At 69.4% G+C, this 57,671-nt stretch carries 41 protein-coding genes, 1 tRNA gene and 1 pseudogene (2 of these 43 only partly in view); 19 read left to right on the top strand and 24 right to left on the bottom strand.

What is annotated here, in order from left to right; genetic code table 11:
• Positions 1-588: pseudogene (locus OIU81_RS08300) on the bottom strand (HAD family hydrolase); its annotated part reaches 89 nt to the left of the window's first position; the annotation flags it as partial.
• A 53-nt stretch (positions 589-641) separates the two neighbouring features.
• Here OIU81_RS08300 and OIU81_RS08295 point away from each other — a divergent pair.
• Together OIU81_RS08295 and OIU81_RS08290 are read left to right on the top strand one after the other, a co-directional pair.
• Positions 642-1,103, top strand: coding sequence for a class I SAM-dependent methyltransferase (locus tag OIU81_RS08295; RefSeq protein ID WP_329145424.1), 462 nt, complete (start codon positions 642-644; stop codon positions 1,101-1,103).
• A gap of 259 nt (positions 1,104-1,362) precedes the next feature.
• Complete coding sequence (locus tag OIU81_RS08290; RefSeq protein WP_329145422.1) at positions 1,363-1,665, top strand: hypothetical protein; 303 nt, start codon at positions 1,363-1,365, stop codon at positions 1,663-1,665.
• Positions 1,666-1,832: 167 nt separating this feature from the next.
• On the opposite strand, the gene OIU81_RS08285 is transcribed toward OIU81_RS08290, so the two are convergent.
• The gene (locus OIU81_RS08285) at positions 1,833-2,132 is read right to left on the bottom strand and encodes a hypothetical protein (RefSeq protein WP_329145420.1); all 300 of its coding nucleotides are present in this window, start codon (positions 2,130-2,132) and stop codon (positions 1,833-1,835) included.
• A gap of 692 nt (positions 2,133-2,824) precedes the next feature.
• Here OIU81_RS08285 and OIU81_RS08280 point away from each other — a divergent pair.
• On the top strand, positions 2,825-3,472 hold the full coding sequence (locus tag OIU81_RS08280) for a hypothetical protein (protein WP_329145418.1): 648 nt from the start codon (positions 2,825-2,827) through the stop codon (positions 3,470-3,472).
• 391 nt (positions 3,473-3,863) lie between these two features.
• On the opposite strand, the gene OIU81_RS08275 is transcribed toward OIU81_RS08280, so the two are convergent.
• The 7 genes from OIU81_RS08275 to OIU81_RS08245 form a co-directional block, all read right to left on the bottom strand.
• A tRNA-Thr gene (locus tag OIU81_RS08275) sits at positions 3,864-3,930 on the bottom strand.
• Positions 3,931-4,109: 179 nt separating this feature from the next.
• Positions 4,110-5,462, bottom strand: a complete 1,353-nt coding sequence (locus tag OIU81_RS08270; protein WP_329145416.1) for a hypothetical protein — start codon at positions 5,460-5,462, stop codon at positions 4,110-4,112.
• A gap of 58 nt (positions 5,463-5,520) precedes the next feature.
• Positions 5,521-6,360, bottom strand: a complete 840-nt coding sequence (locus tag OIU81_RS08265) for a DUF4145 domain-containing protein (protein ID WP_329145414.1) — start codon at positions 6,358-6,360, stop codon at positions 5,521-5,523.
• Positions 6,357-11,006, bottom strand: a complete 4,650-nt coding sequence (locus tag OIU81_RS08260; RefSeq protein ID WP_329145412.1) for an AAA domain-containing protein — start codon at positions 11,004-11,006, stop codon at positions 6,357-6,359. Before OIU81_RS08260 ends, OIU81_RS08265 begins: the two co-directional genes overlap by 4 nt.
• 459 nt (positions 11,007-11,465) lie before the next feature.
• On the bottom strand, positions 11,466-11,927 hold the full coding sequence (locus OIU81_RS08255) for a hypothetical protein (protein WP_329154960.1): 462 nt from the start codon (positions 11,925-11,927) through the stop codon (positions 11,466-11,468).
• Between the two features lie 676 nt (positions 11,928-12,603).
• Complete coding sequence (locus tag OIU81_RS08250) at positions 12,604-13,833, bottom strand: DUF4365 domain-containing protein (protein WP_329145410.1); 1,230 nt, start codon at positions 13,831-13,833, stop codon at positions 12,604-12,606.
• Between the two features lie 1,346 nt (positions 13,834-15,179).
• Positions 15,180-16,709 (bottom strand): helix-turn-helix domain-containing protein, encoded by a 1,530-nt coding sequence (locus OIU81_RS08245; RefSeq protein WP_329145408.1) that lies wholly within the window; start codon positions 16,707-16,709, stop codon positions 15,180-15,182.
• 120 nt (positions 16,710-16,829) lie between these two features.
• Here OIU81_RS08245 and OIU81_RS08240 point away from each other — a divergent pair, with 120 nt between their 5' ends.
• Together OIU81_RS08240 and OIU81_RS08235 are read left to right on the top strand one after the other, a co-directional pair.
• Positions 16,830-17,822: a DUF1648 domain-containing protein gene (locus tag OIU81_RS08240; RefSeq protein WP_329145406.1), complete on the top strand. Its 993-nt coding sequence runs from the start codon at positions 16,830-16,832 to the stop codon at positions 17,820-17,822.
• 1 nt (position 17,823) lies between these two features.
• Complete coding sequence (locus tag OIU81_RS08235) at positions 17,824-18,183, top strand: GntR family transcriptional regulator (protein ID WP_329145404.1); 360 nt, start codon at positions 17,824-17,826, stop codon at positions 18,181-18,183.
• Between the two features lie 83 nt (positions 18,184-18,266).
• On the opposite strand, the gene OIU81_RS08230 is transcribed toward OIU81_RS08235, so the two are convergent.
• The 4 genes from OIU81_RS08230 to OIU81_RS08215 all read right to left on the bottom strand — a co-directional run bounded on the left by OIU81_RS08230 (position 18,267) and on the right by OIU81_RS08215 (position 22,637).
• Positions 18,267-19,562: an MFS transporter gene (locus OIU81_RS08230; RefSeq protein WP_329145403.1), complete on the bottom strand. Its 1,296-nt coding sequence runs from the start codon at positions 19,560-19,562 to the stop codon at positions 18,267-18,269.
• A gap of 91 nt (positions 19,563-19,653) precedes the next feature.
• Entirely contained in the window at positions 19,654-20,538 is an 885-nt protein-coding gene (sigJ, locus tag OIU81_RS08225) for an RNA polymerase sigma factor SigJ (RefSeq protein WP_329145401.1), read from the bottom strand.
• Positions 20,539-20,817: 279 nt separating this feature from the next.
• Positions 20,818-22,143, bottom strand: coding sequence for an MFS transporter (locus OIU81_RS08220; protein WP_329145399.1), 1,326 nt, complete (start codon positions 22,141-22,143; stop codon positions 20,818-20,820).
• On the bottom strand, positions 22,134-22,637 hold the full coding sequence (locus OIU81_RS08215; protein ID WP_329145397.1) for a MarR family winged helix-turn-helix transcriptional regulator: 504 nt from the start codon (positions 22,635-22,637) through the stop codon (positions 22,134-22,136). The genes OIU81_RS08220 and OIU81_RS08215 overlap by 10 nt, the downstream gene beginning before the upstream one ends.
• Positions 22,638-22,842: 205 nt before the next feature.
• Between OIU81_RS08215 and OIU81_RS08210 the strand changes: the two genes are divergently transcribed.
• Positions 22,843-23,604: a class I SAM-dependent methyltransferase gene (locus OIU81_RS08210; protein ID WP_329145395.1), complete on the top strand. Its 762-nt coding sequence runs from the start codon at positions 22,843-22,845 to the stop codon at positions 23,602-23,604.
• Positions 23,605-23,878: 274 nt separating this feature from the next.
• Complete coding sequence (gene acnA / locus OIU81_RS08205) at positions 23,879-26,593, top strand: aconitate hydratase AcnA (RefSeq protein ID WP_329145393.1); 2,715 nt, start codon at positions 23,879-23,881, stop codon at positions 26,591-26,593.
• A gap of 93 nt (positions 26,594-26,686) precedes the next feature.
• Here acnA and OIU81_RS08200 read toward each other — a convergent pair whose 3' ends face one another.
• Positions 26,687-30,103 (bottom strand): GH92 family glycosyl hydrolase, encoded by a 3,417-nt coding sequence (locus OIU81_RS08200; protein WP_329145391.1) that lies wholly within the window; start codon positions 30,101-30,103, stop codon positions 26,687-26,689.
• Between the two features lie 434 nt (positions 30,104-30,537).
• Here OIU81_RS08200 and ngcE point away from each other — a divergent pair, with 434 nt between their 5' ends.
• From ngcE to OIU81_RS08155, 9 genes are all read left to right on the top strand, one after another.
• Positions 30,538-31,992: an N-acetylglucosamine/diacetylchitobiose ABC transporter substrate-binding protein gene (gene ngcE / locus OIU81_RS08195; protein WP_329145390.1), complete on the top strand. Its 1,455-nt coding sequence runs from the start codon at positions 30,538-30,540 to the stop codon at positions 31,990-31,992.
• 40 nt (positions 31,993-32,032) lie between these two features.
• Positions 32,033-32,956, top strand: a complete 924-nt coding sequence (locus OIU81_RS08190; protein ID WP_329145387.1) for a carbohydrate ABC transporter permease — start codon at positions 32,033-32,035, stop codon at positions 32,954-32,956.
• A gap of 11 nt (positions 32,957-32,967) precedes the next feature.
• On the top strand, positions 32,968-33,897 hold the full coding sequence (locus OIU81_RS08185; protein WP_329145385.1) for a carbohydrate ABC transporter permease: 930 nt from the start codon (positions 32,968-32,970) through the stop codon (positions 33,895-33,897).
• A 307-nt stretch (positions 33,898-34,204) separates the two neighbouring features.
• A complete protein-coding gene (locus tag OIU81_RS08180) occupies positions 34,205-35,404 on the top strand; it encodes an ROK family transcriptional regulator (protein WP_329145383.1) in 1,200 nt (399 codons plus the stop codon).
• A 140-nt stretch (positions 35,405-35,544) separates the two neighbouring features.
• On the top strand, positions 35,545-36,639 hold the full coding sequence (locus OIU81_RS08175; RefSeq protein WP_329145381.1) for a sugar ABC transporter substrate-binding protein: 1,095 nt from the start codon (positions 35,545-35,547) through the stop codon (positions 36,637-36,639).
• Between the two features lie 312 nt (positions 36,640-36,951).
• Positions 36,952-37,752: an ATP-binding cassette domain-containing protein gene (locus OIU81_RS08170; RefSeq protein ID WP_329145379.1), complete on the top strand. Its 801-nt coding sequence runs from the start codon at positions 36,952-36,954 to the stop codon at positions 37,750-37,752.
• Positions 37,749-39,050 carry a sugar ABC transporter permease gene (locus tag OIU81_RS08165; RefSeq protein ID WP_329145377.1) on the top strand — a complete coding sequence of 434 codons (1,302 nt, stop codon included), beginning with the start codon at positions 37,749-37,751 and terminating at the stop codon, positions 39,048-39,050. The genes OIU81_RS08170 and OIU81_RS08165 overlap by 4 nt, the downstream gene beginning before the upstream one ends.
• Before the next feature lie 213 nt (positions 39,051-39,263).
• A complete protein-coding gene (gene dxs / locus OIU81_RS08160) occupies positions 39,264-41,285 on the top strand; it encodes a 1-deoxy-D-xylulose-5-phosphate synthase (protein ID WP_329145375.1) in 2,022 nt (673 codons plus the stop codon).
• 196 nt (positions 41,286-41,481) lie between these two features.
• Positions 41,482-43,008 carry an amino acid permease gene (locus tag OIU81_RS08155; RefSeq protein ID WP_329145373.1) on the top strand — a complete coding sequence of 509 codons (1,527 nt, stop codon included), beginning with the start codon at positions 41,482-41,484 and terminating at the stop codon, positions 43,006-43,008.
• Positions 43,009-43,154: 146 nt separating this feature from the next.
• On the opposite strand, the gene OIU81_RS08150 is transcribed toward OIU81_RS08155, so the two are convergent.
• Together OIU81_RS08150 and OIU81_RS08145 are read right to left on the bottom strand one after the other, a co-directional pair.
• A complete protein-coding gene (locus OIU81_RS08150; RefSeq protein WP_329145372.1) occupies positions 43,155-43,607 on the bottom strand; it encodes a DUF3237 domain-containing protein in 453 nt (150 codons plus the stop codon).
• The gene (locus tag OIU81_RS08145; RefSeq protein WP_329145370.1) at positions 43,604-44,770 is read right to left on the bottom strand and encodes a flavin-dependent oxidoreductase; all 1,167 of its coding nucleotides are present in this window, start codon (positions 44,768-44,770) and stop codon (positions 43,604-43,606) included. The genes OIU81_RS08150 and OIU81_RS08145 overlap by 4 nt, the downstream gene beginning before the upstream one ends.
• Positions 44,771-44,823: 53 nt before the next feature.
• On the opposite strand from OIU81_RS08145, the gene OIU81_RS08140 reads away from it, so the two are divergent.
• Positions 44,824-45,345, top strand: coding sequence for a MarR family winged helix-turn-helix transcriptional regulator (locus tag OIU81_RS08140; protein WP_329145368.1), 522 nt, complete (start codon positions 44,824-44,826; stop codon positions 45,343-45,345).
• Positions 45,346-45,533: 188 nt separating this feature from the next.
• Here the strand turns inward: OIU81_RS08140 and OIU81_RS08135 are convergent, their stop codons facing one another.
• From OIU81_RS08135 to OIU81_RS08125, 3 genes are all read right to left on the bottom strand, one after another.
• Complete coding sequence (locus OIU81_RS08135; protein ID WP_329145366.1) at positions 45,534-45,926, bottom strand: NTP pyrophosphohydrolase; 393 nt, start codon at positions 45,924-45,926, stop codon at positions 45,534-45,536.
• Positions 45,927-46,026: 100 nt separating this feature from the next.
• Positions 46,027-48,162 (bottom strand): 3-hydroxyacyl-CoA dehydrogenase NAD-binding domain-containing protein, encoded by a 2,136-nt coding sequence (locus OIU81_RS08130; protein WP_329145364.1) that lies wholly within the window; start codon positions 48,160-48,162, stop codon positions 46,027-46,029.
• Complete coding sequence (locus tag OIU81_RS08125; protein WP_329145362.1) at positions 48,159-49,385, bottom strand: thiolase family protein; 1,227 nt, start codon at positions 49,383-49,385, stop codon at positions 48,159-48,161. Before OIU81_RS08125 ends, OIU81_RS08130 begins: the two co-directional genes overlap by 4 nt.
• 258 nt (positions 49,386-49,643) lie before the next feature.
• Here OIU81_RS08125 and OIU81_RS08120 point away from each other — a divergent pair, with 258 nt between their 5' ends.
• Positions 49,644-50,327 (top strand): PepSY domain-containing protein, encoded by a 684-nt coding sequence (locus OIU81_RS08120; RefSeq protein ID WP_329145360.1) that lies wholly within the window; start codon positions 49,644-49,646, stop codon positions 50,325-50,327.
• A gap of 54 nt (positions 50,328-50,381) precedes the next feature.
• Here OIU81_RS08120 and OIU81_RS08115 read toward each other — a convergent pair whose 3' ends face one another.
• The 3 genes from OIU81_RS08115 to OIU81_RS08105 form a co-directional block, all read right to left on the bottom strand.
• Positions 50,382-51,656 carry a ribonuclease D gene (locus OIU81_RS08115; protein ID WP_329145358.1) on the bottom strand — a complete coding sequence of 425 codons (1,275 nt, stop codon included), beginning with the start codon at positions 51,654-51,656 and terminating at the stop codon, positions 50,382-50,384.
• 77 nt (positions 51,657-51,733) lie between these two features.
• Positions 51,734-52,396, bottom strand: a complete 663-nt coding sequence (locus tag OIU81_RS08110; protein WP_006602452.1) for a response regulator transcription factor — start codon at positions 52,394-52,396, stop codon at positions 51,734-51,736.
• 349 nt (positions 52,397-52,745) lie between these two features.
• The gene (locus OIU81_RS08105) at positions 52,746-53,402 is read right to left on the bottom strand and encodes a DUF3000 domain-containing protein (RefSeq protein ID WP_329145354.1); all 657 of its coding nucleotides are present in this window, start codon (positions 53,400-53,402) and stop codon (positions 52,746-52,748) included.
• Between the two features lie 147 nt (positions 53,403-53,549).
• Between OIU81_RS08105 and hemE the strand changes: the two genes are divergently transcribed.
• Positions 53,550-54,617, top strand: a complete 1,068-nt coding sequence (hemE, locus tag OIU81_RS08100) for a uroporphyrinogen decarboxylase (RefSeq protein WP_329145352.1) — start codon at positions 53,550-53,552, stop codon at positions 54,615-54,617.
• A gap of 39 nt (positions 54,618-54,656) precedes the next feature.
• Here the strand turns inward: hemE and OIU81_RS08095 are convergent, their stop codons facing one another.
• Positions 54,657-56,039, bottom strand: a complete 1,383-nt coding sequence (locus OIU81_RS08095; RefSeq protein ID WP_329154958.1) for an FAD-dependent oxidoreductase — start codon at positions 56,037-56,039, stop codon at positions 54,657-54,659.
• 438 nt (positions 56,040-56,477) lie between these two features.
• Positions 56,478-57,671, bottom strand: the 3' portion of a protein-coding gene (locus tag OIU81_RS08090; protein ID WP_329145349.1) for a thiolase family protein. Its footprint extends 3 nt past the window's final position; 1,194 of the gene's 1,197 nt are visible here — the last part of the coding sequence; the start codon falls outside the window, past its right edge; the stop codon is at positions 56,478-56,480.

The raw sequence follows: 57,671 nt of genomic DNA, 5'->3' as shown, positions 1-57,671 counted from the left end.
TCATACGTCCGTACGGTGGACCCACCCTCTCCCGTTGACTCCGGGGTCGCGCCGGCTCAGCGCCGCCCCCGGTGGGGGCGCGGAACCAGGCGGCATCCCGCAGCAGGCGCAGGCCGTTGAGGCCGACGATGACGGTGGAGCCTTCGTGGCCGGCGATGCCGAGGGGCAGCGGCAGGGCTCCGGCGAGGTCCCGGACGGCCAGGCTGGTGATGAACACCGAGGCGATCACGAGGTTCTGCACGACCAGGCGCCGGGCCCGGCGGGAAAGGCCCACGACCGTGGGGATGGTGGCGAGCTCGTCGTGGACCACGACCGCATCCGCGGTCTCCATGGCCAGATCGGAACCGGTCTGGCCATGGCGATGCCGGTGTGTGCGGCGGCCGGCGCGGGGGCGTCGTTGACGCCGTCGTCGACGACCAGCACCTTGCGCCCGGCCGTTTCCGGCTCCTGGACCGCGGTGACCTTGTCCTGAGGCAGCAGACCCGCCCGCACGTCGGTGATCTTGACCTCCTCGGCGAGGCGGGCGGCGGCGCGCGGGTTGTCGCCCGTGACCAGGACGGGCGCCCTGCCGGTCAGCGAGGTGAGCGCAGGGCGGGCTGGGCCGTGCCCACTACGGCTCCGCCGTCCGGTATGTCGAGGCCATGATCGGGGAGCCCGGCTGGCTCGGCTTCCTCCCCCCGCGGCGCCCGCTGGATGCGGCCGTATCGACCACGGCGCTGCACTACCTCGGCGAGGACACCCTGCGGCGGGTGTACCGGGAACTGGCCGCGCGACTGCGGCCCGGCGGCGCCCTGATCAACGGCGACCACCGCTGCCCCGACGAGGCGAAGGTCTCCGAGATCGCCCTCGACATCGGACGCCGCCGGGCCGAGCGCCAGCTCGCATTCACCCATGACGGCTGGGAGCCCTGGTGGTCGGGCGTGGCGGCCGACCCGGACCTGGCCGCCGTCCTCGCCGCACGCCGCAGCCACCGGCACCCGCCCTGCGAGGGCAACGACCTGACGCCGTGCGGCCATACGGCACTGCTGTGCGAAGCCGGGTTCGAAAGCATCGGCACGGTCCGGCAGTTCGGCCACAGCCACGTCCTGGTCGCCGACCGCTGACCATACCCTTCGGCTCACCTGCCATTCCGGTAACCGAATCGCCGTGGCGGCCTGCTGCACTGCGTCCGCAGCAGCCCCCGAGCAATGCGATATGAAAGTCGTTATCGCCCTCACGACGCGAGCCTTTTCGTGGTCTTTCGCGGAACTCTTTGATCCATGGGAGATATTCCAAAGAATGGAAGAGGGGGTTCCTCTTCCGGGTTGTTTGAGGCACCGTCGGCTTGAGCCGAATTCCCGCCGTATCCAAGGAGCGAAGAACATGACAACCACGGAGAAGCACCAGCCCCATCCCGGCCATGACCACACGCATGGAGAGAGCTGCGGGCACGTGGCGATTCCGCACGGCGACCACATGGACTACGTGCACGACGGACATGTCCACCGCGTCCATCAGGACCACGTGGACGAGTGCGAGCCGAGCGGGCACAAGGAGCACCCCGGCCATGACCACGCGCATGGAGAAGGCTGCGGCCATGTGGCGATTCCGCACGGCGACCACACGGACTACGTACACGACGGCCACCGGCACGCGGCCCACAACGGCCACTGGGACGACCACTAGGTTTCACGACTGACTGTGTTGAAGGCGCCCCCACTGCGATGTTGCGCGGCCCAGAGCAGGCACCCACCTCATAAGTCGTCGGTATGAGGTGCCCGGGACCCGCACGTCCCAGGCACCCAGGACTCGTACCGCGCCGGTGGTGGGGGCGTCACGGCACGAGCCTGGGGTCAGTGGTCGTCCCAGTGCCCCTCGTGCTGCGCGTGGCGGTGGCCGTCGTGGATGTAGTCCACGTGGTCGCCGTGCGGCACGGCGACGTGCCCGCAACCGGGCCGGTGCTGGTGGTCGTGGTCCTGGTGGATGGTGTGGCCCGCGGGCTCGCACTCGTCGGTGTGATCCTCGTGGAGCCGGTGTAGATGCCCGCCGTGCACGTAGTCGACGTGATCGTCGTGCGGCACGGCCACATGGCCGCACCCGGTGCCGTGCTGGTGTGTGTGGTTCGCGTGAGATGTGTGAACGCTGGTCAGCAAAGCGGAACCTTCTCTCTCCCGTGAAATCGAGTGATCGAAACCGTCCGATGGGAGAATCTGCTCTGCGCTTGTTAACGGAGCCCGGAAATCACGAAAGTTGCTGGGGGTTGGCCGGAATCACGTCTCCAATTGTTGGCTGAGCGCGGCGGAGGGCGGTGTGGGACATCCCTTGTTGACTGTCGTTTAGCGTCAAGATTTTGCGGTAAGTGAGGGAGCGCTCCCGGTCGGAGCAGCGAGCACTCTGTGCCCTGGCACAGAGTGCTATTTGCCAGTCAGCAGTGACTCAACGACTGAAGGGCCTTCACACTCTGTCGCGACGGCGTCCATGAGCACCTCTTCGCGCGTCTGCCCGAGCCAGTACCCGGCTTCCCGGAGGGCGCCGGCCGCGCGGAAGCCCGCCTTCTCGTAGGCACGGATGCCTGCCTTGTTCGGGGCGAGGACCTTGAGTCAGACCATGCGCAGTTGGTGATGTGGAAGGCGTAGTCGAGGGTGAGGCGGGTGGCCTGGGTGTGTCGAGTCCGCGTCCGCGGGCTTCGGGGGCGAGCATGATGATGTATTCGGCGGTGCGGACGGCGTGTCGGGCAGGAGGGTGGTGACTCCGGCGGGTACGGGCTCGCCGGAGTCGAGGGACGAAGCTGTGCTTCGCGCTTCCCAAGGGGCGCAAGGTACGCGACGTGCCCCTGCCCTCAAGCGTGGCCAAGGCACTGCGGCAGCATGTGGAGTTCCTCGCACCCGTGCCGGTCACCATGTCGTGGGACGATCCGCGCCCGCCGCAGACCCCGGTAGAAGCCAAGCACCGTCGGCCCAGGACGTACAACCTCCTGGTGACGGGCCGCGAGCACAAGGCGATCAATCGGAACTACTTCCACTCCTACGTCTGGAAGCCCGCCTTGGCCGAGGCCGGCGTGATCGCCGCGCTGGAGGAGAGCGCACCGGATGGATCTCGGGCCTGGGAGCCCTCCCGGGAGCACGGTTATCATGCCCTGCGTCACTTCTACGCCTCCGAGCTGTTGGAGGCGGGCGAGTCGGTCGTCTCCCTGGCCAGGTGGCTCGGCCACTCTGACCCGGCTTCACGCTCCGGAAGTACGCGCATTTCCTGTCCCGCGCCGGTGCGCGCGGCGGCGCCGCCATCGACGCGGTCTTCGCGTAGCCGCAAGCCGACTGGCAGAAGCTCGGGTCTGGCGCAAGGTCCCAGAGAAGTCCCAGACATGCCGCCGCACCTCCTCCTGGCCCGTATTCATGCAGGTCGGAAAGGGTGCGGCGGCGTCCGTGGTTCAGATGTCCCGGAAGAGACCAGGGGGCGCTGTGACCTGCCGCGGTGGGTGGCTTTGGGGCGCTGATCTGCGTTGATGGCCTTTCAGCTGTTTCACGGTCATGCCCGTTGATGCGGCCGGAAGTCCCAGAGAAGTCCCAGGGGACTCCCACTGCCGACGGTCACTCTTTCGCTCTGTGCAGGTTGAGGGGCTCTGATGCCCCGGTGGAGCGCCGGTCCTGGCAACAGGGCACTCTCGCGGGTGCTTTGACATATCCACGCCCAGCGAGGGACAGCGAATATCACCCGACCGGTGCTGTCGATGTTGCGGCAGCACGAGATACGGCAGGCACTTAGAAGGACCTGATGGGGGCGCGATCTGTAGGGCTCTGAGCTGAGCGGATGCGAGAGTCTCACAAACTGGTAGTGCAAACTTTCGATGTTTTCGGGAAGGTCCTCGCCAGAACAGACTTGAGTAGAGCCCCCTGTCGGATTCGAACCGACGACCTTCCCTTTACGAGTGGGACTGAATCCTTGCCGGGTGGCGCCCCGCCTTGCTGAGCGGTGACGTTCTTGCTGGTCGGCGTCGGGAGGGGTGAGCCGTGGTCCTTGTGTGTGCGGCTCGCGCCGCCCTGTCCGCTCACGCATTGCTCACGCAAGGTTTGGCAGGTCGACTGGTTTGTCTGTGGGCTGTGATACTGAAGGGCCTTGAGGAGTGAGGCAGCTCAGGAGGTCAGCACCCTCATGGCAAGCACAGATCCGTCAGGATTCACCGAGACTGGCCCGCGCCACCTGCTGTCCCATGTATCGAGGGGCCAGGCATCTCGTCGGGCGTAGACCTCGCGGCGATAGCGCTCCACCCTGCCTCCTTCAAGATGGCGGAAGAGGTCTTCCGCGACGCCGGAGAACGCCTCAACGCGTGTTCTGTTCAGCCGGAAAACGTGGTCTGTGCCGACGAACTGAATGCCGAGGAGCTGCTCACGGGCATCTTGCACGCTGCCTGTGGCTGCGTGCGCGAAGCCGGTGAAGTGACGACTGCCCTGCCGCTTGGTCAGGTACTGGACAGTTGCCTGACCGTCACCGGCGAAGGCGGTTAGCCCGGCGGCTTCCGTTCGCGCGAGGACGTGCCTGAACCATTCGCGGCGCTCCGGGGTGATGTGGAAGCCGGGCTCTTTCTCCGGAGTTCTGTTGCCTTCCGTCGGCCGCTGGATGCCCGGGAAGAAGTTTTCGTCCTCGACGAAATGGTCTACGTTCCTCGCGGTACTTCCCGTTGAGTGGTTCAATCGGCCGTCTCTTCCGGCAGCATGCAGGGCGTGGACGGTGAGGGGGCCGTCCACGGGGAGCTCTGTGCTGAATACCAGGCTCGGCGTCTCGTTCCACGATCCGATGTGCACTGCTTCCACGTGGGCTGATGCAGAGGCGAGTTGGTCGTGAGATGTCGCGGCGTTGCTGTGGTTGCCCTTGGACTCGATCGGGAAGACCCGTGACGGCTCACCGGGCTTCCAGACCTCGGCGAAGAACCGTGGACGGTATCGGTAGCCGGCTCGGGGCCCCTTGTCCCTGCTGGTCAGAGCCCAGCCCGCCCGCAGGGCTGTGTCGGCTGGAACGATCGAAACGACGTGCTGCGGGTAGCGACGATTTAAGATCTGCTTGGCCAGCGAGAGAGCGAAGCCGATCCCGAGTTCGTCTGACTGGAGCGCCTTGTAGTAGTCCGCCGTCTCCCGGCCCTCGGCCGAGAGCCTCATGTACGCGCCCGAATCCCCGGTCAGGGCTTGGTTGTACTTCAGGCTTCCCCAGTGCTCGGCGAGGCCCCGACCTGCTCCCCGCCGGGCGAGAGTGACTGCTCGGGCCAGGCTATGGAGCGCAGTCCAAGGGGCTAGTCGGAAGGAGCTGACTTCTTTCGTGGCTAGGGCCTGGAGCGTCGGCTTGCGTCGTAGGGCGTCGAGTTCCTTCTCCTTCCTCTTTCCGTCCTCTTCGGCGCCCGCCGCGTCGACGCTGCCGACGAGCGCGATGCTGGAGTGAGTCGCGACGTTCGACGGCTGCGACAGATCTGTCAGTACGGCTGCTGCGTTCTTCAACTTGCTCCCCCTGATGGATCGCACCAGTGCTACAGGACAAGGTCACAGCTCAGTACGGCTAAGGTGCTTCGGGCTGTGATCCGGCAAGGTCGTTCAGGACCGCGTTGACCACGGGCCAGCACATGTTCAGCGTGTCTCGGTCGGGAGCGTGAGCTTCGCGGATTTCAGCGCGAGGATGGACGAAATTGCGGTACTTGCGTAGCTCGTGGCAGAAGCGCTCGACGTCGGCGCCGATCCAGCCTGCGTCGTGACAGGTCTTGATCAGGGTGTCCAGACTTACCCTGTCCGGAGACATCCGTCCGAGCAGTGAGGCGTCGCGCTCCTGGACCACATGAACGAGGACGCCTTCGAGAAGGCTGCCGAGCATGATGATGGCGGCCACGTGAGCACCGTTGGCGTAGCAGGTCCGGGCCTCGTCCAAGCGGTGCTGGAGGAGACTCGCCATGTCCTTGTCGTTGATGAGATCGGTCATGGCTGCTTTGAGTTCGACCGGCCCCTGGCTGCCTGGGTAGTTGAGAGAGGGGTCGCAAGCGACGAGTCGGGGCCGGCCACCGGGGTTCTCCAAGCGGGCTCCCTCGTGTATGAGGAAGGCATTTACGGCGGAGACGACGGCGGGGAGCTGCTCGGGCTCGTCGAGATATTCGCGTGGGTCGGCGAGTCGGAGCAGAACCTTTTCCAGGTCGGACGGGTCCTCCCGACGCTCGGAGAGCCGCGCGAGCGTCCACTCCTTGCGGTATTCGCCGTCGTACTCCGGGACCCTCTGCCAGCCGGCGTGTTCCAGGAAGCGGGCGATCTCGAAGCCCTTCCGGTAATAGAGGTGCTCGTCGCCGCAGATGACGCGGGCCAGTTCCTCCAGCGTGTTGCCGTCCAGGATGCCGATGGGGGACTCCGGGGTCATGCTGTGCCTTCCGTGCTGTCGTTGGTCTCTTCGACCTCTGTCGTGTCGAGGGCGGCGACCGGATCGGTCGCGTCGTGATGGTCGGGGGATTCCGCCGGGCTCTCATCCAGCCCTTCGTCGGAGGAGAGGTCGAGCGGAGTCCATTGCGTGCCGGAGGAAGCAGGGCCCGACGGCGGCTCGTCATCGGTGGCGCGGCAAGCGGCCGGATGGATGCCCAGCCGGTTCAGCTCCTCCCACAGGCCGGACAGGGCGTGGTCGGGGTCGAAGCGGAACTCGCTCTCGGGAAGGCGCCAGAACGTCCAGCCCACCCGCTGAAGTTCACGGTCACGCTGCTCGTCGTGCCGGATCTGCTCAGGTGTCGTGTGGTATCGGTCACCGTCACACTCCACGGCCAGACGCCCGCGAGCGCCTACGACGACGAGGTCGATGCGCTTGCTTCCAGCCGGGCACTGCGGGATGACGTGATATCCGCGAGCCTTGAGGCGCAAGTAGACGTGCTGCTCGAAGAGCGACTCGAACGGCTTCTGCGGGACCTCGGCGGATACCTCCCCTATGTCGTCGGAGGCGGCAAGTGCGGCCGGAGGGTTTTCCATGTAGGCAAGGAGATTGAGGCGCAGGTCCCCCTGCTTGAGGCGGTCCGGTGGAACTGAGTAGAAGAGTCGCATCTGGTCCTGGGCTCGGGACGCAGCGACGTTATAAGCCTGTCGCTCGCTGCGCGCACCGCCCGCGACGCGTGGTGGATCGCTGGCGACCATCGACAGCAGAATGACGTGCCGCTCCTCTCCCTGGAACGACGCCGGGTTGCCTACACGGATCTTGTGGCGCTCGCGTACTGGGGCCGGAATGCGCGTGTTGATCAGCTGTTCCAGGAGCTTGACCTGCCCGATCGGTCCCTGGAGGGTGATGACCCCCATGGTCTTGTCCCGGTAGGCAGGGTCTTCCACGAGCTGGGCCAGACACTCGACGACGGCCTCGGCTTCCTTCGGGTTGCGGAGCCGGCTGTCGCGCCCCTGGGCTATGGCTCCATCGACGAAGTGGGTCACGAGAGGGTTGAGACGCTCACCGCCGTACTGGCGCAACGGCTGAAGTTTGTCGTTGTAGAAGGTCTGCGACGACCAGCCGATGATCTCGGGCATGCACCGGAAGTGCTCCTCCAGTCGGATCACCTTCGGGAAGAAGGTGGACAGCAACTGGTAGAGGTTGGTCGCGGGGCCGTAGAGCGTGCGCAGCATCGGCGGCATATCCGGCAGGTGGGAGACGAGCCGATCGTGGATCGCCTGTGTGCGGCCCATGCCGCTGACCGGGGGCGCGCACTGCTTGTCGTCCCCGACAACGATCACGCGCGGAGCGAGCCACAGCAGGAACAGGGCGTCCATTCCTGCCTGACTGGCCTCGTCGACGATGACCACGTCGAACGCGTCCCGCTGGGGAAGTACCGTCTCGGCGACTTGTGAGATGGGCATGACCCACGCGGGTACCGCCCCCTGCGCCGTCTTCATGGCGTCGTGCGCTGCAGCACGGTAGCGGCCCGCGTTGCGGCCCTTTCCCTTACCGTACGAGGCCATGTGGTTGCGGTACGCCTGAAGGGCAGACCGCTGCTCCTGAGTCATACGCTCAAGGCAATGCAACCGGCCCCAAGTGGCAGCAAGTTCGCCGGTCAGCGACTCCAGGTTCCCTTCACACTGGGACAGCTCGCCTTCAAGGTGACGTTCGCGCCCATGTGATCGCTGACGACGCACGAAGGCGGAAGCGGCTCCCCAGGCCCACGCCTCGGCCAGTGAGTCCAGCCGAGCTTCCCACGCAGGGTTGTCGGGGTTCTGCGCCAGATCGTCGGCGAGCAGAGGGTGCGCCGCACGAACGCCGCCCAGAAGCACATCACATCGGCGCCGGCGATGCTCACGCCGATGCGCTTCCCGCAATGCGCCGAGTTCCTTGGCGTAGCGGTCAGTGTCCCGCTCCCGGACTGCCTGGGCGGCGGCCAGTGCTTCTGCGGCGGGGCGAGAGCCTTCAACTGGGGTGCGGAGTTGTTCTTCCCATCCAGCAAGCCGGGTGGTGGCCTCGTCTGCGGTCCGGCGGCTGGAGAGAGCGGATAGCGCGTTGATGAACTCCTGCCACGCCGTACGTGATGTGAGAGGGATGTGCAGATCGTGACGCACGAGCAGTTCGTCGATGTGCTCACGGGACGCGCCGAACGCGCCGACGTGCGTCAGGCGGGCGTGGGCCTCAGCCAGTGCGGCCACACGGAGTTCAGTCCGTCCTTCGGGAATGGGGGCTCCGGCTTGGGCCCAGCGTTCGGCGAGCGTGGCAACCGTGGAGTGGGCGCTCAGGTGGGCGAGGACAGCCTCGACGTCCTCCAGCGTTTCGGGTGAGTGGCCGCTGACGGTGCACGTGTCCAGAAGATCCTGAGCGGCTTTCTGCGCCTTCGCAACGCGGAGGCTGCCGCGAGCGCGCAGCTTGCCGCCCGAGGCGAGATGCTCGCGCAAGGCGATTCCTCTTGCAAGCATCTCATCGGCTCGGTCGGCGGGGAGCCGCTCAGGCAGGTGGACGCGCTTCATGCCCTGCCCGTCCACCTGCCGCCTGATGGCGTCGAGCTGAGCTTCCGCGTCGGAAACCCGCTGCCATAGGGCGAGGCCGTCGCGGGAGAGCCTGTCGGATAGGGCCTTGGTGATCCACTTGTCCGTATCCCATTGCCTGGCCGACGGTGGCAGGCCGAGGTGATGAAGAGCCGTGCGGCAGGTACCCGCGAGCGAGGCGAGTTCGTCGGTGACGGAGGCGTCGAGCCGGGCGAGGTCGTCGCGGATGGCAGCCTCCTCGGCAGACAGACCGTCATTGGTGATGCAGCTGGCCGCGAGTGCATCGGCCAGGTCTTCCGGGGAGGGGAGAGAGGCCGGATCAGGCAGAGTGCCTTCGGCGCGTAGCTCGGCGGCACCCTCGCGCAGCAGACTGAGCAGTTCCACGGCCTGCGCGGGAGACAGGGGCGGGACAGAGGCGGCCTGCCCTTGGTCCGGAACCAGGCCGATCCAGGAGTAGCGCTCGGTGCCATCGATGACGCGCTGGACGATCGCGGCCAGGGTGCCGGCATATCCCGGAGCGATTTCCGGGTGCCGATAGACCTCTGCCTCCCGCACCGCGATCACTTGCTCCGTGAGCGCGCTGATCCTGCCCCGCACCTCTTCCCGGCGTGCCGAAAGCCGACGGATCTCGTCCCGTAACTGTTCGGGGTCGCTCGTGGCCACCTGGTCGGTAAGGGAGTTGATCGTGCGTTCCAGCTCGTCCGCCCCGTCTTGGCGCACCGAGCTGAGCAAGAGCACGCACAGGTCACGCACAGCGGGAGGGAGTTTGTCCCGTAGCACTGTTAGAGCTTGGTCGCGGGCGCTGGTCACCAGAACTCTCTGACCTTGGGCAAGCAAGGCGGAGACCAAATTCGCGATCGTGTGCGTCTTGCCGGTGCCCGGCGGTCCCTGCACCACCACGCCCGTGTCGTGTTCCAGCCGTCGCAGCACACTGCGTTGCCGCTCGTTCGTCTTTCCGGGGAAGAGCGGGTCGTCCCCGAAAAGCGGCGGGATCTCGCGGTCGTTCCAGCTCGCACGTTCCTCGGAGTTCAGGGGCAGCACCAGCTGTGCCAGCCCCAAGGGTGCATGCCCTTCGGAAGCTACGCTGTCCGCGATCCGGTCGTAGAAGCTCAACAGGGCGTTGCGGTCCCGTGGACGTAGTACGAGCGCCGGAGCGTAGGTGAGGCGCGCGCCTGGCTCGGGCTCGCGTGGCGGCTGCCATTCGGCGCTGAACGAAACCGGTCGCTGCAGTGCCCGGTCCTGCCACTGGGTCAGCTGCTCCAGGACCTCCTGACTGAGCAGATGCAGTGACTGGGCGGCGATATCCTCCGCGAGCGCAGCCGAACGCTCGGAGGCCCAGCCGTCATCGGTGTCTAGGAACGCTTGATCCTCAAGCCGCACGGCTCCTTCGGACGTCAGCCGGACCACGAGCCGGGCAGTCTTACGGTCTACAGATGTCTCCACCCGGTGGGTGAGTACGTGGCGATGCACGGCGTCACCGCGTGGGTCTCTCCAAGTCAAGAGGCCAGCAGCCAAAACAAGTTCGAGTTGATCGTCCTGCTGGGTCAACTTCTGGTGCCAGTGGTAGACCTGCTCGTAGAGCTCCCGAAGAGCCCGTTCCGCACGCTCCCGCTCCGCCCAACGTCGCCACCGTGTGAGCCAAGGACCGTAGGCCCGCAACACTTCAGCCGCTTCCTCCCGGCGGACGGTGCGATCCCCCGCTTCTTCCCCCCGCGGCTGCGGGCTATCGCCGGTGCGCGCGAGTTCCTGCCCCGGACCCTCGATGGCGAGCGCCGGATCACCGCCGTTCGCATCCTGGCACTGCTCAGCGGACACCCACCCCTCCAACACTTCCGGTGGGGGCGGTGGTGCGGTTTGCGGTACGTGGTCGAGGGTGAGCAACAGCCCATCGGCCCGGTCCGACGGACGGTGCACGGAAGCCGGCAGGTCGGCCAGCCACAGGCGCTCCCGTGAACGGCGGTCATCACGTAGACGGTTATGGCTGCTTTGTACGACCTCTTTGAGGAAACCGATCAGACCAGTGGTCTGTCCAATGACGTCAGGATCGTTAGCGGCACGGCGCGGCACGTTCACCTGTCCCCCTTTGGTGCTGGTGGCGAACGCTCCAGAATGGGGGTGCCGGCCAGGAGGGGCAACGCATCCCGGGAGAATGGCGAGATATACACGTAGTGCGGGCTTGATGTACACGGTGTAACGGCTTCGGCCCGTCAAGTGGCTTCTCAATGAGTAGGCCCCAGGCCGCTGACCTGGGGCTCCTGCGTGGAGCGGGTGACGGGAATCGAACCCGCGCTCTGAGCTTGGGAATCACCGGGGTCTGGGCTGATCACCCATCGCTGGCCTGGGGAAACGCTGCTTCCTGCATCATCCGGTGGTGCCCGGTTGTGCCCCCTCGTGACTGTTGTTGACCGGGCTGAAGGGCACGGATGGGGCACGCACGCTCGCGACGCGTGTGACGTAGCGCCTCTGACTGCCGATCGGTGATGAAGGCGGCGGTCCCTGTACGGGCTGTTTACGGCATAGCCGGCACGAGCATCAACCGAGCGCGCGGTGTGCGTTGGGCAGGCGTCCTGTGAGTACGAGAACCCTGGTGAAGGGGCCGGTGTCGGGGCCAGGGTCGGAGGCTTCGGCGAAGAGCCCGGCGGAACTGAGGCCGCGGGAGAAGGGGACCAGCCACTCCAGCGCTGCGAGGGCCAGTTCCGGGTCGGGGGCGAAGTCCGCGCCGATGGCCTGGGCCAGATCCCAGGCGTGGACGCACACATCGCCCCACCGGATGAGGGTGAGGGAGTCGCCGGTCATCTCGCCGAGCGACGAGTGGCGTGCCGTGCGTTCCAGCACTCCTGGCGCCTCGACTGAGGCCTGTGCTTTCGATGCCCACAGGCGGCAGGTGTCTGCCACCTCGTCGTCCGAGCCCGCTGCTGCCGGCTCGTCCGCGGACATGTCGGGGTGCAGTGCACGGACCAGGGCGATGTGCCCACTGGTCACGTGTCGGACCAGGTCACGGACGTTTTATTCGTTGCAGGGCGTGGGCAGCTCCCAGGCTTCGTCCGGGATTCGGCTGAGGAATTCGTCGAAGTACCCGTTGGCGATCCGCAGTGCCTGCGGGTTGTCCAGGGACCTGGTGCTCATCCCTGCAATGTAATAGGCCCGGCCGCCATGAGTTCCGCGCACCGGAGACTTTCGGGACCTCGACGAGCCACCGCACATCGCATCCGCACCCGGCAAACCGAGCGGCTGTCGACCACAGGGACTGCCACGACCGGGGCCATTCCCACCGGCTGCTCAAGACCGTCTGGGAAGCCGCAGTCGACGATGAATTGATCCGCCGCAAACCCTGGGCATCAGGGGCACAGGCAAGGCCCAGATCTCCGACCTGGGCGTCAACTATGCAGCGGGTGACGGGGATCGCCCCCGCGCTCGAAAGCTTGAGAATCAGGGGGCACTTGGGTACATGCGTGGCCGCTGTCTTGGGGAGACGTCCGTGTGGGCTATCGGCCGGCAGGCCGTCCGAGTCCCTACGTTGACCGCTACCTACCACCGTTACTGGCACGTTGTGGCACGTCTGCAGAGGGTGCGGCCGATGGCATCGCCGTCAGGCACGCACGCTCACGGTGATGGTCCGGGTGCGGTTCCCCTCTCTGAAGAAGGGGCTGCTGGACACTCTGGTTTGCGTTCATCGAGGCCGTGACACGGGTGTCGTGGGTTCGGGGATACGCCAGACGATGCGGACCTGTTCGTCGAGAGGGAGCGAGGGGCCGCCGACGTAGATGCGATGGATGAGATAGAGGATGGCCAGCCGGTATGCCTCCGGCTCGAGGTCGTCCACCGTTTCCACCGTTGCCCGGCTGAGCCTGTTCACCTGGCGGACGACACGTGGGTCGGTCTCGAGGGAGCCGAGCTCGGCGACGATGTCCGGTTCCAGAGAGCTCTCTGTGCGCATCGCGTGAACGGAGCGCAGCACGAGGTCTGGCTCGGTGTCGATCCGGTCGAGTATACGGGCGAGCACGTATGCATGGATGACGTCTGCTTCGATCCTGCCGTGTTCCTTGGGTTCCTCCCCTGTGCAACTGGGGCATCCCTCGCACTCGACGATTTCGTCTCCCGGGCTTTCGTCGGCCTGCCGGGTGGAGGCGAAGCACGCAGCCGCCCACATGATCTCGGATCGGCTCAGCCCCAGGTCCTCGGCTGTCCACAGATCAGGGTCCAGGGTCCCGGGGCCTTTCCAGTCCTCCGGCATAGAAAGCTCGGAGCGCATCAGCGACTCCAGGGTGACCCAAGCTGGCTCCCATTCCTGGGCGCTGAGCAGCAGCGTCGCCACTGCGTCGCCTGGGCGCTTCCAGAAGATGAGGTCATCGTCGTCGCCGTTGACAAAGTGCAGAACGTGATCTGCTGGATCGAATTCCGTTCCGGACATTTCTCCGAGATGGGTGAGCACGGCTTGCCGGCCCCGATAGCGTCCGACATAGCGGCGTGCCTGGGCGACGAAGGAGTCCATGGTGGTGTCGTCCAGCACCGCATTGGGGCTGATCCCGATGAAGCGTGGTGCGTTGAAGGAGCCGAAGCGGCGAAGTTGTTGAGTGGCGTTTGCCCAGCACAGGTTCTTGTTGCTCGGGTCGTACACCACGCAGTAGACGGGGATGTTGCCCTCTGACCAGGTGTCGCGGTGCCGGTCGACAGGCACCGCGTAGCCGTTTCCCCGACGCCAGCTGTCCCCTCCTTTGACCTGGACCTTGATCGTGTCGCTGGTGACGTCCCCGTCATCGGTGAAGGTGACGTAGAAGTCCTCACCGAAGTCGTTCTGCCCGGATATCTCCTGCACGATGTGATCGTGCTCCTCAAGCAGCGTGCGCAGCGCGTTCACTGCAGCCTGGCCTACGCGCCGCCCTTTGGGGATCTTCGGCATGCCACTCTCCAGAGGTTCCTCATATGCCCAGGCAGACCGCGACAGCGCCGCCCTCCGCCACCTTGTACCACGTGTCTGACATCGCATCTCGCAAATGGGCGACGGCCAAACTCAGGCCAGGGGATACCGCTGGGGCGTGGCGCAATCAAGGGCGGCGTCGGGCCAGGCAACGGCCTCGACTCTGGAACGGCCGACGGGTATCGAACTCGTGCTACCGGCGGCGGCAATGAGGCCCGCGTTGCACTGCATTGATGGCGCGACACGTTACCGATCGTCACTTGTTGGTCAGTTGTGGGCGGTCAGAAGGAGACTGCCCCTGCTCGTCCGGTGGTTCTCCTTAGCCTCAACTATGGCGCGGGTGACGGGAATCGAACCCGCGCTCTGAGCTTGGGAATCAATGGGTCCTTGGGTGATCATTCGGCGCTGACCTGGGGAATCGCTACTTCCCGCCGTCGTCCGATGGTGTCCCGTCGCGCCCCTCGTGACCGGTGTTGACCGGCCTGAAGGGCACGGATGGGGCACGGCCGCTCGCGAGGCAGGTGGTGCAGTGCTTCTGGCTGCGGAGGGGCGAGGAAAGGGGCCGGCTCGGGGCCCGTCGCTCGCCGGGTTGCTCATGCAACGCCGAGATGTTCGTCAGCGCGCTTCCAGCTCATGGGCAACGTCCGCATACGGAACCGGATGCCCGCTCGTCGACCGGCGCGCCAGCCCATGCCCGCAGCGCTCCATCGCGGCGGCACCTTGACGCGGTGCTCCTCGGCGCAGTGGTGAGTTGGTGCAGCGTGGCGCTCGTGGAGTTCCTCGCACCCGTGCCGGCCACCATGTCGTGGGACGATCCGCGCCCGCCGCAGACCCCGGTAGAAGCCAAGCACCGTCGGCCCAGGACGTACAACCTCCTGGTGACGGGCCGCGAGCACAAGGCGATCAATCGGAACTACTTCCACTCCTACGTCTGGAAGCCCGCCTTGGCCGAGGCCGGCGTGATCGCCGCGCTGGAGGAGAGCGCACCGGATGGATCTCGGGCCTGGGAGCCCTCCCGGGAGCACGGTTATCATGCCCTGCGTCACTTCTACGCCTCCGAGCTGTTGGAGGCGGGCGAGTCGGTCGTCTCCCTGGCCAGGTGGCTCGGCCACTCTGACCCGGCTTCACGCTCCGGAAGTACGCGCATTTCCTGTCCCGCGCCGGTGCGCGCGGCGGCGCCGCCATCGACGCGGTCTTCGCGTAGCCGCAAGCCGACTGGCAGAAGCTCGGTCCTGGCACAAAGTCCCAGAGAAGTCCCAGACATGCCGCCGCACCTCCTCCTGGCCCGTATTCATGCAGGTCGGAAAGGGTGCGGCGGCGTCCCTGGTTCAGATGTCCCGGAAGATCTCGATCTGTGCCCCGATCGAGTTGAGGCGTTCCGCCAGGTCCTCGTAGCCGCGGTTGATGACGTAGACGTTGCGCAGGACGGAGGTGCCCTCGGCGGCCATCATGGCCAGGAGGACGACGACGGCGGGGCGCAGGGCCGGGGGGCACATCATTTCGGAGGAGCGCCAGCGGGTGGGGCCGTCGAGAAGTACCCGGTGCGGGTCGAGGAGCTTGACCTGGGCGCCGAGGCGGTTGAGGTCGGTGAGGTAGATGGCGCGGTTGTCGTAGACCCAGTCGTGGATGAGGGTCTGGCCCTGGGCGCTGGCCGCGATGGCCGCGAAGAAGGGGACGTTGTCGATGTTCAGGCCCGGGAAGGGCATCGGGTGGATCTTGTCCAGGGGGGCCTGGAGCTTGGAGGGGCGGACCGTCAGATCGATCAGGCGGGTGCGGCCGTTGTCGGCGGCGTACTCCGGGCTGCGCTCGTGGTCCAGGCCCATCTCCTCCAGGACCGCCAGCTCGATCTCCAGGAACTCGACGGGGACGCGGCGGATGGTGAGTTCCGACTCGGTCACCACCGCCGCGGCCAGCAGGCTCATCGCCTCGACCGGGTCCTCGGACGGCGCGAAGTCCACATCGCGTTCGATGTGTGCGGCGCCGTGGACGGTGAGCGTGGTGGTGCCGATGCCGTCGACCCGGACGCCCAGCTCCTCCAGGAAGAAACACAGGTCCTGGACCATGTAGTTGGAGGAGGCGTTGCGGATGACCGTGACGCCGTCGTGGCGGGCGGCGGCCAGCAGCGCGTTCTCGGTGACGGTGTCGCCGCGTTCGGTCAGCACGATCGCGCGCTTGGGGGCGACGGTGCGGTCGACTTCGGCGAGGTAGGTGCCGTCGGTCGCGGTGATCTCCAGGCCGAAGTGGCGCAGCGCCGTCATGTGCGGGGTCACGGTCCGGGTGCCGAGGTCGCAGCCGCCCGCGTAGGGCAGTTTGAAGTGGTCCACGCGGTGCAGCAGCGGGCCGAGGAACATGATGACGCTGCGGGTGCGGCGGGCCGCCTCGGTGTCCATCGAGTCGAGGTCGAGTTGGGCGGGCGGCACGATCTCCAGGTCGTTGCCGTCGTTGATCCACCGGGTCCGTACGCCGATGCTGCCCAGCACTTCGAGGATGCGGTAGACCTCCTCAATGCGGGCCACTCGGCGCAGAGTTGTGCGGCCGGCGTTCAGCAGCGTGGCGCACAGCAGCGCCACACAGGCGTTCTTGCTCGTCTTCACGTCGATGCCGCCGGACAGCCGGCGGCCGCCGACCACTCGCAGATGCATCGGCCCGGCGTAGCCGAGCGAGACGATTTCGCTGTCGAGTGCCTCGCCGATTCGAGCGATCATCTCAAGGCTGATGTTCTGATTCCCGCGCTCGATACGGTTGACCGCACTCTGGCTGGTGCCGAGAGCCTCCGCAAGCTGCGACTGCGTCCAGCCGCGGTGCTGCCGCGCGTCACGGATGAGCCTGCCGATGCGTACGAGGTAGTCGTCTGCCATGAGGTGACCGTATCTCAGATATGAGATGGGCGCGCCATTGCCATTGCCTGGGTTGTTCTCCTACTATGCGAACAAGTAAAGGGAAGTCATGAGGAGAGTTCCAGAGTCCTGGGGGGAGTCATGAAGAGTGTGTTGCGTTCCGTTCCGCCATTGAGTGGCCGGTGGCGGGCCGTGGTCGCCGCCGGTCCGTTCCTCGTCGTGTTCATCGCGTTCGCCGGAGTCTGGGCGACGGTGTCGGGGCGGCTGCCCGATCCGCTCGCCACCCATTTCCGGGCCGCCGGCCAGGCCGACGGCTTCACCTCCGTGCAGGGCTTCGTGGCCGAGTCCCTCGCCCTTCTTCTCCTCCTCGGCGCCGTGGTCGGCTTCTTCGTCCAGCTGCGGCCGGACGCTCCCGAGGTGCCATGGGTGATCGCCGGCGGCTATGGCCTCGCCGCCGGATGCGGTTACGCCATCTGCGTGACGCTGCTGAGCAACGCCGACGTGGCCGAGGTGTCGGCCGTTCGGGTGTCGCCGTGGGTCCTGGCCCCCAGCCTCCTGGTGGCGCTGCTCGCCGGGGCGCTGGGGCGGCTGCTCGCCGGAGCGGCACCCGCCGGGCCCCATCGGCCGCGCGGCGCGGTGTCCCGGCTCGACCTTCCCGCGGCCGCGACGGCCGGCTGGTCACGCACCATCAGCTCGCGCCCGTTGATCGTGCTGGGCGGCCTGTTGCTCGGCGCCGGGCTGCTGCTCGGCGTCTTTGCCGACTGGGTCGGCGGCGCGGGCCTGTTGTTCGGCGCCGCCGTGGCCCTGCCGATGGCCTCCGTCCGGGTGAGCGTGGACCGGCGTGGGCTGACCATCTCGCCGACGCTGCTGTCCTCGCGTTGCCGCTTCCGGCGGATAGCCCTCGATCGCATCGCGGAGGTCGGCAGCCGGCGGATCGCCTGCTTCACCGAGTTCGGCGGCTGGGGCTACCGCATCCGCGCCGGCCGCAGCGGCTTCGTGCTGCGCTCGGGGGAGGGCATGGTGGTACGGCTGACCAACGGCAAGGAATTCGTGGTGACGGTCGACGACGCCGCGACCGCCGCCGCACTGCTCAATACGTACACCGATCGCGCCCGTTCGCGGCAAGGAGGCTGAGGTGCTCTTCCGGGTCGACCCCAGCTCGTCCGTCCCGCTCGGCGACCAGATCGCGGCCTGTGTCCGCGGCGCCGTCGCCGACGGCACGGTGGACGCCGGTGAGCGGCTGCCGGCCGCCCGCGAACTCGCCGCGTCGCTCGGCGTGAACGTCCATACGGTGCTGCGGGGTTATCAGCGCCTCAAGGAGGAGGGCCTGATCGAACTCCGCCGCGGCCGCGGCGCGGTGGTCACCGGCTCCGCCTCCCCCGCCCGTGCCCGCCTGGGGGAGACCGCAGAGCGGCTGATCGCCGAGGCCCGCCATCTGGGGCTCTCCGACGAGGAGATCGTCACGGTGGTACGGACGGGGCTGGCGGGGCGGTGAGGGATGGGGTGCGGACGGGAGGACGGGCGGATGGGTCGGACGAGGCGAAGGGCGCACCGTTCCGGATCCGCCGCTCCCCGCCTTCACGGGCCGCCCGATGCCTCGCCGCTGTGGGACGGCCCGGGCGCGCGCAGGCCACGTACCTGCGGGGAGAGCAGGGCGGCGGCCGTGGCGAGGACGATCAGCGCGGCGCAGCCGGCGAGCGCACGGCCCACGCCGAGGTGCGTCGCGACCGGCCCCGCGACCAGCAGGCCGAGCGGAGCGAAGGCCAGTGAGCCGAACCAGTCGTAGGAACTGACGCGGGACAGTGCCGCCTCGGGGATCTCCCGCTGGATGGTGGTCGCCCACAGCACCCCGAAGACGTCGGCCGCCATGCCCGAGCCGAACATGGCGAGCGCGATCAGCGGCACCGGCGCCCGCACGGCGAGCAGGGCGATCGGGAGCGCCGACGGGAAGGTGGCCAATACGGCGACCAGGACCGGGCGGCGCACCCGGAGGCGGGCGGCCAGCCCGGCGCCCGTAATGGTGCCCAGTGCCTGCGCGGCGACGATCAGGGACCAGGGCCGCGCACCGCCCAGCCCGCCGTCGGCCGCCAGCGGCCCCAGCACCCCGGCATTGGCGTTGAGCGCGGCCACGACGAACGCGTACTGCACCACGACGACCCACAGCCACTGCCGTCCGGCGAACTCCCGCCAGCCGTTTCGCAGTTCGGACCAGCCGGAGACCCTGGGGCGGGGCCGCGCGGACAGCCGGAGACCGCGGATCAGCAGCGCGCTCACCACGAAGGAGGCCGCGTTGAGGGCCAGCGCCCACCCGGCGCCGACGAGTGCCACGGCCACCCCGGACAGTGCCAGCCCGAGCAGCATCGAGCTGTTCATCCCCACCCGCAGCAGCCCGTTGGCCCGTTGCAGCCGTCCGGCGGGCACGAGTAGCGGAATGACGCCGTCCATCGCGGGGGAGAACAGCGCGGTGGCCGTCCCCGCCAGCGCGGCCAGCGTGCACAGCGCCCACAGCGGCGCATGCCCCGTGAGGACCATCGCCGCGAGTCCGGCATAGGCGGCCGCGCCCACGAGGTCGGCGACGATCATCAGCCGGGAGCGCGACACCCGGTCCGCCAGCACCCCGCCGACGAGCACGAACGCCAGCTGCGGGACCGCCTGGCAGGCGAGCACCAGCGACAGCTGCCCGGGCCCCGCCCCCGGTAGCGCCAGAACGGCGAACGACAGCGCCACCCGCGCGAAGCCGTTTCCCAGGACCGAGATCGTACGGGCGGAGGCGAGCAGCACGAACCGCCGGTCGCGCCAGAGGGGAGGGCCGGCGGGTGGGGTGGTGAGAGACGGGGACGGGTGCGGGGGCGCGGGGTCCGGGGCGGCGGTCACGGCGTCAGCGTAGGGTCAACTGCCTTGCCACGTACGGGATCTGGACACCGAGGGCCCGCACGCTCCCGGTGGCCCGTCCTCGCTCCCTCCCTCAGCCGTCGAGGAACGTAAGATCCAGCCGCCGCAGCCGTGCCGGGTCGGCGAGGATGTTGATCTCGACGACCTTCCCGTGGGCAATGGTGAAGCCCATGACCGAGAGCGGCTCCCCGCCCGGCGCCGTGACCAGCCCGGGGGCGCCGTTGACCAGCGCCGGCCGGGCGAACGGCGCGAACCCGGAGAACAGCAGGGCCTGTTCGACGACCGCCCGCGCCCCGCGCACCAGCTTCGACATCCCGCCGCGCGCGGCACCGCCGTCGGCGCGCAGCACCACATCCGGGTCGAGGACGGCGAGCAGCGCATCGAAGTCGCCACCGCGCGAGGCGGCGAGGAAGGCGTCGACCACCTCCCGCTGCCGGGCGAGATCGGGATCGGGGGCCGGGGCGGTGCCCTGAACGCGCCGCCGGGCCCGGCTGGCGAGCTGCCGGGCGGCGGCGGGCGTGCGGTCGACGATCGGCGCGATCTCGTCGAAGGGCATCGCGAACATGTCGTGCAGCACGAAGGCCAGCCGTTCGACGGGGGAGAGGGTCTCCAGGACGACGAGCAGCGCCAGCCCCACGGAGTCGGCCAGCACCGCCGCGTCCTCCGGGCCGTCGGCATCCAGCCGCCGCACGACCGGCTCGGGGACATGCACCTCGAGCGGGTCCTCGCGCCGGGCCGTGCGCCTGCGCAGCTGGTCCAGGCACACCCGCCCCACGACCGTCGTCAGCCAGCCGCCCAGATTCTCCACACCGTCCGCACCGGACCGGTCGAGCCGCAGCCAGGCCTCCTGGACGGCGTCCTCCGCCTCGGTCAGCGACCCCAGCATCCGGTAGGCCACCGCCCGCAGATGGCTCCGGTTCTCCTCGAAGCGCTCCGCCAGCCACTCATGATCATCCATCCGTCTCACCCTTCCCCCGTCTCACCTTTCCCCGTTCCGCTCCCCGTCGGATCCGTCCCCGCCAGGTTCGTCACCGACATGACGTATCCGGTGGGACGAATGTGACACGACGGAGGCGAGGGGCCCGGTTCCCCACCCGTCAGCGCGCGGACCGGGGGAAGCCGAGGAGCGGGACGCACGCCGGGCGGCAGGTCGGGGTGCCCGCTCAGCGCTCGGCGATCTCGCGGACCTCGGCGGTCACGGTCCAGTGCTCCGGAGGGCGGCGCCGGCTCCCGCCTCTCACCCTCGCGTCGAAGGGGCGTCGGCCGGATCGACACCTTTCCCGGAATTCTTCTGAGCCTTCTCCGGGGCGGCCACCGCAGCGTCCCGGGGGCGGGGCGACGCCGTGGAGCACCCGCGCAGCCCCGGTGTCGCGGCGCCCACCAGGGCGACCGCGCCGACGCACAGCAGGCCGCCGCTGACCAGCGCGGTCACCCCTGACGTGGCGTCGGCCAGCAGGCCTTGGCGCATATTGCCGAGGTCCGGTCCGGCCTGCCCGACGATCTGCTCCGCGGCGCCGACCCGGCCCAGCAGTTCGTCCGGGGTGTGCCGCTGGACGAGGGTGTTGCGGCACACCACGGACACCGTGTCGGCCGCGCCGGCCAGGACCAGAAATCCCAGCCCGACCCACGGGTGGGACGAGAGGCCGAACAGGGTGAGCGCCATGCCCCACGCCGCCGACCCGCCGAGCATCACCAGGCCGGGGCGTGCGCTCCGGGTGAAGGTCCCGGAGAGGACGGACGCGACGATGCCGCCGGCCGCGAGGGCGGTCAGGAACAGCCCGAGAGTGCCGGGGCCGCCGCCGAACCGTTCCGCGTTGATCAGGGGAAACAGGCTGATCGGCATCGACAGCACGGTGGTGGCCAGGTCGGTCAGGAGCGCCCCGCGAATGACGGGCGTGCGCACCAGGAAGGCCAGGCCGTCCCGCACCCCGCGCAGACCCGGCCTGGCGGGCTCGTCCCCGGGGTGCATCCGCGGCAGGCCGCGCGCACCGTGCAGCGCCGCGGCGAAGGTGAGCGCGTCGACCAGGTAGCAGCCCCCGGGGCCCAGCCCGTTCAGGAGCAGCCCGCCCAACGCCGGGCCGGTCAGCATGGCGCCCTGGAAGGCGATCCGGTTCAGCGCCAGCCCGGCCGCGCGCTGGTCCTCGGGAAGCAGGCGGGGGATGAAGGTACGGACCGCCGGACCGCTGCCGGCCCCGAAGCCGGACTGCACGGCGACCAGCAGCAGCACGCCCGGGGTCGGCAGGCCGCCGAGGAAGCCCTGGACGGCCAGCAGCAGGGAACAGACGGTCTGGCCACAGGTGGCGGCCAGATAGCAGGTCCGCCGGTCCACGCGGTCGACGACGGATCCGGCGAAGAGCCCCAGGACGAGGAGCGGCACGGCCCTGGCGAGGCCCACCGCGCCGGTCCAGGCGGTGCTGTGCGTCATCTGCCAGACCTGGTACATCACGGCGACGAGCGTCATCTGGCTGCCGAGCCCGGAGAGTGTCCGCCCGCCCCAGAGCCGCCGGTACGGTGCCGACGAGCGCAGCGGGCGCACATCGAGGAGGGCCCGCCTCACTCCCATGCGGGGTCCGCGGCCAGCTTCTCGGTGATCCGGTCGTGGAAGCTCTTGCGGGCGAGGGCCTGCTCGATGTCGGTGACGACCCGGCTGAGGGGATAGGGGATCTCCGCCTCGAGCTCGGCGAGCGCGGCCTCGGTGGCCCGCCATTCCGCCGCCAGCCGGGCGGCCACGCGGCGGGCCTCGTCCGTGAGCGTCACCTTCTTGCTGCGCCCGTCGTCGCCCGGGACGGTCCTGACCCAGCCGGCCGCGCGCATCGCGGCCACCTTTTGACTGAGCGCCGAATGCGTCCGCTCGACCGACGCGGCCAGCTCGGTGATGGTCATCGGCCCCTCGGCATGCAGCCGGAGCAGCTCCATGACGTAGCTCGGCTTGAGCCCGTCGATCTCCTTCTCCGCGTAGACCCGGGCGATCTCCGCGTCCATCGAGGCCTGCAGCATCCGCAGCGGCCGCCAGCGGCTGTGGTGTGTGGGGTCGGGGGCGGGATCCGTTGGCGTCATCCCAAAAATGTAACAGCACTTATATAAGTACTGTTGGGATTTCGGGCTTCGGTGCTGCCGTGCGTCAGGAGGGGATGTGGTGGCGGCCGGGAGGGGGTGCCGGAAGGTACGGCTCTCTCGACGCAATGCAGAGTGAGCGTACTGAAACGGACCTTGCGTGGCCGGTTGACGTCGGCGGGAGGTGGCGCGTCGCGAGGATGGGCAGATGTCTGCGATCGCGCGAGCCCAGTCGTTCAGCAAAGCCGCCGCCCAGTACGCGGCTGCCCGTCCTTCGTATCCTTCCTCCCTCCTTGACGTGATCGAGGAATGCACGGGGTGTGCTCTTGCCGGGAGTCGTGTCGCCGATGTCGGAGCGGGCACCGGGATCGCCACCGCCCTCTTGCGTGAGCGTGGCGCCGACGTGATCGCCGTCGAGCCCGGCGACGGCATGGTGGCTCAGCTCCGCCGCGCGCTGCCCGATGTGCCGGTCGTCCGGGGCGACGGCAACGCCCTGCCCTTGGCCGATGCCTCCCACGATCTGATCACCTACGCACAGGCCTGGCAGTGGACCGACACCAGCCGCTCCGTCCCGGAGGCTCTGCGCGTGCTGCGCCGGGGTGGCGCGCTCGCGGTGTGGTGGAACACGCACGCGTTCGACGTGCCCTGGATCGTCGCGCAGCACGAGCGCATCGCCCGGCACTGCGGGGTGAAGCCGCGTTCGGGGCTCCTGACCGATGACCGTGCAGCCATCCGCTTCGCCGGCCTCACGGGACTCCACGTCGTCCGTCGCCAGGTGCGGTGGCACCGTGCCGTTCCCCTCGATGTGCATCTGGCGAACATCGGCAGCCGCTCGGCGTTCCTCGTTCTCGGCGAGGAGGGCAATCGCGCCTTTCTTGCCGAGGAACGCCGTCGTCTCCAGGAGGTCTTCCCCGACGGGATGCTCGAAGAGCGCTACGTGGTCGACCTGTTGGTGGCGCAGCGGCCCTGAAAGGGGCCGCGGCGCGCGGGGTGTGAGGCGCTTCGGCAAGCGGTTCGATGAGACGACTCGCATCGCAGTGTGACCAGACAGCAGAGGTCAGGGCATGACCCCGTAGCGGCAATGTATTAGAGTTATCTCGACATCGAGATATCTACCGAGAGGCGTACCGCTGCCGCGCCAGTAGGAGCAAGTCCAACTTAGGCTTACCTTAGTGGATGGGGCAAGGGACTGTGACGGCAGCATTGCGGTGGTACGCGCGAATTCATGCATGAAGGAGACTGTCGTGTCGGCGAACAGCTTCGACGCCCGCAGCACGCTGCAGGTGGGCGACGAGTCGTACGAGATCTTCAGGCTGGACAAGGTCGAGGGGTCCGCCCGTCTGCCGTACAGCCTGAAGGTGCTGCTGGAGAACCTGCTCCGCACCGAGGACGGCGCGAACATCACCGCCGATCACATCCGGGCGCTCGGTGGCTGGGACTCGCAGGCCCAGCCCAGCCAGGAGATCCAGTTCACGCCGGCCCGCGTGATCATGCAGGACTTCACCGGTGTGCCGTGTGTCGTGGACCTCGCGACCATGCGTGAGGCCGTCAAGGAGCTCGGCGGCGACCCGGCGAAGATCAACCCGCTGGCCCCGGCCGAGCTGGTCATCGACCACTCCGTCATCGCCGACAAGTTCGGCACGGCGGACGCCTTCGGCCAGAACGTCGAGCTGGAGTACGGCCGCAACAAGGAGCGCTACCAGTTCCTGCGCTGGGGCCAGACCGCCTTCGACGAGTTCAAGGTCGTCCCGCCGGGCACCGGCATCGTCCACCAGGTGAACATCGAGCACCTGGCGCGCACCGTCATGGTGCGGGGCGGCCAGGCCTACCCCGACACCCTCGTCGGTACCGACTCGCACACCACCATGGTCAACGGCCTCGGTGTGCTGGGCTGGGGCGTCGGCGGCATCGAGGCCGAGGCCGCGATGCTCGGCCAGCCGGTCTCGATGCTCATCCCGCGCGTGGTCGGCTTCAAGCTGACCGGTGAGCTCAAGCCGGGCACCACCGCCACCGACCTCGTGCTGACCATCACCGAGATGCTGCGCAAGCACGGTGTCGTCGGCAAGTTCGTCGAGTTCTACGGCGAGGGCGTCGCCGCCACCTCGCTGGCCAACCGCGCCACCATCGGCAACATGTCGCCGGAGTTCGGCTCCACCGCCGCGATCTTCCCGATCGACGAGGAGACCCTGAACTACCTCCGTCTGACCGGCCGCGACGCCCAGCAGGTCGCGCTCGTCGAGGCGTACGCCAAGGCGCAGGGCCTCTGGCTCGACCCGGCCGCCGAGCCCGACTTCTCCGAGAAGCTGGAGCTGGACCTGTCGACGGTCGTCCCGTCGATCGCCGGCCCCAAGCGCCCGCAGGACCGCATCGTCCTCGCGAACGCCGCGCAGCAGTTCGCCGTCGATGTGCGCAACTATGTCTCCGACGACGAGGAGGCGGGCAAGGAGTCCTTCCCCGCGTCCGACGCGCCGGCCTCCACCAACGGCATCCCGACGAACCCGGTCACCGTGACCGCCCCCGACGGCTCGACCTACGAGATCGACCACGGTGCGGTGACGGTCGCGGCCATCACCTCCTGCACCAACACCTCGAACCCGTACGTCATGGTCGCCGCCGCGCTGGTCGCGAAGAAGGCCGTGGAGAAGGGCCTGACCCGCAAGCCGTGGGTCAAGACCACCCTCGCCCCGGGCTCGAAGGTCGTCACCGACTACTTCGACAAGGCGGGCCTGACGCCGTACCTCGACAAGGTCGGCTTCAACCTCGTCGGCTACGGCTGCACCACCTGCATCGGCAACTCCGGCCCGCTGCCGGATGAGGTCTCCAAGGCCGTCAACGACCACGACCTGGCCGTCACCTCGGTGCTCTCCGGCAACCGTAACTTCGAGGGCCGGATCAACCCCGACGTCAAGATGAACTACCTGGCCTCCCCGCCGCTGGTCGTCGCGTACGCGCTGGCGGGCTCCATGAAGGTGGACATCACCAAGGACGCGCTCGGCACCGACCAGGACGGCAAGCCGGTCCACCTGGCCGACATCTGGCCGACCGAGGCCGAGGTCAACGACGTCGTGGCCAACGCCATCGGCGAGGACATGTTCAACAAGTCCTACCAGGACGTCTTCGCGGGCGACGCCCAGTGGCAGGCGCTCTCGATCCCGACCGGCAACACCTTCGAGTGGGACGCCGAGTCGACCTACGTCCGCAAGCCCCCGTACTTCGAGGGCATGACGATGGAGACCACCCCGGTCTCCGACATCTCCGGCGCCCGGGTGCTGGCCAAGCTGGGCGACTCGGTCACCACCGACCACATCTCCCCGGCCGGTGCGATCAAGGCTGACACCCCGGCCGGCCAGTACCTGACCGAGCACGGCGTCGAGCGTCGCGACTTCAACTCCTACGGCTCGCGCCGTGGTAACCACGAGGTCATGATCCGCGGCACCTTCGCCAACATCCGTCTGCGCAACCAGATCGCGCCGGGCACCGAGGGCGGCTTCACCCGCGACTTCACGCAGGGGGACGGCCCGGTCTCGTTCATCTACGACGCGTCGCAGAACTACCAGGCGGCCGGCATCCCGCTGGTCATCCTGGCCGGCAAGGAGTACGGCTCCGGCTCGTCCCGCGACTGGGCCGCCAAGGGCACCGCGCTGCTCGGCGTCAAGGCCGTCGTCGCCGAGTCCTACGAGCGCATCCACCGCTCGAACCTCATCGGCATGGGCGTCCTGCCGCTGCAGTTCCCGGAGGGGCAGACCGCTGAGTCTCTCGGCCTGACCGGCGAGGAGACCTTCGCGGTCTCCGGTGTGACCGGGCTGAACGACGGCACCACGCCGCGCACCGTCAAGGTGACCACGGACAGCGGCGTCGAGTTCGACGCGGTCGTCCGCATCGACACCCCCGGCGAGGCGGACTACTACCGCAACGGCGGCATCATGCAGTACGTGCTGCGCTCGCTCATCCGTAAGTGAGCCGGGCCGCCGGCTGACGGCCGGCGGTACGCGACGGGCCGCACTCCCTCGGGCGAGGGGGTGCGGCCCGTCGCGTACCGGCGGCGCCCGGGATCACGGCGACCCGAGCAACTCCACCTCGGCGAGGGTGCCCCCGTGGTCGGGCACCACCCGGTAGTGCCGGTAGCTGCCCGGCCGGGCGATGCCGAAGACGCGGGTCTGCCGGTCCCAGGTGAAGGACTCCCCCTCGCGGTGATCCAGCCGCGTCCACCGCTCCCCGTCCGCGGAACCCTCCAGCGTCCAGCCGGACGGTGCGCCGGCGCGCTGTGCCGACGTGAGGGTGTACGACGTGACCTCGGCGGGCCGGGCGAGGTCCACCGGGGCACCGGTCAGTTCGGCGGAGGTGTCGGAGGTGTTGTCGTAGAGCGGGCCGCCGCCGGGGTCGGTCAGGTCCCGGGGCGGGTCGGGGACCTTGTCGTCCTTGGTGATCGAGGTGGGTGCCGCGTGCGGGCCGCTGCCCCAGGCGGACGGCTCGGGGCCCATGGTGAAGTCCAGGGTGCCGCCGCGGGCGAGCAGCCGGTGCGGCAGGGCGGTGGAATTCCACGGCGTGCCGTTGAGGGTGAGCTTCTGGACGTAGATGTTGCGCGCGGAGTTGTGCGGGGCGTTGATGGTGAGATCGTGGCCGTTCTCCAGATGGACCGTGGCCTTGGTGAACAGCGGGGAGCCCACCGCGTATTCACCCTGGCCCATCACCAGCGGATAGAAGCCCAGCGCGCTGAAGACGTACCACGCGGACATCTCGCCGTTGTCCTCGTCCCCCGGATATCCCTGACCGGACTCACTGCCGAGATAGAGCCGGGACATCGCCTCGCGGACCTTCTCCTGGGTCTTCCAGGGGCGGCCGGCCGCGTCATAGACATAGGCGATGTGGTGCGAGGGCTGGTTGCTGTGCCCGTACATGCCCATCCGTGTGTCGCGGGCCTCGGTCATTTCGTGGATGACACCGCCGTAGGAGCCGGCGAATTCCCGGGACGCGGTCTCCGGGGTGGAGAAGTAGGCGTCCAGCTTGCGGGCCAAGCCGTCCCGGCCGCCATAAAGGTTGGCCAGCCCCCGGGTGTCCTGCGGAGCGGTGAAGGCAAAGGTCCAGGCGTTGGTCTCGGTGTAGTCGTAGCCCCAGACGCGGGGGTCGAACCGGTCCGGGGGCAGCCGCCAGTCGCCCCGGGCGTCCTTGCCCTGGAAGAAGCCGACCCTGGTGTCGAAGAGCTTGACGTAATTCTGGGCGCGGCCCAGGAAATACGCCGATTCCTCCTTGTAGCGGGGCTTTTTGGTCTTCTCGTAGAGGGCCTTGCCCATGCGGGCGATACCGAAGTCGTTGAGATAGCCCTCCAGTGCCCAGGACATTCCCTCGCGGGTGTCGGTGCCGGTGTAGCCGAGGAACGGGGCGGTGGCCATGCCCTTGCGGCCGACGCCGGGGTTCGGCGGGGCGACGGTGGCGTTCTTGACGGCCGCGGCATAGGCGGCCTCGGCGTCGAACGTGACTCCCTTGGCATACGCGTCGGCGAAGGCCACATCGGAACTCGTACCGGTCATCAGGTCCGCGTAACCCGGCGAGGACCAGCGGGAGATCCAGCCGCCGTCCTTGTACTGCTGCACGAAACCGTCGACCATTTTCCCGGCCCGCTCCGGGGTGAGCAGGGAATAGGCGGGCCAGGTCGTCCGGTAGGTGTCCCAGAAGCCGTTGTTGACGTAGATCTCACCGTCAACGATCTTCGAGCCGGTGTGCTCGGGGGTGTCCGGGCCGGTCTGCGGGGAGAACGGGCTGGCGTAACGGCGCCGCGAACCCACCTGCTCGAAACCGGAGTTGGGGTAGAGGTAGAGGCGGTAGAGGTTGGAGTAGAGGGTGGTGAGCTGGTCGCGGCCGGCGCCCTGGACCTCGATCCGGCCCAGCAGGTCGTCCCACTGCGCCTGCGCCCGGTCCCGGACGCCGGCGAAGGTGGACCCGGCGGGGATCTCCCGGTCCAGATTCGCCTTCGCCTGGTCCACGCTGATCAGGGAGGTCGCGATCCGCATGGTCACGGTGCGGTCCGCGCCCGGCCGGAAGCGGAGATAGCCGGTGACGTCCTTGCCGCCTCCGCCCCCGAGCCGGCCGCCGCCGCTCACCGGGGCGTCGAAGACGCCGTAGACGAAGAGCCGGGTGGCGCCGACCGACAGCCCGCTGCGGACGTCCGAGAAGCCGGTGACGGTGCCGCGCTCGGTGTCCAGGCTCAGGCCGCCCTTGTCGTTGACGTTGTCGAAGATCAGGCTCGCCCGGTCGCCGGGGAAGGTGAAGCGCATCACCGCGGCGTGATCGGTCGGGGTGATCTCCGTCTTGAGGCCGTTGTCGAAGGTCACGCCGTAGTAGTGCGGCTTCGCGATCTCGTTGCTGTGGTGGAAGGGCAGCGCCCGGCCGGTGCGCGAGGCGTCCGGGGTGCCGGCCGCGACGGACGGCATGACCTGGAAGGTCTGCCGGTCGCCCATCCACGGGCTCGGCTCATGGCTGGCGCTGAAGGCCTGCAGGGTGGGCAGGTTGTCGGCGTTGTTCTTCCGCGCGTATTCGTAGAGCCAGTCGGCGGAGCCCGCGTTGGTCACCGGGGTCCAGAAGTTGAAGCCGTTGGGGACGGCCGTGGCGGGGAAGGTGTTGCCGCGCGAGAAGCTGCCGCTGGAGAGCGTGCCGCGGGTGGTGAGGGCGTAGTCGGAGAGATGGGCGAGCAGCTTGTCCGGGGGCGCGGGGGCCAGGGTGATGTCATCGACCCAGCCGCGGAAGGCCGCGGCGGTCCGCGGGGCCCTGGGCGCGTCGTAGGCGACCAGGACCCGGGCGACGGTCTTGCCGGCGGCGACCGCGCCGATCCGTGCGACCCGGTGGTTCCACTGGTTGGCGTAGAGCGTCTTGGAGGCGCCCTGCCCCTGCGGCGTCAGCGGTGCGCCGTGCTGGTCGACGGCGGACAGCTCGCTGAGATAGGTGCCGTCGGTGAAGGCCAGATCGAGGGCGGCATGGGTGGCCGGGTAGTCCGGATCGCTCCGCGCCATCTCCGGGAAGATCTCGTAGGAGAGCGAAGTGGCCCCGGTGACGGGGACGCTGACATCGAAGACCTTGTTGTACGCGTAGCCGCGGCCGGCGGCGGTGTGGGTGCCGGCATAGCGCAGCGCGTGGCGGCCGCTGAAGCCGGCGTGCGCCTTGGCGGTGGGGGAGTCGGCGGGTCCGGTGTCGGTGCCGGTGCTCATTCCGGGCGCCGCGGGGGTGGTCTCCGGGGTGACGCCGGAGGCCTTGGGCTTTCCGTCGGGGCCGGTCTCGACGGCGTCCGTCCAGTCCGGCTGGGGGTCGCCGGGTTCGAAGGAGGAGTGGAACTCCGTTGCCCCGTGCGGGCGTTGAGGTGGTGCGGCCTGGGCCGTGCCGGCGGGCAGAGGCCCGGTGATGACGAGCAGGGCGGCCGCCAGGAGGGCGGCGGGGCGGGCGACCGCCCGCAGTGGACGGTGCCGGTGTCTGAGCCGCACGCGAGCCCTCTCAACCAGGGTGACATCGTTGTCAGTTGGGTGGCGCCAAGTTAAGGCAGAGATAAGTAACGTGCGTGGGGGCCGTGGTGTCAAGGGTGACGCCGAGATCGGTGGGCCGGTCGTGTCACCGGGGCGCCCGGTGGCGACGACCGGAAAATCTTCCGCATGCCAGGGAGGTCTCAACTAGGGAAAGACTGCCGTCCGACCCTGCGTTCGATCTTGCCCCTGCGACCGGAAGTGGACTATACCTGTCGGCGTCCGACCGGCCGTGCGACACGGCCGTGGATCCGGGGGGAAAGCGGGGAACGGATGATCTCCCCGCACTTCCCTGGCGAGCCCGGTGCACATCCCGTACAACTCAGCTTCATCTGACCCGCGGTGCCGGGGTGGCTCCGGTACACCGCCTGAGTCCTGAAGAAGGCGAGGACTTGAGCATGGGATCCACCTCTTCATTCAACCGTCGCGATCTGGTCAAACGAGCCGCTGCCCTGGGAATCATCGCCGTACCGGCGATGGGAACGCTGTCGGCGTGTGCCACCGGAGGCGGTGGCGGCAACGACGGCAACGACGGCAACGACGGCAAAGGGGCCAAGAACAAGGGCGCGACCTCGGCGAAGAATCCGCTGGGCGTGAAGAAGGGCGCGGCCCTGGAGGCGTTCATCTTCAAGGGCGGACTGGGCGACCAGTACGCCAAGGACGCCGAGGCCGACTATGACAAGACCTATGGCGTCACCGTCAAGCACACCGGCACGCAGCAGGTCGGACCGAAGCTGCAGCCGCGCTTCGCCGGCGGAAACCCCCCGGACATCATCGACAATTCCGGTGCCGACCATCTGGACATGAACAAGCTGTCCGCACAGGGCCAGTTGCAGGATCTGACGGAGCTGCTCGACGCACCCTCGCTGGACGATCCGAAGAAGAAGGTCCGGGACACGCTTTATCCCAGCACCCTGGAAAAGGGCAAGCACAAGGATGCGTTCGATGTCTTCTACTACGCGTTCACGGTCTATGGCACGTGGTATTCCCACAAGCTGTTGAAGGACAAGGGCTGGGCGTACCCGACCTCGTTCGACGACATGATCAAGCTCTGCGGCGATATCAAGAAGACGGGTGTGGCGCCCTGGACGTACCCGGGCAAGTACCCGTACTACGTCCACTTCAATATGTTCGCGCAGATCGCCAAGATCGGCGGTCTCGACAAATGGATCGCCATCGACAACCTGGAGCCCAGGGCCTGGACGTCGAACGACGCGGTCAAGCAGGTCGTCGAGCACTATGCGGAGCTGGCCGCCAAGGGCTACTTCCTTCAGGGCAGCCAGGGCCTGACGCACATCCAGTCGCAGACCGCCTGGACCCGGGGCAAGGCCGTCTTCATCCCCAACGGTTCCTGGGTGGAGAACGAGGCCGCGCCGACCACGCCGAAGGACTTCGACATGGCCGTCGGCCCGCTGTTCAACGGCGGCAGCGGCGACAAGATGCCGCACGGCACCCTGCGCGCCGAGCCCAGCGAGCCGTTCATCGTGGCGAAGGACGGCAAGAACCCGGTCGGCGGCATGGAGCTGCTGCGCATTCTGCTCTCAAAGAAGCATGCGCAGAATTTCGCGACAAAGGTCCGGTCGCTCACCGCGGTCAAGGGCGCGACCGAAGGCATGCGGCTCTCGCCGGGGCTCTCCTCGGCCGCCGAGGCCGTCACGGCGGGGGGCCGGAACCTGCTGATGATCCAGCTGCAGGAGTGGTATCCGAAGCTGACCGACGAGAAGCTGGGCGGGCTCACCAGCCAGCTGCTGACCGGTGACATGAAGGCGGCGGAGTGGATCAAGAAGGCTCAGCAGTACGCGGACGAATTCGCCAAGGACGACTCCGTCACCAAGTTCCACCGCGAGGCCTGACCACACACGCCACTTGACGAGGGAGGGGCCGGGGAGCGCAATGCAACACGGCAAGTACCGATTCATCGTGGGGTTCCTGGCCCTGCCTCTGCTGGTCTACGCGATCTTTGTGATCTCGCCGTTCGTCCAGGCATTCCAGATCTCGACCACGGAATGGAGCGGCCTGCGGGGCGCCGCCAAGAACATCGGTCTGGGCAACTACGACAAGCTGCTGCACAGCGACGAGTTCTGGAACGCGCTCCAGCACAACGTCATCATGCTGGTGCTGGTCCCCCTCGCCACCCTCGCCCTGGGGCTGTTCTTCGCCTTCATGCTCAATGTCGGTGGCCGGGCCCGCCGCGGCGCCCTCATCACCGGTGTCCGCGGGGCCTCGTTCTACAAATTCGTCTACTTCTTCCCACAGGTCATCTCGATCACCATCATCTCGGTGATCTGGTTCAACATCTACAACCCGGATCCGCACGACGGCATGCTCAACTCGCTGCTCGGCGCGGTGGGTCTGGATTCGCTGCAGAGTTCCTGGCTGGGTGAACGCAGCATCGCTCTCGCCTGCATCATGGTGGTGATGGTCTGGGCGAATGTCGGCTTCTACGTCGTGCTCTTCTCCGCCGCCATGGCCTCCATTCCGCGGGAGATCTACGAGGCCTCGCTGCTGGACGGGGCCAACCGGCTCCACACGTTCTTCCGGATCACCCTGCCGCTGCTGTGGGACACCGTGCAGACCGGCTGGGTCTATATGGGCATCATCGCGATGGACGCCTTCGCCCTGGTGCAGATCATGTCGGTGAACATGGGCGGGCCGGACGGCGCCACCGATGTCGTGCCGCTGCGGCTCTACCAAACCGCTTTCCGTGACAGCCAGTTCGGCTATGCGGCGGCGATGGGTGTCGCCATGCTCGTCGTCACGCTGTTGTTCGCCGTCCTCACGATGCGCTTCGCGCGCCGTGAGCGGATCGAGTTCTAGGGGCAGGGCGCATGACGACGGAAACCAATGCGGTGGAGAAGCTGCCGGCGGTGGCCGGGCGGCGGTCCGAAGGCAGAAAGGGCGCCGGGACATCACGCGGAGGCGCCGAGCGCGGCGTGCTCAACGTCTTCTCGCACGGCATGCTCATCGTGTGGGCGCTGATGGTGGGCATGCCGCTGCTGTGGGTGCTGTGGAGCTCGTTCAAGAGCAGCGGGGACATTCTGAGCACGCCCTGGTCGCTGCCGGACCGGCTGCACTTCGAGAACTGGAGCAACGCCTGGGAGAAGGCGAACATCGGCAAGATGTTCCTCAACACCCTGATCGTGGTGGGCGGTTCGGTCACCGGGACGATGGTGCTCGGCTCCATGGCGGGCTACGTCCTTGCGCGGTTCACCTTCCCGGGCAACCGCGTCATCTATTACCTCTTCGTGGCCGGGATGTCCTTCCCGGTGTTCATGCTGGTCATCCCGCTGTTCTTCGTGATGCGCGACTTCCCCGGGATTCCGCTGCTGGCCACCTACCAGGGCCTGATCGCGGTGTACATCGCCTACTCGCTGCCGTTCACCGTCTTCTTCATGACGTCCTTCTTCCGCACCCTGCCGAGCTCGGTGGCGGAGGCGGCGATGATCGACGGTGCCTCGCACGCCAGGACGTTCTTCCAGGTGATGCTGCCGATGGCCAAGCCCGGCCTGATCAGCATCGGGATCTTCAACTTCCTGGGGCAGTGGAATCAGTATCTGCTGCCGATGGTCCTCAACCAGGACGAGGACAAATACGTGTTGACGCAGGGTCTGGCCAACATCGCGCTGCAGCAGGGCTATGAGGGGGACTGGGGCGGGCTGATGGCCGGCATGATGATCGCGATGCTGCCGGTGCTGCTGGTGTACTTCATCTTCCAGCGCCAGGTGCAGGCGGGGCTGACGGCGGGGGCGATCAAGTAGGGCCCGGCCGTCTGTTCGTACCGGCGATTGTTTTACGCCATCTTGGCATCTGCCTGTGCGCGCTCCGACGTGCGCATCCCGGGGCGGCTCCGCGGCGACGGAGCCGCCCCGCGGGCTTCCCACCGGGCCGGCCCTCGATCATGCCGGGCTCAACGCCTTGACGAGACTTCCCGGCTGGAGTTCTGCTTAGGGTTCACATGTTGAATCGACGGCCGTCCCCCGACGACGTGGGTGCGGTCGGCCGGAGGTCGTCGTGCCTCCCCGGCCACCGCTGGGGGAGCCCGGCCCGAGACGGGAGTATGAGTCAATGGAGACTCCGGGGTCGCAGTCCTCGCTGCACCGGGCCAATCTGGAGCGGGTCGTCCGCGCGGTGCGGATGGCGGGCTCGCTCACCCAGGCGGAGATCGCCCGGAGCACGGGGCTGTCCGCGGCCACCGTTTCCAACATCGTTCGTGAGTTGAAGGACGGTGGGACCGTTGAGGTGACACCGACCTCGGCGGGCGGGCGGCGGGCGCGCAGCGTCTCGCTCTCCGGCGACGCGGGCATCGTCGTGGGGGTCGATTTCGGGCACTCCCATCTGCGGGTGGCGGTCGGCAACCTCGCCCATCAGGTGCTCGCCGAGCAGGCCGAGCCGATCGATGTGGACGCCTCCGCCGCGGAGGGCTTCGACCGGGCGGAACAGCTGGTCAACCGGCTGATCGAGGCCACCGGGATCGGCGCCGGCAAGGTCATCGGCGTCGGGCTCGGCGTACCCGGGCCCATCGACGTGGAATCCGGGACCCTGGGCTCGACGGCGATCCTGCCCGGCTGGTCGGGGACGAACCCGAGCCGCGAGCTGTCCGGGCGCCTGGGGGTGCCCGTCTACGTCGACAACGACGCCAACCTGGGCGCGCTGGGCGAGCTGGTGTGGGGCGGCGGCCGCGGGGCCTCCGACCTGGCGTACATCAAGGTCGCCAGCGGGGTCGGCGCCGGACTGGTGATCAGCGGCCAGATCTACCGCGGACCGGGCGGTACGGCGGGCGAGATCGGGCACATCACGCTGGACGAGTCCGGTCCGGTGTGCCGCTGCGGCAACCGTGGCTGCCTGGAGACCTTCACCGCGGCCCGGTACGTCCTCCCGCTGCTGCAGCCGAGTCACGGCCCGGACCTGACCATGGCGCGGGTGGTGCAGCTGGCCCGTGAGGGTGACCCCGGCTGCCGGCGGGTCATTGCGGACGTAGGCCGTCATATCGGCAGTGGTGTGGCGAATCTGTGCAATCTGCTCAATCCCAGCCGGGTGGTGCTCGGCGGTGATCTCGCCGAGGCCGGTGAACTGGTCCTCGCGCCGATCCGGGAGTCGGTGTCGCGCTACGCCATCCCCAGTGCGGCACGGCAGTTGGGGATCGTCCCCGGCACCCTCGGCGGCCGTGCCGAGGTGCTGGGCGCGCTGGCGCTGGTGCTGAGCGAGATGGGCGATTCCTCCCTGCTGGACGGCGGACAGCCGGCGGACGCCCCGGCCCTAGCGTGAAAGCGCTGAGTTCACACAGCTAACGCATGGCACCGTTGTCATCTCGTTAAGGATTTACTCCTTGACGGTCGGCTGGTGTCCGAGTTGACTTCCAGCCACCTCGGCCGCAACGACGCGGCCACGTCAGGGAGGCAACCCCAATGAACGTATGGACGCGTCGCGTCGTCATAGGCACTGCCGCCGTTTCGATGGCGCTCTCCGTGGCCGCATGTGGCAAGGCCGGCGACGGCAAGGCCGCCAGTGGTGGCGAGAACAAGACCATCGGTCTGCTCCTGCCGGAGAACAAGACCACGCGTTACGAGACCTTCGACCGTCCGCTGATGGAGGCGAAGATCAAGCAGCTGTGCAGCGACTGCACGGTGCGGTACAACAACGCGGCCCAGGACACCGAGACCCAGAAGAAGCAGTTCGACGCGCTGATCACCCAGGGCGTCAAGGTGATCATTCTGGACTCGGTCGACTTCAAGGCGACCAAGTCCTGGGTGAACCAGGCCGCCAAGAAGGGCGTGAAGGTCGTCGCCTACGACCGGCTGGCCGAGGGCAAGCTCTCCGCCTACGTGTCCTACGACAACGAGAAGATCGGCCGCCTGCAGGGCCAGGCGCTGGTCAAGGCGCTCGGCGACAAGGCCAAGGACAGCAATGTCGTCATGATCAACGGTTCGCCGACCGACCCGAACATGCCGTTCTTCAAGAAGGGCGCCCACAGCGTCCTCGACAAGCAGGTCAAGAAGATCGCGTACGAGCAGGACATCCCGGACTGGTCCTCGGACGAGGCGAACAAGAAGATGAGCGCGGCCCTCGACTCGCTCGGCAAGGACGGGATCCAGGGCGTCTACTCCGGCAACGACGGCATGGCCGGCGGCATCATCACCGCGCTCAAGCAGAAGGGCGTCAAGGTCCCGGTCGGCGGCCAGGACGCCGAGCTCGCGGGTCTGCAGCGGGTCCTCAAGGGCGACCAGGCGTTCACGATCTACAAGCAGATCAAGCCGCAGGCGGACTCCACCGCCGAGATCGCGGTCAAGCTGCTCAAGGGCGAGAAGATCGACTCCCTGACGGACCGCAAGGTCGACAGCCTCAGCGGTGAGGTCAAGGGCATCCCCGCCAAGCTCTACGACGCGCAGATCGTGACCAAGGACAACATCGAGTCCACGATCATCAAGGACAAGGTCTACAAGGCGAGCCAGATCTGCACCGGCGACGTCAAGAAGGCCTGCGCGGCGGCCGGCATCAAGTAAGGCCCGGGGCCGCCCGCGGGCTCCGGCCCGCAGGCCCCGCCTCTCCCGCCCGGCCCGCAGACCCCGGCGCCCCACGGCCCGGCCCTCGGCAGCCTGGCACCCCGGACCGGCACCCCCGGTCGGACGGGGCCGCGCGGCACCGCCCGCGGCCCCCGTCCCGGCCCACTCCCGCCGGGTCCCACCCCGCCCCCCGAACCGGTCCGACACCCCTCCGCCCCGCGCCGCCGCTGTACCGGCGCGGACCCGGACCGTCCCCCGCAAGCCCCCTGCTTCACGCACCACATCCCCGCCGTTGTGACGGCGGCGAAGGAGATGATTCACGTGTCCGCTACGCCTGTGCTGGCGTTGCGCGGAATCTCCAAGCGGTTCGGCGCCGTCCAGGCACTCACGGACGTCACCCTGGAGATTCACCCCGGTGAGGTGGTCGCCCTCGTCGGCGACAACGGCGCCGGCAAGTCCACCCTGGTCAAGACCATCTCGGGCGTCCACCCGGTCGACGACGGCGCCATCGAATGGGAGGGCGGCGCGGTACGCATCAGCAAGCCGCACGACGCCCAGGAGCTCGGTGTCGCCACCGTCTACCAGGACCTCGCGCTCTGCGACAACCTCGATGTCGTCGCCAACCTCTTCCTCGGCAACGAGATCCGCACCGTCGGTGTCCTCGACGAGATCGCGATGGAGAAGCGCGCCAAGGAGCTGCTGGACACCCTGTCCATCCGGATCCCCAGCGTCCGCATCCCGGTCGCCGCGCTCTCCGGCGGTCAGCGCCAGGTCGTGGCGATCGCCCGGGCGCTGATCGGCGACCCGAAGGTCGTCATCCTCGACGAGCCCACTGCCGCCCTCGGCGTCGAGCAGACCGCGCAGGTCCTCGACCTCGTCGAGCGGCTGCGGGAACGCGGTCTGGGCGTCATCCTCATCAGCCACAACATGGCCGATGTGCAGGCCGTCGCGGACCGGGTCGCGGTGCTGCGGCTGGGCCGCAACAACGGTGTCTTCGACGTCGAGGGCACCTCCCACGAAGAGATCATCGCCGCCATCACCGGCGCCTCGGACAACGCCGTCACCCGCCGCCAGGCGCGTACGGACCAGGTGAAGAAGGAGGCCGGGGCATGAGTGACCTCACCAAGCAGCCGGCGGACGAGCCCACTAAGGACGCGCCGGCCGCCGTGGACGCCACCCCGCCGGCCGCCGTCGACCCCCGTCTGCTCGTCCGCGAGCAGGGCTTCGGCGGCTATATCGGCGACTTCAAGCGCCGGGTGCGCGGGGGTGAGCTGGGCTCGCTGCCGGTCGTCATCGGCCTGGTCGTCATCGCGATCGTCTTCCAGCTCAAGAACAGCAGCTTCCTGTCCGCGGACAGCCTCGCGAACATCGGTGTCTACACCTCCGGCCTCGGGATCATGGCCGTCGGCATCGTCTTCGTGCTGCTGCTCGGCGAGATCGACCTGTCGGTCGGCTCGGTGGCGGGCGTCGGCGCGGCCGTGTGGGCCGTCCTCAGCGTCACCAAGGGGGTCAACGACTGGCTCGCGGTCCTGATCGCCATCGTCGCGGGGCTGGCCATCGGCGCCCTGCACGGGTTCTTTTTCGCCAAGATCGGCGTGCCGGCCTTCGTGGTCACGTTGGCCGGTTTCCTCGGCTGGAGCGGCCTGCAGATCTGGATGATGGGCAACGAGGGCTCCATCAACACGCCCAGCGGCAGTGTGGTGGAGGCCCTCACCGGCTACTACTTCGAGGACAAGGGCGCCGGCTACGGCCTGGCGGTGCTCGCGGTCCTCGCCTACGCCGGCTCGCTGCTGCTGGACAGCCGGCGCCGCAAGGCCGCCGCGCTGCCCTCGCGCCCGCTCAGCGAGATCCTGCTGCGCACCGGCGTGGTCGCGGTGATCGCCTTCGTGGTGGCCTACGTCCTGAACGAGCCGCCGGGCGCCCGCGGCCTGCCGCTGGCCCTGGTGCTGTTCCTCGCGGTCCTGCTCGTCGCCGACTTCGTGGTGCGCCGCACCACCTACGGCCGGCAGATCTTCGCGGTCGGCGGCAACGCCGAGGCGGCCCGCCGGGCCGGCATCAACGTGAACAAGATCCGGATCAGCGTGTTCGCCATCTCCGGCATGCTCGCGGCCTTCGGCGGACTGTTCATCGCCAGCCTCTCCGGCGGCGCCACCAAGAACCTGGGCTCCGGCAACACCCTGATGAACGTCATCGCGGCGGCCGTCATCGGCGGCACCAGCCTCTTCGGCGGCCGGGGCAAGATCTGGTCCGCGCTGCTGGGCATGCTGGTCATCCAGTCGATCCAGCAGGGCCTGAACCTGCTCGGCATGGCGAGCGAGATCCAGTACATGATCACCGGCGCGGTGCTGCTCGCCGCCGTCGTGATCGACTCGGTCTCCCGCCGGACGCAGAAGACCGCCGGCCGGACCTGATCCCAGGCCGCCGTTCGACGGCAGCGGCCCCCACCGGGCATGATCCGGTGGGGGCCGGTCCGTGTGCGCTCCCGGGGGAAAAAGGTTGAGCCGGAGCCCCTGTCACCCGAGTGACATACATCGCAAGGCCCGGGCGCCGCCGCGGCGGACGCAACATTAGACTCATCTGATCGGCAAGCTCGATCCACGGCAGCAAGCAGCAAGGAGGCAGGGGTGCAGGAGGTGCCGCGCAAAGCGAGTCCGGCCGGGGTGGTGGCGGGCGACGGGAGGGCGTTGCTTTCCCGTATCAGGGGACCGCGCGATCTGGACCGACTGGGCCCGGAGCAGCTTGTGCAGCTGGCGGGGGAGATCCGTACCTTCCTTGTCGACGAGGTGTCCAAGACCGGCGGACATCTCGGCCCGAACCTCGGTGTGGTCGAGCTGACCATCGCCCTGCACCGTGTCTTCGACTCGCCCAAGGACAAGGTGCTCTTCGACACCGGGCACCAGTCCTACGTCCACAAGCTTCTCACCGGCCGTCAGGACTTCACCAAGCTCAAGGCGAAGGGCGGCCTGTCCGGCTACCCCTCCCGTGCCGAGTCCGCGCACGACGTGATCGAGAACAGCCACGCCTCCACCGTGCTGGGCTGGGCCGAGGGCCTCGCGAAGGCCAACGAGGTCCGCGGTTCGGCTGACCGGGTCGCCGCGGTCATCGGCGACGGCGCGCTGACCGGCGGCATGGCCTGGGAGGCGCTGAACAACATCGCCGCCGCCAAGGACCGCCCGCTCGTCATCGTCGTCAACGACAACGAGCGCTCCTACGCCCCGACCATCGGCGGCCTCGCCAACCACCTGGCCACGCTGCGCACCACCGACGGCTACGAGCGCTTCCTGGCCCGCGGCAAGGACCTGCTGGAGCGCACCCCCGTCCTGGGCAAGCCGCTGTACGAGACCCTGCACGGCGCCAAGAAGGGCCTGAAGGACTTCATCGCCCCGCAGGGCATGTTCGAGGACCTGGGCCTGAAGTACGTCGGCCCGATCGACGGCCACGACATCGAGGCGCTGGAGTCCGCCCTGACGCGCGCCAAGCGCTTCGGCGGTCCGGTCATCGTCCACTGCCTCACCGAAAAGGGCCGCGGCTACCAGCCCGCCCTCCAGGACGAGGCAGACCGCTTCCACGCCGTCGGCAAGATCCACCCCGACACCGGCCTGCCGCTCTCCTCGGGCGGCAAGGACTGGACCTCCGTCTTCGGTGACGAGATGGTCGAGCTCGGCAAGGAGCGCAAGGACATCGTGGCCATCACGGCGGCCATGCTCCAGCCGGTCGGACTGGACAAGTTCGCCAAGGCTTTCCCCGACCGGGTCTACGACGTCGGCATCGCCGAGCAGCACGCGGCGGTCTCCGCGGCCGGTATGGCCACCGGCGGCCTGCACCCCGTCTTCGCCGTCTACGCCACCTTCCTCAACCGTGCCTTCGACCAGGTGCTGATGGACGTGGCGCTGCACAGGTGCGGGGTGACCTTCGTCCTGGACCGGGCCGGTGTCACCGGCACCGACGGCGCCTCGCACAACGGCATGTGGGACATGTCGATCCTCCAGGTCGTCCCGGGCCTGCGGATCGCCGCGCCGCGCGACGCCGACCAGGTCCGCGCCCAGCTGCGCGAGGCCGTCAAGGTCGATGACGCGCCCACCGTGGTGCGCTACTCCAAGGGCGCGGTCGGCCCGGCCGTCGAGGCCGTCGGACGCATCGGCGGGATGGACGTGCTGCGCGAGCCCGCCGAGGGCGTCAAGCGGCCCGATGTCCTGCTGGTGTCCGTCGGTGCCCTCGCCCCGATGTGCCTGGAGATCGCCGATCTGCTCGACAAGCAGGGCATCTCCACCACCGTCGTCGACCCCCGCTGGGTCAAGCCGGTCGACCCGGCGCTGCCCGGGCTCGCCGCCACCCACCGGGTCGTGGTCACCGTCGAGGACAACATCCGCTCCGGCGGCGTCGGTTCGGCCGTCGCCCAGTCGCTGCGGGACGCCGGGGTGGACCTGCCGCTGCGTGACTTCGGCATCCCCGAGCGGTTCCTCGACCACGCCTCCCGCAAGGAGGTCATGGCGGAGATCGGGCTCACCGCGCCGGACATCGCGCGCCAGGTGACCGGCCTGGTCTCCAAGATCGACGGCCAGACGCAGACCCCGCTCCGTTCGGACGCCCCGGAGGCGGCCGGCGCCCAGGGCGCGGCCGAGCCGGCCGAGGTCGCCCGCGACTGAGTCCGCAGACGCCGCCGATGGGCCGGCCGGTCATCCGTACGGATGTTCCGCCCGGCCCATCGGCATACGCGCGGCCGCACCCCATCGGGTGAATCCCCGCCGCCCGGAGCCCCGCCGAAGCTGACTGTTTCCCGGCATTGCGGAGACTCGGTCAGTTCAGGAGAGTTGCGAGGGTCGTCCAGGCGGAGGTTCGCCCATGAGCACACAGCACGGCACACCACATGATTCACGCCGCAATCGCGGTCTGTTCCGGACGAAGACTGTGGAGCAGTCGATCCTGGATACCGAGGAACCGGAGCACGCACTCAAGAAGTCCCTGTCGGCGCTCGATCTGACCGTGTTCGGAGTCGGTGTCGTCATCGGCACCGGCATCTTCGTCCTCACCGGAAAAATCGCCAAGGAGCAGGCCGGGCCGGCCGTCGCGCTGGCCTTCGTCGTGGCGGGCGTGGTCTGTGCGCTGGCCGCCCTGTGCTACGCGGAGTTCGCCTCCACCGTGCCGGTCGCCGGATCGGCCTACACCTTCTCGTACGCCTCACTGGGTGAACTGCCGGCCTGGATCATCGGCTGGGACCTGATCCTGGAGCTCGCCCTGGGCTGTGCGGTGGTCGCGGTCGGCTGGTCCGGCTATGTGCGCGAGTTGCTGGACGGCGCGGGATGGCATCTGCCGACGATCCTGTCCGGCACCCACGAGGGGCACTTCGGCTTCGACCTGCTGGCCTGCATCCTCGTGCTGGTCCTGACCGGCATCCTGGTGCTCGGGATGAAGCTGTCCTCGCGGGTGACGGCGGTGGTCGTGGGCATCAAGGTCACCGTCGTCCTGCTGGTCATCATCGCCGGCGCCTTCATGATCTCCGGCGCCAACTACCACCCGTTCATCCCGCCCAGCCGGCCCAGCGAGACCGGCGGCGGACTGTCCGCGCCGCTGGCGGAGCTGATGTTCGGCTTCACCCCGTCCACCTTCGGGGTCATGGGCATCTTCGCCGCGGCGGCCGTGGTCTTCTTCGCCTTCATCGGCTTCGACATCGTTGCCACCGCCGCCGAGGAGACCCGCAACCCGCAGCGCGACGTGCCGCGCGGCATCCTCGGCTCGCTGGCCATCTGCACGGTCCTCTACGTGGCCGTGTCGGTCGTCGTCACCGGCATGGAGAAGTACAGCAGGCTCTCCACCGACGCCCCGCTCGCCGACGCCTTCAAGGTCCTCGGGCACCCCTTCTTCGCCGATGTGATCAGCTTCGGCGCCGCCGTCGGCCTGACCTCGGTCTGCATGATCCTGCTGCTCGGCCAGAGCCGGGTGTTCTTCGCGATGAGCCGGGACGGGCTGCTGCCCCGGGTCTTCTCCCGGGCCCACCCGCGGTACGGGACCCCCTACCGGTCCACCATCGCGCTGGGCGTCGTCGTCGCCATCGCCTCCGGCTTCACCTCGATCGACGTCCTGGCCGAACTCGTCAACATCGGCACCCTGTTCGCGTTCGTCGTGGTCGCCATCGGCGTCATCATCCTGCGCCGCTCCCGGCCCGACCTGCCCCGCTCCTTCCGCACCCCGTGGGTGCCGGTGGTGCCGGTGCTGTCCGTCCTGGCCTCGGTGTGGCTGATGCTCAATCTGCCCGCGGAGACCTGGCTGCGGTTCGCGTTCTGGATGGTGGCCGGCTTCGTCATCTACTTCCTCTACGGGCGCTCGCACAGCCGCCTGGGCATCCGCAACCGGCGGCCCGCCGGGGACTGACGACCGGACACCCACGGCTCCTCTGCCCGGCCCCGTGTGCCGCGACCGTCGCGGCGTACGGGGCTGTGCGCTGCGGGGGGCCAAGCTCCGTAGCGGGGAGAACTCGCCCATCCCTCGCGCCTCACCGCCCACCATGCCTGAGCTCGTCAGTCGAGGGTGTACGCCTCGTAGCGGACGGCCTCGGTGGTACGGGCGCCCGAGGCCACGGCCAGGGTGCGGTTCAGCCACCGGTAGCGCTCGTCCCCGGTCTCGAAGCGGCAGAAGAGCCGGAAGTAGTACTCGGCAGGGTCCACCGCCTCTCCGGCGGCCAACCTCCGGAGAACCTCGGGTGAGCCGTGGCGTACGCCGCTGGTGGAGAGGTAGAGATGTGCGCCGTCGTGAGTGCGCAGCGTGGAGCGGGTATCGATGCTGGCCATGCCGTCGTCGGGGTGCAGCACCTGCCAGTCCGCGCCGCCCGGCAGGATCACCCCGGACAGTCGGGGCCCGTCGAAGGTCCCGCCGACGATGTTGATCACTCGGCGGCGGCCCCACTGCGAGTCGCCGAGGTCGAGGATCGGGTCCAGTCTTACCTCGAAGACGGCGAGTTTCTTGAGGTTCACCGCACGCTCCACGACGCGCGCTCGTTGAGCAGGGTCGGGTCGAAGCCTGCGGTGCGCTTGTACGAAGCGGCGATCTCCGCGCGCTCCGCGAGCGGGACGGCCTGTTCGATGTCCGTGAAACCACCGGGAGCCCGCTCGTGGGCGAGCCGCATGACGATGTCGGGCCCCTGGCGCCGGTTGGCGAGTTGGAGCGCGGTGGTGGCGGGTCTGCGGATGTCCTCGTACGCGGTGGCGGTGCCGGTCGTGGCGAGCGAGTGGGCGAGCACCCGGGCGTCGATGATCGCTTGGGACGCTCCGTTGGAGCCGACGGGGTACATGGCATGGGCGGCGTCGCCCAGGAGGACGACGTCATCCCTGGTCCAGTACGGCAGGGGCTCGCGGTCCACCATCGGGTACTCGAAGGCTGCCTCGGCTCCCGCGATGATTCCCGGCACGTCCAGCCAGTCGAACCGCCAGTCGGAGAAGTGCTCCACGACTGTGGCCAGGTGGGCGGGGCGGTTCCATTTTCCGCGCTCAGGCGGTTCGCCGTCCAGCGGCCGCTCGGCGATCCAGTTGATCAGCCGTCCGTCCCCGATCGGGTAGGCGACGAATTTCTGCGTGCCGTCTCCGGCCATGATCATGGACCGGCCGGTCAGGAACGGTTCGCCGTAGGTCGTGCCCCGCCACAGCATGAGCCCGTTCCATGGCGGTGCCCCTTCACCGGGGAAGAGCGCGGCTCTGACGGCCGAGTGGATGCCGTCGGCGCCGATGAGCAGGTCGCCGTCGTGGCGCAGGTCGGTGATCCGGCTCCCGGTTCGGACGGAGTGTGCACCCAGGCGCTCGCGGACGGCGTCCAGCAACAGCAGTTGCAGCCTGCCCCGGTGCACCGAGTACTGCGGCCACCGGTAGCCGGCGTCGAGCCCGCGCGGTTCGGACCAGATCGCCTGCCCGTACCGGTTGAAGTAGGCCAGCTCGGCGGTGGGGACACCGATCGCGGCCAGCCGGTCGGCCAGGCCGAGCTCGGTCAACTCCCTTACCGCGTGCGGGAGGAGGTTGATCCCGACGCCGAGCGGACGGATCTCCTGGGCCGCTTCGTGGATGACGACGTCGTCGAGTCCGGCCGCATGCAGGCTGAGGGCGGTGGCGAGCCCGCCGATGCCGCCTCCTGCGATGGTGATCCGCACAGCACCCTCCCGCGAAGATTGTTATGGCCGTAACAATCTCTCACGGAGCCTCCATGCGCAAGACTCTGTCCGTGGACCGACCAGATCTCAGATACGCCGCCTATGCCCGCGACCGACTGGCGGGCATGCCCGCACCGGCCGACCCGGAGGCATTCGCGCTCGCCTACCACCTGCTCCACCTGTCCTACCTGGTCGTCGCCGACCTGGAGAGCCATATCCACCGCCCGCGCGGCTGGACGCTCCCCGGCTTCCGGCTGATGTTCAAGCTCTGGCTGCTCGGCCCCACCCAGCCCGCCAGGCTCGCCGAGATCTCGGCGATGTCCCGCTCGGCGGTCACCAACGCCATCAACACCCTCGAGCGGGAGGGCCTGGTCGAACGCCGGCCGGTCCCCGACGACCGGCGCGCCGTCGCCGCCGCCCTCACCGCCGCGGGCGAGAACGCCGTCCGGGAGACGTTCGCCGAGCAGACCCACCGCGAGCAGCAGTGGTTCGCCACCCTCGACGCCGAGGAACGGGCCACCCTCACCGACCTGCTCACCCGTGTCCTGGCCGCGCGCCCCGAGGACGCCGGTTAGGGCCTGTCCGCAACGTCCCGTCGTCCGCCCGGAGGGCGGGGCTCGCGGCGTCCGGTGCGGTGCGTCGCAAGGCGGAGGGCCGTCCTCGTGGCCTCGTGCCCTCGTGTCCTCGTAGGGGGCGGCCTCCGTGGACGGTCCCGACAACGCAGCGAGGCGCCGTGTCAGGCGCTGCGAGCCAGGCGGACCGCCTAGCCCCCGCCGCGCGAGGGCCCCCACACCGCCCGCGGCCCCGTCACCCGCGCGCCCAGTGCCTGGACGCGCTCCCGCAGCTCGCGGTCCGCGGTCACCACCAGACTGTCCCGCCCGTCGCCCTCGTCGGCCACCAGCCGGACGATCCGGTCGTCGCCGCTGCCGTCCGCCGCCACCACCCGTACGCCGTCGACGGATTCCACCCCGCGGGCCGCGCCCTCCACCACCAGGACCAACTCCAGGGGTGGCGCCATCAGTCCCGGCAGCCCGTCCCCGGCGTAGCCGGCCAGTGCGTCGCGCAGCCGCTCGGCCGCGCCGTGCCGGTCCCGCCACCAGCCGTCGGGCACCGAGCCCACGACGTTCGCGGCATCGACGATGACCAAGGAATCCATGCCGCCACCCTCCCACGGCGTGGCCGCCCGCGCCCCGCGCACACAAAAGCGCGGGCCGGCTCCGCCGAGCCGGCCCGCGCATCCTGCGATCAGTACACCGTTACGCGGGGACGCTCGCGATGCCCGGGGCCAGGAACTTCTTGCCCCGCACCCGCTCGGAGACGCCCGCGCGGTCCAGGTACGGCGTGATGCCGCCCAGGTGGAAGGGCCAGCCGGCGCCGGTGATCAGGCACAGGTCGACGTCCTGCGCCTCGGCGACCACGCCCTCGTCCAGCATCAGGCCGATCTCCTGCGCCACGGCGTCCAGGACGCGGTCGCGGACCTGGTCCTCCGTCAGCACCGAGTCGCCCTGCTTGAGGAGGGCGGCCACCTCGGGGTCCAGCTCCGGCTTGCCGGAATCGTAGACGTAGAAGCCGCGCTTGCCGGCCTCGACGACGGCCTTGAGGTTGGGGGAGACCGTGAAGCGCTCCGGGAAGGAGCGGTTGAGCGTCTCGGAGACGTGCAGACCGATCGCCGGTCCGACCAGCTCCAGCAGCACCAGCGGGGACATCGGCAGGCCGAGCGGCTCGATGGCCTTCTCCGCGACCTCGACCGGGGTGCCCTCGTCGATGACGTTCTGGATCTCGCCCATGAAGCGGGTCAGGATGCGGTTGACGACGAACGCCGGGGCGTCCTTCACCAGCACCGCGGTCTTCTTCAGCGTCTTGGCGACCCCGAACGCCGTGGCCAGCGAGGCGTCATCGGTCTTCTCGCCGCGCACGATCTCCAGCAGCGGGAGGATCGCGACCGGGTTGAAGAAGTGGAAGCCGACGACCCGCTCGGGGTGCTTCAGCTTCGACGCCATCTCGGTGACCGACAGCGAGGAGGTGTTGGTGGCGAGGACCGCGTGCGCCGGGGCGACGGCCTCCACCTCCGCGAACACCTGCTGCTTGACGCCGATCTCCTCGAAGACGGCCTCGATGATGAAGTCGGCGTCGGAGAAGCCCTCGGCCTTGTCCAGGACACCGGAGACCAGGGCCTTGAGGCGGTTGGCCTTGTCCTGGTTGATCCGGCCCTTGCCGAGCAGCTTGTCGATCTCGGCGTGGACGTAGCCCACACCCTTGTCGACGCGCGCCTGGTCGATGTCGGTCAGCACGACCGGCACCTCGAGGCGGCGCAGGAAGAGCAGCGCGAGCTGCGAGGCCATCAGACCGGCGCCGACGACACCGACCTTGCTGACCGGGCGCGCGAGCTTCTTGTCCGGGGCGCCGGCGGGGCGCTTGGCGCGCTTCTGCACCAGGTTGAACGAGTAGATGCCGGCGCGGAGTTCACCGCCCATGATCAGGTCGGCGAGCGCCTGGTCCTCGGCGTCGAAACCGGCCTGCAGATCACCGCTCTTGGCGGCGGCGATGATGTCCAGCGCACGGTAGGCGGCCGGGGCGGCGCCGTGCACCTTGCCGTCGGCGATGAACTTGCCCTTGGCGACGGCCTGGTCCCAGGCCTCGCCGCGGTCGATCTCGGGGCGCTCGACGGTCACGTCGCCCTTGAGGACGTGCGCGGTCCAGATCAGCGACTGCTCCAGGAAGTCCGCACCCTCGAAGATCGCGTCCGCGATGCCGAGGTCGAAGACCTGCTTGCCCTTGAGCTGCTTGTTCTGGTTGAGCGAGTTCTCGATGATGACCGAGACGGCCTTGTCCGCGCCGATGAGGTTCGGCAGCAGCGCACAGCCGCCCCAGCCCGGGACGAGACCGAGGAAGACCTCGGGCAGCGAGAAGGCCGGCAGCGCCTTGGAGACGGTGCGGTAGGAGCAGTGCAGACCGGCCTCGACGCCACCGCCCATCGCGGCACCGTTGTAGTACGCGAAGGTCGGTACGGCGAGCGCGGACAGCCGCTTGAAGACCTCGTGGCCGCCCTTGCCGATGGCCAGCGCGTCCTCGTGGTTCTTCAGCAGCTCGACGCCCTTGAGGTCGGCGCCGACGGCGAAGATGAACGGCTTGCCGGTGAGGCCGACGCCGACGATGTCGCCGTCCGCGGCCTCCTTCTCGACCTGGTCGATCGCGGCGTTGAGGTTCGCCAGCGAGCCCGGGCCGAAGGTGGTCGGCTTGGTGTGGTCGAAGCCGTTGTCCAGCGTGATCAGCGCGAACTTGCCCGCGCCGTACGGCAGATCGAGGTGGCGGACGTGCGCCTGGGTGACGACCTCGTCCGGGAACAGCTCGGCCGCGCCCTTCAGAAGTTCGGCGGTGGTGGGGGTGCTCACTTGCTGCCTCCGTCGGACTCGAAGTGCGGGTTCTCCCAGATGACCGTGGCGCCCATGCCGAAGCCGACGCACATGGTGGTCAGGCCGTAGCGGACCTGCGGCTGCTCCTCGAACTGGCGGGCCAGCTGGGTCATCAGCCGGACGCCGGAGGAGGCCAGCGGGTGGCCGAAGGCGATGGCGCCGCCGTACTGGTTGACGCGCGCGTCGTCGTCAGCGATGCCGTAGTGGTCGAGGAAGGCGAGCACCTGCACGGCGAACGCCTCGTTGACCTCGAACAGGCCGATGTCACCGATGCCCAGACCCGCCTTGGCGAGGGCCTTCTCGGTGGCCGGGATCGGACCGTAGCCCATGACCTCGGGCTCGACGCCCGCGAAGGCGTAGGAGACCAGGCGCATCTTGACCGGGAGGTCGTGCTCCCGGGCGAAGTCCTCGGAGGCGAGGATCGAGGCCGTGGCGCCGTCGTTGAGACCGGCGGCGTTACCGGCGGTGACGCGGCCGTGCGTACGGAACGGCGTCTTGAGACCGGCGAGGTTCTCCAGGGTGGTCCCCGGGCGCATCGGCTCGTCGGCGGTCACCAGGCCCCAGCCGGTCTCGCCGATCTCGGCGTTGGTGTTGCGCACCGAGATCGGGACCAGGTCCTGCTGGATCTTCCCGTTCGCGTACGCCTTCGCCGCCTTCTCCTGCGAGCGCACGGCGTACTCGTCGGCGCGCTGCTTGGTGATGTGCGGGTAGCGGTCGTGGAGGTTCTCCGCGGTCATGCCCATGAACAGCGCGGACTGGTCGACGAGCTTCTCGCTCACGAACCGCGGGTTCGGGTCGACGGCCTCGCCCATGGGGTGGCGCCCCATGTGCTCGACACCGCCGGCGATGACGGCGTCGTACGCACCGAAGGCGATGGAGCCGGCGGTGGCGGTGACGGCGGTCAGCGCACCGGCACACATGCGGTCGATGGAGTAGCCGGGAACCGACTGCGGCAGGCCGGCGAGGATGCCGGCGGTCCGGCCGAGGGTCAGGCCCTGGTCACCGATCTGGGTGGTGGCGGCGATGGCGACCTCGTCGATCTTCGCGGGGTCCAGGGCCGGGTTGCGGCGCAGCAGCTCCCGGATGGCCTTCACGACGAGATCGTCGGCGCGGGTCTCGTGGTAGATGCCCTTCGGGCCCGCCTTGCCGAACGGGGTGCGGACGCCGTCGACGAAGACGACGTCCCTAGCGGTACGAGGCACGTTGGCTCTCCTCCAGGTGCGGGGTGGCACTGCTGCGGGGCGCCCCGGGGGACGCTTCACACCGACATGCTACTTACGGGTAACCAAGCTGCACACCCCCACCGGCCGGAGCGGTGAAGGTCACACCGGATGGCGGCCTCGAACGCCGGACGGCACCCCGGTGTCCGGCCGGTGGGTGGCCCCAGGAAGGGAGCGAAAAGGGCCGAATACCGCCGGGTCTTGGCGTAATTCGCCCCATTGCACACTTAAAGTGACCGCATGGAGACGAAGAGGAGTGATGTCGTGGCCCGGCACGCACAGCTGGCGGTGCCGCGCGCGATCGGCCTGGTCTGTGCGGTCGTCGCCGCCGGCGCCCTGGTGTCGGGCTGTGGAAACGCGGCCAAGAACGACACCGGAAGCCCCAAGCGTCCGGTGCCCGCCTCGGCCCCCGCCTCGCCGAGCAGCTCGCTCAGCGCGGCCCAGGCCCAGCGCAAGGCCCTGATCCCCAGCGCCACGGTGGACTACGCGCAGGCGCTGAAGGCCGCGGTCGCGGCGGTCCCGGCCTCGGAGCCGATCGCCGCGGAGCTCAAGGGGACGCCCACCAACCCGTACTGGAACACCGCGGTCGCCACCTCCGACGGGACGGTGAGCGATGTCCGCGTGGACGCGCGCACCGGCAAGGCCGGCCGGCCGCAGACCGAGTCGGACGCCTCCGGCGACAAGCAGCAGCTGGCCGCCCGGCTGTCCAAGGCCACCGTCACCGCCCAGCAGGCCGCACAGACGGCGACCGAGAAGACGAAGGGCACCGTCACCTCCGTCGAACTCGGCAACTCCGACCACGGCAACAACGGCACCCCGGCCTGGGCCGTGGGCGTGGTGAGCACCACCGACTGGAACGAGACGTCCTACGAGATCGACGCCACCAGCCGCAAGGTCCTGTGGATGCACGTCGAGCAGAGCTGACCGGCACACCGCGCGTCCCGGGCCGGCCTTCTCGTCCGGCCCGGGACGGGTGCGTCAGTCCGCGTCCGCCTGCAGTGCCTCGGTGAGGATCGGCGTGACCTGCTCGATCTGCCAGGGGCGCGCACCGTGGCCGGCCAGCACCTCGGCGACCGACGCGGCCGTCGGCAGCTCCGGCGGCTCCCAGCACAGCCGGCGCACCGTGTCCGGGGTGATGAGGTTCTCCTGCGGGAGATTCAGGCGCTCGGCGAGCGCGGTGACGGACGCGCGGGCGGCCGACAGCCGGGCCGCGGCGGCCGGGTCCTTGTCGGCCCAGGCGCGCGGCGGCGGCGGCCCGTTGAGCGGCTGGCCGGGCTGCGGCAGCTCGCTCTCGGCCAGCGCGCGGGCGCGGTCGACGGCGGCCTGCCACTGCTCCAGCTGCCGGCGGCCCATGCGGTGGCCGAAGCCGGGAAGCGCGGCCAGCGCATGGCTGTTCGGCGGCAGATTCAGCGCCGCCTCCACGATCGCGGCGTCCCCGAGCACCTTGCCGGGCGAGACGTCCCGCCGCTGGGCGACCTGGTCACGGGCCGTCCACAGCTCACGTACGACCGCCATCTGACGCCGCCGGCGGACCTTGTGCATCCCGGAGGTACGGCGCCAGGGGTCCTTGCGGGGCGGCGGCGGGGGAGCGGCGGCGATCGCGGCGAACTCCTGTTGGGCCCACTCCAGCTTCCCCTGCCGGGTCAGCTCCTCCTCCAGCGCGTCGCGCAGGTCCACCAGCAGCTCGACGTCGAGCGCGGCATAGCGCAGCCACGGCTCGGGCAGCGGGCGGGTGGACCAGTCGACGGCGGAGTGGCCCTTCTCCAGGGCGAAGCCGAGGACGTTCTCGACCATGGCACCCAGGCCGACCCGGGCGAAGCCGGCCAGCCGTCCGGCCAGCTCGGTGTCGAACAGCCGGGTGGGGACCATTCCTATGTCACGCAGGCACGGAAGGTCCTGGGTGGCGGCGTGCAGCACCCACTCGGCGTCGCCGATCGCCTCCCCCAGCCCCGACAGGTCGGGACAGCCGACCGGGTCGATCAGCGCGCTGCCGGCCCCCTCGCGGCGCAGCTGCACGAGGTAGGCACGCTGGCCGTAGCGATAGCCCGAGGCCCGCTCGGCGTCGACGGCCACCGGGCCCGTACCGCCCGCGAAGGCGGCCACGACCTCGGCGAGTGCCTCGTCGGTGGCGACCACCGGGGGGATGCCCTCGCGGGGCTCCAGGAGAGGGACCGGCGCCGGTCGGGGGTCCGGAGGCGAGTCTCCGGGTGCTCGCAGTGTCGTCTCTGCTGCGGTGTTTTGGGCGTCGGTCACCAGTCAAGGGTATCTGTGTATGCACGTCGCCCGTCGAGGGAACGTTCCCTCGACGGGCGGGCCGGTCGGGTGAGCGGTCAGTGGATGATGCCGGTGCGCAGTGCGACCGCCACCATTCCGGCCCGGTCCCCGGTGCCGAGCTTGCGGGCGATACGGGCGAGGTGGCTCTTGACGGTCAGCGCCGAGAGCCCCATCGAGACGCCGATGGCCTTGTTGGACTGGCCCTCCGCCACCAGCCGCAATACCTCGACCTCACGGCCCGACAGCTCGCGGTAGCCACCGGGGTGCCCAGGGGCACCCGGGGGGCGGCGCTGCATACGGGCCGCGTTGGCGCCGATCGGCGAGGTGCCGGGACGGCCGGGGATGCCCAGATTGGTACGGGTGCCGGTGACGACGTAGCCCTTGACGCCGCCCGCCAGGGCGTTGCGTACGGCGCCGATGTCGTCGGCCGCGGACAGTGCGAGGCCGTTGGGCCAGCCCGCCGCCCGGGTCTCGGACAGGAGGGTCAGGCCGGAGCCGTCGGGAAGGTGGACGTCGGCCACGCAGATGTCGCGCGGGTTGCCGACGCGGGGACGGGCCTCCGCGATGGACGACGCCTCGATGACATCCCGCACTCCGAGGGCCCACAGGTGGCGGGTGACGGTGGAGCGGACGCGAGGGTCGGCCACGACGACCATGGCCGTCGGCTTGTTCGGGCGGTAGGCGACCAGGCTCGAAGGTTGCTCGAGGAGAACAGACACCGGGCCTCCTGGGGGGAGTGGCGAGGACGGAGCCGGCTGGGGGGAGCCGGAATGATCCGTGTTTGAAGGGTCACTGACCTCTTCGGCAGCAATCCGGCGGGACTTTAGACTTTGATCACGATTTAGTTAGGGGCAATTCGGGCAAATCGGATGCGTGATCGATCACAGTTGCGCACCCGGTGTGCACCAAGATGATCAAAGCCGTACGCGATGCGGTGCGGCGCCGCCTCCTCGTCGTCCCCGCAAGACGGCCGGACGGGCGCGACGCCCGTCCGGCCGTGGACGATGACCCCGGTCGGCGGTGCGGGGCGCTGTCGGCGCACACCGGACCGGAGGGGAAAAGCGCAGCTCAGCGGGGCTGTGCGCCGCGACGCTGGGGGAGCGGGACGACCCCGCCGCGCGGAGGCATGTCGAGCGTGGCCGGCGGCAGGCCCGCCACCTGGCACAGCAGATCGCACCACGCCGCCAGATGCGCCGCCAGATCCGGCACCCCGCCGGCGCCCTCGCTCGGCGTCCACGAGGCCCGGATCTCGATCTGGGTCGCGGGTTCACGCGCCGCGAGCCCGCCGAAGTAGTACGAGCCGGCCCGCGTCACCGTTCCGCTCGGCGCGCCGTAGTGCACCCCGCGCGCCTCCAGTGCGCCCGTCAGCCACGACCACGACACCTCCGGCAACAGCGGATCGCTGCCCATCTCCGGCTCCAGCTCCGCCCGCGCCAGGGTCACCACCCGGAAGGCGCCCTGCCAGGTGTCGTCACCGGCCGGGTTGTGCAGCACCACCAGCCGTCCGTCCGCCAGATCCCGGTCCTCGCCGTCCGGGCCCGCGCCGCGCTCGACGACCGCCGCTTCCAGGGCGTACGCGAACGGGGCGAGCCGCTTCGGCGCGGGCGTCGGATCGATTTCGATCTCCGGCCGCAGTCGGGCCGCGCGGAGCGCTTCGACCGCCTGACGGAAGGGGATCGGGGCCTCGTCCGCGCCGTCCGCGAGGTGTTCATGAGCCGCAGCCATGCCCGGAAGATTAGGCGGAACCGGGCCCGCATACGGGGAGGACACCCGGTGCGCGCGTCGCCCGTTCGGAGGTGCCTTCGGGCACATGCGGAGATATCGGCCACCCGCCGAAATCGCACGCCGGCCCGGCGTGCGAAGATTTGGTGCGTGAGCGCCAACAACCAGGCCACGGGCCAGCAGCAGACCGCTACGTACGACTCGGCTTTCCTCAAGGCGTGCCGACGGGAGCCGGTGCCGCACACCCCGGTGTGGTTCATGCGCCAGGCCGGGCGCTCACTTCCCGAGTACCGCAAGGTCCGCGAGGGCATCGCGATGCTCGACTCCTGCATGCGGCCCGAGCTGGTCACCGAGATCACGCTGCAGCCCGTGCGCCGCCACAACGTCGACGCCGCGATCTACTTCAGCGACATCGTCGTCCCCCTCAAGGCCATCGGCGTCGACCTCGACATCAAGCCCGGTGTCGGCCCCGTCGTCGAGAACCCGATCCGCACCCGTGCCGACCTCGCGCAGCTGCGCGACCTGGAGCCCGGCGACGTCTCCTACGTCACCGAGGCCATGGGCATGCTCGTCCGCGAGCTCGGCGGTACGCCCCTCATCGGCTTCGCCGGCGCGCCCTTCACGCTCGCCAGCTACCTCGTCGAGGGCGGCCCGTCGCGCAACCACGAGCGCACCAAGGCCCTCATGTACGGCGACCCGCAGCTGTGGGCCGACCTTCTGGACCGCCTGGCCGACATCACCTCGGCCTTCCTCAAGGTCCAGATCGAGGCCGGGGCGAGCGCGGTGCAGCTCTTCGACTCCTGGGTGGGCGCGCTCTCGCCGGCCGACTACCGCCGCAGCGTGATGCCGGCCTCCGCCAAGGTGTTCCGCGCGGTCGAGGGCCTGGGTGTCCCGCGCATCCACTTCGGTGTGGGCACCGGTGAACTCCTCGGCCTGATGGGCGAGGCGGGCGCGGACGTCGTCGGCGCCGACTGGCGCGTCCCGCTGGACGAGGCGGCCCGCCGCGTCGGCCCCGGCAAGGCGCTCCAGGGCAACATCGACCCGGCCGTGCTCTTCGCTCCCCGCGAGGCCGTCGAGACCAAGGCCCGTGAGGTCCTCGACGCGGCCGCCGGTCTGGAGGGGCACATCTTCAACCTCGGCCACGGCGTGCTGCCCACCACCGAACCGGACGCGCTGACCCGCCTCGTCGAGTACGTCCACACGCAGACGGCCCGCTGAGCGGAGCCGCCCCACCGGCCGGCCCCCGCCCGTCAACCGTCAGTCCCCGGCCTCCCGTACGGCCCGGGTCGCCTTGCGGGCGGCCACCAGCACGGGGTCCCAGACCGGGGAGAACGGCGGGGCGTAACCGAGGTCGAGGGCGGTCATCTGCTCCACGGTCATCCCGGCTGTGAGCGCGACCGCCGCGACGTCCACGCGCTTGCCGGCGCCCTCACGACCGACGATCTGCACGCCCAGCAGCCGTCCCGTACGGCGCTCGGCGAGCATCTTGACGTGCATCGGGCGGGCGCCGGGGTAGTAGCCCGCGCGGTTGGTGGCCTCGACGGTCGCGGTGACGAAGCGCAGCCCGGCGGCGTCGGCGTGGCGCTCCAGCAGGCCCGTACGGGCGATCTCCAGGTCGCAGACCTTGCTGACGGCCGTGCCGACGACGCCGGGGAAGGTCGCATAGCCGCCGCCCGCGTTGGTGCCGATGACCTGCCCGTGTTTGTTGGCGTGGGTGCCCAGCGCGATATGGCGGGTGCGGCCGGAGACCAGATCCCACACCTCCACACAGTCCCCGCCCGCCCAGATGTGGTCCTGGCCGCGGACCCGCATCGCCAGGTCCGTGAGCAGTCCGCCGGACTCTCCCAGCGGCAGCCCGGCCGCCTCGGCGAGCGTGGTCTCGGGGCTCACGCCCATGCCCAGCACGACCACATCCGCCGGGTACTCGGTGTCCTCGGTGGTCACCGCGCGGGCCCGGCCGTCCGCGCCGGTCAGCACGCCGGTGACGGCCGTACCGCGCACCGTCTCGATGCCCATCGCGCACATCGCCTCGTGGACGAGGGCGCCCATGTCCGGGTCGAGGGTGGACATCGGCTGTGCGGTCCGCTCCAGGACGGTGACGTCGTAGCCGCGGTGGATCAGGGCCTCGGCCATCTCCACCCCGATGTAGCCCGCGCCGACCACCACCGCCCGGCGGCCCGCCGAGGCCTCCAGGGTGTCCAGCAGCGCCCGGCCGTCGTCGAGGGTCTGCACACCGTGCACCCCCGGCGCGTCGATCCCCGGCAGCCGGGGCCGGCGCGGGCGCGCCCCGGTCGCCAGCACCAGCTTGTCGAAGCCCGTCCAGGTCTCCCGGCCGCCGTCGTCCAGCTCCCGGGTACGCACCCGGCCGCGGTCCAGGTCGAGTTCGGTCACCTCGGTGCGCATCCGCAGATCGATCTCCCGCGCGCGGTGCTCCGCCGCCGAACGCGCGATCAGCGCATCCGGGCCGTCGACCTCGCCGCCCACCCAGTACGGGATCCCGCAGGCCGAGTACGACGTGAAGTGGCTGCGCTCGAAGGCGGTGATGGCCAGCTCACCGGACTTCCTGAGCCGGCGGGCCTGCGAGGCCGCGGCCATCCCTGCCGCATCACCGCCGACGATCACCAGGCGTTCCGTGGTCATGCCGGCCCCCTTGCCGTCCGTGTCGTCCGTGTCGTCCGCGTGCCGTGTCGTGCCGCGCATCGGCCGTTCTCTCGCGTGCCTTCGTCACGTTACGGCGCGTCGGCCCCGCGCGCGGGGGCTGTGGACAACCCCGCGCCGTGCGCCGGGCCCGCCGGTCGGGCGGACGGCGCATCAGGTGGTGTGCCGCGCCGAGGAGGGCGCCGGCCCCGACCCGGCCGAAGACGCCGACACCCTGCGGGCATGCGTGGCGTCACCGCCGCGTGAGGAGTCCCCACTTCGTCCGGATCGGCGGCCGGCTCGTCGCGGCGGACGACGGGGAATGCTTCGCGTTCGGGCCGGACCGGCTGCCGGCCCGGCATCAGCAGCGACCTGACGGCCTGAGCCGGCGCGCCGCGGGCCGTTCGCCGTTGCCGCGACGAGGTCGCCGAGCGCGGCCGCTCAGCGCTCCAGCACCAACGCCAGCCCCTGTCCCACCCCGATGCACAGCGCGGCGAGGCCGGTGCCCGAGCCATGGGCGGCGAGCTGGTGGGCGACCGCGCCGGCCAGGCGGGCGCCGGAGGCTCCCAGGGGGTGGCCGATGGCGATGGCGCCGCCGTGCGGGTTGACCACCGACGGGTCGAGTTCCGGCCACTGGGTGAGACAGCCCAGGGCCTGGGCCGCGAAGGCCTCGTTGAGTTCGAAGGACGTGAGGTCGGTGAAGCCGCGGCCGGACCGCTCCAGGGCGCGGCGTACCGCCTCCACCGGACCCAGACCGAACAGCTGCGGCTCGACGCCGGTCACCGCGCTCCCGCGGATACGGGCCAGGGGTTCGCGTCCGGTGGCCCGCAGGCCCTCCTCGTCCACCAGCAGCAGGGCCGCGGCACCGTCGTTGAGCGGTGAGGAGTTGCCGGCGGTGACCGTGCCGCCGGCCACGCGGAACACCGGCTTCAGCTTCGAGAGGGACTCCAGGGAGGAGCCTTCGCGGATCGTTTCGTCGCGCAGCAGGTCCACCTCCGGGAGCGGCACGACCTGCGCGTCGTAGGCACCCTCCCGCCAGGCGCGCACCGCCTTCTGGTGGCTGGCCAGCGCGAAGACGTCCTGCTGTTCACGGGTGATGCCGTACTGGTCGGCGATGAGTTCGGCGCCCTCGCCGAGCGCGACCGTCCACTCCGGGGCCATCCGTGGATTGACCATCCGCCAGCCCAGCGTCGAGGAGAACATCTCCTGATGGCCCGCGGGGAAGGCGCGTTCCGGCTTGCGCAGGACGTACGGCGCGCGGCTCATCGACTCCACACCGCCCGCGACCGCGATGTGCGCGTCGCCGTGCGCGACGGCCCGGGCCGCCTGGATGACCGCCTCCAGACCCGAGCCGCACAGCCGGTTCACCGTCACCCCGGGGACGGTCACCGGCAGCCCGGCCAGCAGCACCGCCATCCGTGCCACATTGCGGTTGTCCTCGCCCGCGCCGTTGGCGTCGCCGAAGCAGACGTCGTCGATCCGCGCCGGATCGAGGTCCGGGGTGCGGTCCACCAGGGCCTTGAGCACATGGGCGGCGAGATCGTCCGGCCGGGTGCCGGCCAGCGCGCCGCCGTACTTGCCGACGGGGGTCCGTACGGCATCGACGATGTACACATCCCGCAGGCGTGGGTCGGT

Source organism: Streptomyces sp. NBC_01454 (assembly GCF_036227565.1).
GTDB lineage: Bacteria > Actinomycetota > Actinomycetes > Streptomycetales > Streptomycetaceae > Streptomyces.
This window is presented reverse-complemented; position numbering and strand designations above follow the sequence as displayed.

Coding starts and splice junctions, on each gene's coding strand:
- OIU81_RS08295 (WP_329145424.1), top strand. CDS start 642: ATGATCGGGGAGCCCGGCTGGCTCGGCTTCCTCCCCCCGCGGCGCCCG.
- OIU81_RS08290 (WP_329145422.1), top strand. CDS start 1,363: ATGACAACCACGGAGAAGCACCAGCCCCATCCCGGCCATGACCACACG.
- OIU81_RS08265 (WP_329145414.1), bottom strand. CDS start 6,360: ATGACCCCGGAGTCCCCCATCGGCATCCTGGACGGCAACACGCTGGAG.
- OIU81_RS08250 (WP_329145410.1), bottom strand. CDS start 13,833: ATGCCGAAGATCCCCAAAGGGCGGCGCGTAGGCCAGGCTGCAGTGAAC.
- OIU81_RS08245 (WP_329145408.1), bottom strand. CDS start 16,709: ATGGCAGACGACTACCTCGTACGCATCGGCAGGCTCATCCGTGACGCG.
- OIU81_RS08240 (WP_329145406.1), top strand. CDS start 16,830: ATGAAGAGTGTGTTGCGTTCCGTTCCGCCATTGAGTGGCCGGTGGCGG.
- sigJ (WP_329145401.1), bottom strand. CDS start 20,538: ATGGATGATCATGAGTGGCTGGCGGAGCGCTTCGAGGAGAACCGGAGC.
- OIU81_RS08220 (WP_329145399.1), bottom strand. CDS start 22,143: ATGGGAGTGAGGCGGGCCCTCCTCGATGTGCGCCCGCTGCGCTCGTCG.
- OIU81_RS08215 (WP_329145397.1), bottom strand. CDS start 22,637: ATGACGCCAACGGATCCCGCCCCCGACCCCACACACCACAGCCGCTGG.
- OIU81_RS08210 (WP_329145395.1), top strand. CDS start 22,843: ATGTCTGCGATCGCGCGAGCCCAGTCGTTCAGCAAAGCCGCCGCCCAG.
- ngcE (WP_329145390.1), top strand. CDS start 30,538: ATGGGATCCACCTCTTCATTCAACCGTCGCGATCTGGTCAAACGAGCC.
- OIU81_RS08190 (WP_329145387.1), top strand. CDS start 32,033: ATGCAACACGGCAAGTACCGATTCATCGTGGGGTTCCTGGCCCTGCCT.
- OIU81_RS08185 (WP_329145385.1), top strand. CDS start 32,968: ATGACGACGGAAACCAATGCGGTGGAGAAGCTGCCGGCGGTGGCCGGG.
- OIU81_RS08180 (WP_329145383.1), top strand. CDS start 34,205: ATGGAGACTCCGGGGTCGCAGTCCTCGCTGCACCGGGCCAATCTGGAG.
- OIU81_RS08175 (WP_329145381.1), top strand. CDS start 35,545: ATGAACGTATGGACGCGTCGCGTCGTCATAGGCACTGCCGCCGTTTCG.
- OIU81_RS08170 (WP_329145379.1), top strand. CDS start 36,952: ATGATTCACGTGTCCGCTACGCCTGTGCTGGCGTTGCGCGGAATCTCC.
- OIU81_RS08165 (WP_329145377.1), top strand. CDS start 37,749: ATGAGTGACCTCACCAAGCAGCCGGCGGACGAGCCCACTAAGGACGCG.
- OIU81_RS08155 (WP_329145373.1), top strand. CDS start 41,482: ATGAGCACACAGCACGGCACACCACATGATTCACGCCGCAATCGCGGT.
- OIU81_RS08140 (WP_329145368.1), top strand. CDS start 44,824: ATGCGCAAGACTCTGTCCGTGGACCGACCAGATCTCAGATACGCCGCC.
- OIU81_RS08135 (WP_329145366.1), bottom strand. CDS start 45,926: ATGGATTCCTTGGTCATCGTCGATGCCGCGAACGTCGTGGGCTCGGTG.
- OIU81_RS08120 (WP_329145360.1), top strand. CDS start 49,644: ATGGAGACGAAGAGGAGTGATGTCGTGGCCCGGCACGCACAGCTGGCG.
- OIU81_RS08105 (WP_329145354.1), bottom strand. CDS start 53,402: ATGGCTGCGGCTCATGAACACCTCGCGGACGGCGCGGACGAGGCCCCG.
- OIU81_RS08095 (WP_329154958.1), bottom strand. CDS start 56,039: ATGACCACGGAACGCCTGGTGATCGTCGGCGGTGATGCGGCAGGGATG.